Annotated in this window: 35 protein-coding genes and 1 riboswitch (1 of these 36 running past the window's edge); of the genes, 11 read left to right on the top strand and 24 right to left on the bottom strand. The window is 42.1% G+C overall.

What is annotated here, in order from left to right; genetic code table 11:
• The 4 genes from UB32_RS00450 to UB32_RS00435 form a co-directional block, all read right to left on the bottom strand.
• On the bottom strand, positions 1–367 hold the 5' end (the start) of the coding sequence (locus tag UB32_RS00450) for an MBOAT family O-acyltransferase (protein WP_044390287.1). Its footprint begins 1,076 nt before the window's first position; the window shows 367 of its 1,443 coding nt (coding positions 1–367); its start codon is at positions 365–367; its stop codon lies beyond the left edge, outside the window.
• Positions 368–521: 154 nt separating this feature from the next.
• Positions 522–2,519, bottom strand: a complete 1,998-nt coding sequence (locus UB32_RS00445) for a phosphodiester glycosidase family protein (RefSeq protein ID WP_044390285.1) — start codon at positions 2,517–2,519, stop codon at positions 522–524.
• 331 nt (positions 2,520–2,850) lie between these two features.
• The gene (locus tag UB32_RS00440; RefSeq protein WP_044390283.1) at positions 2,851–4,026 is read right to left on the bottom strand and encodes a toxic anion resistance protein; all 1,176 of its coding nucleotides are present in this window, start codon (positions 4,024–4,026) and stop codon (positions 2,851–2,853) included.
• A 642-nt stretch (positions 4,027–4,668) separates the two neighbouring features.
• Positions 4,669–5,235, bottom strand: a complete 567-nt coding sequence (locus UB32_RS00435) for a transposase (protein ID WP_044390281.1) — start codon at positions 5,233–5,235, stop codon at positions 4,669–4,671.
• A gap of 327 nt (positions 5,236–5,562) precedes the next feature.
• Between UB32_RS00435 and UB32_RS00430 the strand changes: the two genes are divergently transcribed.
• Both UB32_RS00430 and UB32_RS00425 read left to right on the top strand, forming a co-directional pair.
• Positions 5,563–6,234, top strand: a complete 672-nt coding sequence (locus UB32_RS00430) for a C40 family peptidase (RefSeq protein WP_052806888.1) — start codon at positions 5,563–5,565, stop codon at positions 6,232–6,234.
• Between the two features lie 303 nt (positions 6,235–6,537).
• Complete coding sequence (locus UB32_RS00425) at positions 6,538–13,371, top strand: pullulanase (RefSeq protein ID WP_044390279.1); 6,834 nt, start codon at positions 6,538–6,540, stop codon at positions 13,369–13,371.
• Positions 13,372–13,587: 216 nt separating this feature from the next.
• On the opposite strand, the gene UB32_RS18870 is transcribed toward UB32_RS00425, so the two are convergent.
• The 5 genes from UB32_RS18870 to UB32_RS00395 all read right to left on the bottom strand — a co-directional run bounded on the left by UB32_RS18870 (position 13,588) and on the right by UB32_RS00395 (position 25,483).
• Positions 13,588–15,051 carry an S-layer homology domain-containing protein gene (locus tag UB32_RS18870; RefSeq protein WP_052806887.1) on the bottom strand — a complete coding sequence of 488 codons (1,464 nt, stop codon included), beginning with the start codon at positions 15,049–15,051 and terminating at the stop codon, positions 13,588–13,590.
• Positions 15,052–15,348: 297 nt separating this feature from the next.
• On the bottom strand, positions 15,349–19,776 hold the full coding sequence (locus UB32_RS00410; RefSeq protein ID WP_044390277.1) for an endonuclease: 4,428 nt from the start codon (positions 19,774–19,776) through the stop codon (positions 15,349–15,351).
• 102 nt (positions 19,777–19,878) lie between these two features.
• Complete coding sequence (locus UB32_RS00405) at positions 19,879–20,955, bottom strand: S-layer homology domain-containing protein (protein WP_044390276.1); 1,077 nt, start codon at positions 20,953–20,955, stop codon at positions 19,879–19,881.
• Between the two features lie 69 nt (positions 20,956–21,024).
• Positions 21,025–23,163, bottom strand: coding sequence for a 5'-nucleotidase C-terminal domain-containing protein (locus UB32_RS00400; protein WP_241768389.1), 2,139 nt, complete (start codon positions 23,161–23,163; stop codon positions 21,025–21,027).
• Positions 23,164–23,398: 235 nt separating this feature from the next.
• Positions 23,399–25,483 (bottom strand): S-layer homology domain-containing protein, encoded by a 2,085-nt coding sequence (locus tag UB32_RS00395; RefSeq protein ID WP_044390275.1) that lies wholly within the window; start codon positions 25,481–25,483, stop codon positions 23,399–23,401.
• 215 nt (positions 25,484–25,698) lie between these two features.
• On the opposite strand from UB32_RS00395, the gene UB32_RS00390 reads away from it, so the two are divergent.
• The 4 genes from UB32_RS00390 (at position 25,699) to UB32_RS19705 (ending at position 29,276) form a co-directional block, all read left to right on the top strand.
• Positions 25,699–26,460: a hypothetical protein gene (locus tag UB32_RS00390; protein ID WP_044390273.1), complete on the top strand. Its 762-nt coding sequence runs from the start codon at positions 25,699–25,701 to the stop codon at positions 26,458–26,460.
• Between the two features lie 331 nt (positions 26,461–26,791).
• A complete protein-coding gene (locus UB32_RS00385; protein WP_044390271.1) occupies positions 26,792–27,988 on the top strand; it encodes a processed acidic surface protein in 1,197 nt (398 codons plus the stop codon).
• A complete protein-coding gene (locus UB32_RS00380; RefSeq protein ID WP_431305952.1) occupies positions 27,981–28,598 on the top strand; it encodes a class D sortase in 618 nt (205 codons plus the stop codon). Before UB32_RS00385 ends, UB32_RS00380 begins: the two co-directional genes overlap by 8 nt.
• A 480-nt stretch (positions 28,599–29,078) precedes the next feature.
• Positions 29,079–29,276 carry a hypothetical protein gene (locus UB32_RS19705; protein ID WP_128721452.1) on the top strand — a complete coding sequence of 66 codons (198 nt, stop codon included), beginning with the start codon at positions 29,079–29,081 and terminating at the stop codon, positions 29,274–29,276.
• Between the two features lie 425 nt (positions 29,277–29,701).
• On the opposite strand, the gene UB32_RS00375 is transcribed toward UB32_RS19705, so the two are convergent.
• The 5 genes from UB32_RS00375 to UB32_RS00355 form a co-directional block, all read right to left on the bottom strand.
• Positions 29,702–32,278, bottom strand: coding sequence for an S-layer homology domain-containing protein (locus UB32_RS00375; protein ID WP_044390269.1), 2,577 nt, complete (start codon positions 32,276–32,278; stop codon positions 29,702–29,704).
• 543 nt (positions 32,279–32,821) lie between these two features.
• Positions 32,822–33,922 carry a glycosyltransferase family 4 protein gene (locus UB32_RS00370; RefSeq protein ID WP_044390267.1) on the bottom strand — a complete coding sequence of 367 codons (1,101 nt, stop codon included), beginning with the start codon at positions 33,920–33,922 and terminating at the stop codon, positions 32,822–32,824.
• A complete protein-coding gene (locus UB32_RS00365) occupies positions 33,900–35,381 on the bottom strand; it encodes an O-antigen ligase family protein (protein ID WP_044390265.1) in 1,482 nt (493 codons plus the stop codon). The genes UB32_RS00370 and UB32_RS00365 overlap by 23 nt, the downstream gene beginning before the upstream one ends.
• A gap of 130 nt (positions 35,382–35,511) precedes the next feature.
• A complete protein-coding gene (locus tag UB32_RS00360) occupies positions 35,512–36,225 on the bottom strand; it encodes a WecB/TagA/CpsF family glycosyltransferase (RefSeq protein WP_044390263.1) in 714 nt (237 codons plus the stop codon).
• Positions 36,226–36,243: 18 nt separating this feature from the next.
• A complete protein-coding gene (locus UB32_RS00355; RefSeq protein ID WP_044390261.1) occupies positions 36,244–37,521 on the bottom strand; it encodes a nucleotide sugar dehydrogenase in 1,278 nt (425 codons plus the stop codon).
• Between the two features lie 262 nt (positions 37,522–37,783).
• Between UB32_RS00355 and csaB the strand changes: the two genes are divergently transcribed.
• From csaB to murJ, 3 genes are all read left to right on the top strand, one after another.
• Positions 37,784–38,896: a polysaccharide pyruvyl transferase CsaB gene (gene csaB / locus UB32_RS00350; RefSeq protein WP_044390259.1), complete on the top strand. Its 1,113-nt coding sequence runs from the start codon at positions 37,784–37,786 to the stop codon at positions 38,894–38,896.
• Between the two features lie 62 nt (positions 38,897–38,958).
• Positions 38,959–40,134, top strand: coding sequence for a glycosyltransferase family 4 protein (locus tag UB32_RS00345; RefSeq protein WP_044390257.1), 1,176 nt, complete (start codon positions 38,959–38,961; stop codon positions 40,132–40,134).
• 144 nt (positions 40,135–40,278) lie between these two features.
• Positions 40,279–41,799, top strand: a complete 1,521-nt coding sequence (murJ, locus tag UB32_RS00340; RefSeq protein ID WP_044390255.1) for a murein biosynthesis integral membrane protein MurJ — start codon at positions 40,279–40,281, stop codon at positions 41,797–41,799.
• Between the two features lie 78 nt (positions 41,800–41,877).
• On the opposite strand, the gene UB32_RS00335 is transcribed toward murJ, so the two are convergent.
• The 7 genes from UB32_RS00335 to UB32_RS00305 form a co-directional block, all read right to left on the bottom strand.
• Positions 41,878–43,869 (bottom strand): S-layer homology domain-containing protein, encoded by a 1,992-nt coding sequence (locus tag UB32_RS00335; RefSeq protein ID WP_044390254.1) that lies wholly within the window; start codon positions 43,867–43,869, stop codon positions 41,878–41,880.
• A gap of 199 nt (positions 43,870–44,068) precedes the next feature.
• Positions 44,069–45,073 (bottom strand): C40 family peptidase, encoded by a 1,005-nt coding sequence (locus UB32_RS00330; RefSeq protein WP_052806886.1) that lies wholly within the window; start codon positions 45,071–45,073, stop codon positions 44,069–44,071.
• Between the two features lie 468 nt (positions 45,074–45,541).
• Positions 45,542–47,476, bottom strand: coding sequence for a S8 family peptidase (locus tag UB32_RS00325; RefSeq protein WP_044390252.1), 1,935 nt, complete (start codon positions 47,474–47,476; stop codon positions 45,542–45,544).
• A 155-nt stretch (positions 47,477–47,631) separates the two neighbouring features.
• A complete protein-coding gene (locus tag UB32_RS00320) occupies positions 47,632–49,038 on the bottom strand; it encodes an N-acetylmuramoyl-L-alanine amidase (RefSeq protein WP_044390250.1) in 1,407 nt (468 codons plus the stop codon).
• 301 nt (positions 49,039–49,339) lie between these two features.
• Positions 49,340–51,013, bottom strand: a complete 1,674-nt coding sequence (locus UB32_RS00315) for a DUF4855 domain-containing protein (RefSeq protein ID WP_044390249.1) — start codon at positions 51,011–51,013, stop codon at positions 49,340–49,342.
• Positions 51,014–51,349: 336 nt separating this feature from the next.
• Positions 51,350–51,724: a hypothetical protein gene (locus UB32_RS00310; RefSeq protein ID WP_044390247.1), complete on the bottom strand. Its 375-nt coding sequence runs from the start codon at positions 51,722–51,724 to the stop codon at positions 51,350–51,352.
• 147 nt (positions 51,725–51,871) lie between these two features.
• Positions 51,872–52,522, bottom strand: a complete 651-nt coding sequence (locus UB32_RS00305) for a 5-bromo-4-chloroindolyl phosphate hydrolysis family protein (protein WP_044390246.1) — start codon at positions 52,520–52,522, stop codon at positions 51,872–51,874.
• 709 nt (positions 52,523–53,231) lie between these two features.
• Positions 53,232–53,316: riboswitch (cyclic di-GMP riboswitch) on the top strand.
• Positions 53,317–53,337: 21 nt separating this feature from the next.
• Between UB32_RS00305 and UB32_RS19930 the strand changes: the two genes are divergently transcribed.
• Complete coding sequence (locus tag UB32_RS19930) at positions 53,338–53,475, top strand: hypothetical protein (RefSeq protein WP_157841600.1); 138 nt, start codon at positions 53,338–53,340, stop codon at positions 53,473–53,475.
• A gap of 52 nt (positions 53,476–53,527) precedes the next feature.
• Here UB32_RS19930 and glpK read toward each other — a convergent pair whose 3' ends face one another.
• The gene (gene glpK / locus UB32_RS00300; protein ID WP_044390245.1) at positions 53,528–55,018 is read right to left on the bottom strand and encodes a glycerol kinase GlpK; all 1,491 of its coding nucleotides are present in this window, start codon (positions 55,016–55,018) and stop codon (positions 53,528–53,530) included.
• Between the two features lie 171 nt (positions 55,019–55,189).
• Positions 55,190–55,741: a competence protein ComK gene (locus UB32_RS00295; protein WP_044390244.1), complete on the bottom strand. Its 552-nt coding sequence runs from the start codon at positions 55,739–55,741 to the stop codon at positions 55,190–55,192.
• A 637-nt stretch (positions 55,742–56,378) separates the two neighbouring features.
• Between UB32_RS00295 and UB32_RS00290 the strand changes: the two genes are divergently transcribed.
• Positions 56,379–56,870, top strand: coding sequence for a sigma-70 family RNA polymerase sigma factor (locus tag UB32_RS00290; RefSeq protein ID WP_044390242.1), 492 nt, complete (start codon positions 56,379–56,381; stop codon positions 56,868–56,870).
• A 60-nt stretch (positions 56,871–56,930) separates the two neighbouring features.
• Here UB32_RS00290 and UB32_RS00285 read toward each other — a convergent pair whose 3' ends face one another.
• A complete protein-coding gene (locus UB32_RS00285; RefSeq protein ID WP_044390240.1) occupies positions 56,931–57,197 on the bottom strand; it encodes an IDEAL domain-containing protein in 267 nt (88 codons plus the stop codon).
• Positions 57,198–57,671: the final 474 nt, after the last annotated feature.

The following is a 57,671-nucleotide window of genomic DNA, read 5'->3' as shown; positions in this document are numbered from 1 at the left end:
GCGGCAGCGCAAGGTGAAGCAAGGGAAAGCTTTCTTTTAGCAAAGAATTCACCGTTTCAATAAAGAAATCCGTGTATTTATAATAACCCAATAGCACGACATTAAAGATTATTCCAATCGTCAGGACAGATTTACGTGTTCCCAGTTTGTTGGTTTTGCCGAGGTATGTACCAACCGCGTAGTTTATCACGACAGAAATCATGATTAAAGGCAGGTAACTTATATTCCACCAGCTGTAAAAAACCAACGACGCCAAAACAAGCGAAATCTTCGCCAACCGCGACAGACCCGCATACTGAAGAACAAAATAAATTACAAAAACAGCAGGAAGAAAAAAGAAAATAAATTCATACGAATTAAATAACACAACACATGCACCCTCAATAAAAATATTCACTGCACAATTATACATAAATAAACAAACAATGTCATATCAAACCGAAACAAAGAACATCACCCCTTTAAAGCGTTGGGGGTCAGACCCCCGACGCTTTAAAGGGGTGATGTATTATTTCCTAATCTTATTGCATCGTTACTGCTCGATGGAGGAACAATGCGTATTGAACGCGGTCTACGGTTCCGTTTGGTCTGTACTCGATTCCATAACCTTTTGTGATCCCGTTTGCGTATAAGCTTAAGATGTCGTTGTATGCAAAGCTTTCTTTTGGTACATCCGTGAAAGGCATTTCACCCGATGCTTGCAACATAAATGCCCTTTGGAGGATCGCAGCCATCTCAGCTCTTGTCAAAGGAGAATTAGGGTCAAACACCGTTCCGCTTTCCTTCCCATTTATAATCCCTGCATTTGCGATCGCAGCGATTTCTTTATAAAAACGATATTCCTTCGGGACATCCAAAAAGTCTATATCCTGCACATTTGTAGTATCCAGCTTTAATGCTCGGACTAGCAGCAATGCCGCGTCCAGACGCTTCAATGTTGATGCAGGCCTGTATGTTCCATCTGGGTACCCTGCAATAATCTCATGGTCATATAGATACTTAATCTGCGGGTAATACTTATTTGTACTTTGAACATCAGAGAACGGCGATTTTTCGTTAGTTACTTTTATAGGAATTTCCTTAGTGAGGTTGCCATAAGTAGCAACAATCACTCCCTCACCTGGTGTTGTTGTTTTTAAAGTTGCGCCGTCAAAAGTTCCTAAAAGGCTGGATAGCTTTAATTTTGAAGGATCATTTGCAATTGGATTATAAAATTGATCTAGTACATACTTTAGTGATACTGTAATGGAATCTCCGACTGTGACGGTAGAGCTGGAAAGACCTACATCAAACATGCTTGCTGTTCCTGTAGGAGCGGTACTAACAGCTTGTAATGAAGTATGGACCGCTCTTTCCCAACCATCAGATGGCTTATTAATTAGCGAAGCCATGTCATTGCCATACCTTCGAGCCATCATGGTTGTCGATCCGCCGCCATCAAGATTTATAGCTTTATAGGCTCCTAGTTTTACAAGGTATTGAGCAAATTCCGTCAAATTCATGCCCTTGCTATAGCCTTCTGCCCTGCCATCTACAGTTACCATGAAAACCTTCGTTAAGGTTTGGTCAACAGCAATGGCTGTTCTTGGGGCACGCTCCAGCGCCCGCTGACTATTTGGATCAATGCTCAAGGAAACATTCCCGTTATCTACAAGTCTAGGACCACTAGCAAGGATGTATTGTGCACCTTTCCATTTATCATCGATATTAATGGAAACCTCTACTTGATCGCCAACTTTCATTTCATTTACAAACTGAAGATTCTCCGTTCCATGGGCAGATAATACAAAACCGTCTGCAGGGATCTTTGTATTTGTAACAGTGTTGTACGGTCGAATTTCACTAACTGTTCCAGTAATTTTATCACCGAATTTTAAGTCTTTATTCTTCGTAGCACCTGTAAAAATAACTTCCATGCCATATTGATTGGAGTTCGTATATCCGTCCATATATTCAGGAGTGTATAAAATTAAATTATTTTCAGTCCTGACCTTATTTATGCTAGTAATCTCCACGTTTGTTCCATTATGAGTGGCTGTAAGATCTAAATCATAGTAATCAATCTGAGCTTTTTTAGAAGCATTAATGCCAAATGCGATTGGCTCATTCACATATTGATCGCGTGTGGAAGCGATAATTCCAGAGTTTATGAGAGTATCATTTTGTGCGATCAAATACATCGGGAGCCTGGTTTTTGTATCAAAAAACGAGCCATTCACAGCCCCTACCACTCTGTTTTCATCTGTGTGGACATATTTCGCTTGAGCTGTTGTACCTGATAGAGTTCCGATTTTGAGCACCGAAAGATCCAACTTCGTATATTGATCCTGAAGATTCACCTCCAGGACTTTAATAGATTGGTCGTATCCATTGATAACTTCCCTATTTTCCTTGTATTTTACACCCGAAGAAACTGGGTATTCTTCATATGTAGCCGCTGAACCCGTTTGCACGCCAACAGACTGATATACAAGAAAACTCGTAATGATGCCGACAACAATCTTCTTAGCTAGTTTCAATTCTTTTCCCCCTATTTACAAACTTCCATTATCTGTTTCTACCATCTTACTTTTACCATAAACCACAAATCTTGTCGAATGGTGAATAAAGGATATTTCTAGGTAATTTTACATATTAAGCCTGATTATCACTAGTTTATCAGAAATGAAATATCCTAAATTTTTAACAAATCGGCTGTGGTTTTGAAAGCAATTTGTTGTGTAGAAAAGCAACGCGGATTTTTGATTAAAGTTGATCAAAGGGGAACAAATAGAACAAGCGAGGTACATCACGTACAATAACGCGTTAAAGCACCGGGGGTCAGACCCCCCGGTGCGACAACTTGCCTAATTAGTCCTTTAACTCCAACAGCTTTTCTCTTAATTCATTTTCCATCACTGCAAGGTCCTGCTCTGCGAGACGACGCTTTGTCCGGCCTTCTTCCTGGATTCTTAAAGTCTCTTCAAGGGTGGAAATCAAGTTTTCCTGAGTCTTTTTCAATGTTTCAACATCGACCAGTCCGCGTTCATTTTCCTTGGCGGTCTCGATCGTATTCGTTTTTAACATCTCAGCGTTTTTAAGTAGTAACTCGTTGGTAGTTTTGGACACCTTCTTTTGTGCTTCCACGGCATGTCGCTGACGAATAAGTGTCAAAGCGATTGCTACCTGGTTTTTCCAAAGCGGTATTGCCGTAACGATCGATGACTGGATTTTTTCAACGAGTGCTTGATTTGTATTTTGGATCAGTCGGATTTGCGGAGCACTCTGAATTGTGATTTCTCTGCTCAATTTTAAGTCATGCAATCTTTTATCAAGACGGTCTGCAAACTGAATCATGTCGTTCACTTCCTGGTACTTCATTTGATCGTTCGTCTCCGCTGCCGCCTTTTTCAAAGCTGGAATCGTTTTTTCATGAAGTTCTTCAAGTTTTATTTCACCGGCTGCGATATAAATATTCAATGCCTGGAAATATTCCTTGTTTCTTTCATACAATTTTTCTAGCATGCCGATATCAGAAAGCAATACATTCTTGCTGCGGTCCAGTTTTACGCTGATCCGATCAATCTGGGCTCCGGTCTTCTGATACTTGGAAAGCATTTCTTGAAGGGAGCCAGACACCCTCCCAAACATTTTTGAAAAGAAGGACGGTTTCTCCGCACTCAATTCATCCGGGCTGATATGGTTCAACTGCTTCATCAAATCGCTGATAATGTCTCCAATTTCTCCTACATCTTTTTTTTGAACATGTTCTAGCATGGTATGAGAAAAAGACAACAGTTTTTCCTGTGCCTGTGTTCCGTAGGTAATCATCGCCTGATGATTTTTTGGGTCGATTTGTTCTGCCAACTGATAAGCCTTTGCCCTATTTTCCTCTGGAATAACATCTATCAATTTTACCGGTTTATTTTCCTGCTTTTTCTCCACGGTCTTTAAAACCAATTCACCTTGCTCGCCAAAAGGGTTGTCGAGCAAATCATCCATTAGACTATCGCTATTTTTCAATAGATCAATTTCCTTTTCCGTCATTTTTTCGGCCTCCAATTTCCCTTTAAGATACTTTGGTTCTTATTCATAGTTAATTAGGGATTTCCCTCATTTATTAGAAAATTCAATTGGGTAATGGTCATCTCACAAAGTTGACAGGCATGTATGAAAAGAAGCTACTTCATACCCCTTTCTATTCCTTCCTAATATACGGATAACACAGGGTCATTGTTTCACTTTTTCCTCATACTTATACTTATACTACACATAAATTCTCTTGTCGTTAACAGTCTAGTAATGTAATGGTTTCTAAGACTTGAGACCTATTATTGGATTAATTCAAAGGAAGATGAATTTATGTAGAGCTAACTTTCTTATTCGCTCAAACCATCGAAATACATAGAAATCGGAAAACTACTAATCGACATTCACATCCTATAGATTTTCATTTCGACATCACTCAAATTATTCCTTCTCGGAAGTCCGTCTCTACCATAACTCTTTCGTAGAAACATGAGAGCAAATGCCTTACCAAGCAGAACTCATAAACAGCCAACTAAACAATCCATCTACACCTATTATACCCCTAGACAAAAGGGAAATCATACTAATGAAAAACTTCACCACACCACCGCAATGGGGGCCAGACCCCCATTGCGGTGGTGTGGTGATGCAAATGTATTTTTAGTTAATTGCTGCAGAATTTTGTTTTAAGGAGATTTCATGATCGATAATTTTTTTATAGTGTTTTTTTGGAGGGTCTGGGAAATAGGATAGAATTCGCTGAGTGGAGATATGCGGATTTTCTCTGTTTGAAATGTAGGCTTGATAACTGCTCCATTTATAGTTAGAAAGTTTCTCAACCACATTCCCTTCCAAAGGGTTGAGGTGAATGTAACGGCTGGCATTCAGAAAATATTCATCAGAGTCAATTAGCTCAGATTTATATCGGCCCTGAAAAACGTGTCCGACCAAGTCGTGACGTTTATTAAAATAAATTCCATATCGTGAGTTAAGCATTTTCATAATCTCTTGTGGATGATGGTTGATGGTTTCCAACAGCAAATGATAGTGGTTGGGCATAAGACAATAAGCATGAAGAGTAAATGGGTGATATACGCGGGTTTCCTCTAATAAATCCATAAATTTGAATCGGTCCTTATCATCATTAAAAATGGGCATTTTCCTATTTCCCCGGTCTGTGATGTGGTAGACCGCTCCAGGGTACCATACTCGCGGTTTACGGGACATTGTAACTACTCCTTTAATTCATTTTGTTTTTCCTTTCTAAACTGAATGGTTTTCGTTCGACTGCCACCTCCTTTGTTTATTCTTATTAAGAATATCATTTTCCATATTAGTAAGAAAAGTCATAGCTCTCCATTTTAATAGAAAATATACTTCATCTAACTACTAGGGTAAATTTCCGCTAAATGATATAGTAGAAAATCAATGAGTGATTCAAAGAATGACGAAATTAGTCGTTTTTTGTAACACAAACGTAATTTTTTTGTTGTTTGTCCGTAACCCCTTTCATTATATGCTATGTTTAACATCTAGCAACGGGGGTAAATAACTTTGTTTAAGAGAATCATAGCTTCTACGATGCTCATCTCACTTCTTGTCACTGTCATTCCGTCCATGGATCAAGCTTCAGCTGCTGGAACAGGTTATCATATTAATGTAAGTTCAGGCTATTTAAATGTCAGAAATCAGCCTTCTCTTTCTGGTAAAGTTTATACTAAACTGCCAAAAGGCTACAATGTAACGGTAACAAGCCAGGATAATGGATGGTCTAGAATTTCTTACAGCGGAAAAATCGGATATGTAAGTTCAAAATATATTGCCCCTGGAAGCACTGTAACAAAATCTTCTACAGTAAGCACTGATTATCAAGTAAAAGCGATTTCTATAGCTAAAAGCCAAATGGGAGTCAGATACGTTTTGGGAGGAACAACTCCTAGCGGTTTTGACTGTTCCGGCCTGGTAACTTACGCATTCAAAAATGCTGGTTACAATAAACTTCCTCGTACAGCTGCAGATATGTATAATATCGGTACTAAGGTTACCTCATACCAACCCGGAGACCTATTATTCTATGCAACTAGCGGTGGAAAGAAAGTAACTCACGTTGCAATTTACATTGGCAATAGCCAGGTGATCCACGCAGCAACTTCTAAAGGTGTTTCAATAGCTAACATACATAACTCATATTGGCAGCCAAAATTCATTGGCGCTAAAAGACTCTAAAACAAAGAAAGGTGGCTGATGAGCCATCTTTCTTTGGTGTTTCCATAAAGCACCCTTTAACCCTTTACCTTACTGGGGGTCAGGCCCCCAGTGCTTTACCGCGTTAATTCCATGGGGGTCTGACCCCCAAAATTTTTTGATTTTTTTGTTTATCGGGAGAAATGTGTTGCAAGCGTTTGCATAATGAGGTATTATTTTTTTGAACGAGTGTGCAAACGATTTCACGGAAATAGTAGAGTTATAGTCTAGAGTCTATAAATACTCTTTTCTGTCACTCTACAAATATTATTGAAGGGGGAAGAAATGGTAATGAAAAAGAACACTAAGCGTAATTTCTCGATCTTCATGACGGCTGTTATGATTTTGAGCTTGTGGCTGCCTTTTGTGCCTGCACCTCAAGCATTTGCAGTAGACTCAAGCGCTGCTGTTGAGGTAACCGACCGTACAGTTCGTGTCAACTACATACGTGAAGATCAGCAGTATGATGGCTGGAACATTTGGGTCTGGAATACTGGCAGACAAAATGACCAGATCAATTTTCAGTCTTATGAAAATGGAATGGCTGCAGCTGATATTGCGGTTGCACCTGAAACTGCCAGCATCGGTCTTTTGATCCGCAGTACTGATAACTGGAACACTGCGGTGAAAGAATTCGATAAGGACCGTATTATTCCCGTAAACAAAAATGATTCAATCACAAAGGCATTCATCACGAGCGGCGTCGAACAGATGCGAATCGTGCCTGATGGCTCTGCACCAGTAATTGATCAGGGAAATGCGACATTCTATTACCGTGACAAAACGCTTTTTGCTAATAACACAATGGATACGATTAAAAAAGTAGAATTGAAGTTTAATGGCGATATCATACCTATGATATATGAGCCTGAGAATGAAAGGTTCGTTGCTACTTATGAAGGCATCCCTAATGGTACAACCCCTTACACTTTTGCTGTAACCATGGAGGACGGAACTACTACTGAAGTACAAGATCCATACAATCCAACTTCAGATATTGTTTTCCAAAAGGGAGAATTAACTGTTGCTGGCACAGTTGCACCAGCCGCAATCGATTACAACCAGAATGCAGTATTGACCGTTGATGTGCAAGGAATGACTAATGAAGTAACCATCAACAAAATCACCGCTGACATTTCGGCGCTTGGCGGATCCAAACAGTTGGAAATCGACCCTGCATTAAAAGAAGTTACCATTGCAGTGGACGACAATATCACAGCTGGAATAAAAGAAGTTCCTCTAACTGTTGTAGACTCTTTCGGAAATCTATACAACGGTACTGCCTCTGTAGAAATAAAAACTCGACAAGCTGTCGGCGAAAATGATTTTGACTGGGATGAATCGATCATTTATTTCATGCTGACTGACCGTTTCTTTGATGGAGACTCTACAAACAATGATCCTTATCATCAAAACTATGATACTACTGACAGGGGAACGTATCAGGGTGGAGACTTCAAAGGAATTACGGAGAAATTAGACTACCTTGATGACTTGGGAGTGAACACCATTTGGATCAGCCCCATTGTAGAAAACATAAAGCATGATGTTCGCTACCAAGATGGTGATCCTTCCTATTACGCTTATCATGGATACTGGGCAAGCAATTTTGGAAAACTTAACCCACACTTTGGCACAATGGATGACTTCCATAACCTGATTGACGCAGCACACGAGCGTGGCATAAAAATCATGGTCGATGTAGTGTTGAATCATACAGGTTATGGCCTTAAAGATATTGATAACCAGGTAACAAATCCTCCTGCTGGCTACCCAACGGATGAGGAGCGGAGTGTATTTAGTGGGCTGCTTCGCCAGGGCAGCAATGTTGGATCTGATGAAGTTCGCGGTGAATTAGCAGGCCTTCCTGACCTCAAGACAGAAGATCCCGCAGTCCGTAAAACTATCATCGATTGGCAGACAGATTGGATCGATAAAGCCAAAACAGCCAAAGGGAATACAATCGATTATTTCCGCGTTGACACTGTAAAACATGTTGAAGATACAACTTGGATGGCATTTAAAAATGCAATCACTGAAAAGATGCCTGAGCACAAGATGATCGGTGAGAGCTGGGGAGCAAGCGCTCAAAATGACTACGGATACCTTGAAACAGGGATGATGGACTCTCTGCTTGACTTCGGTTTCAAAAACATTGCTCATGATTTTGTTAACGGCAAACTGGAATCAGCCAATGATGCTCTGATTGATCGCAATGGCAAAATAGATAATAATGCCACTCTTGGTCAGTTCCTGGGAAGCCACGATGAGGATGGTTTTCTTTTTAAGGAAGGAAATGACGAAGGAAAATTGAAGCTTGCCGCCTCCCTGCAAGCAACAGCAAAAGGCCAGCCGGTCATTTACTACGGAGAAGAACTTGGACAAAGCGGAGCAAATAATTATCCGCAAAATGACAATCGCTATGACCTTGCCTGGGACCAGATTGAAGGAAATGCTATCCTTGATCACTATAAAAAAGTCTTGAACTTCCGCGATGATTATTCAGAAGTATTTGCTAAAGGAGAACGCACAACAATCGGCGGTACTGACGCTGAAAAATTTATCTTTTTTGCAAGAAAATACGGAAATGAAGCAGCATATGTCGGCTTAAATATAGCAGACACTGCAAAAAAAATAAGCTTAACAGTTGCTCCTGGATCAGTTATTACGGATCACTACTCAAATCAAACTTTCACTGCTTCACAAGCTGGAGAAATTACATGGACAATCCCAGCAAAGGCAGATGGTGGAACTGTTTTACTAACAGTGGATGGCGGGGAAATCACAGCAGCGACTTCCACTGAAGATGACGGCGGAAACGGAACAATTGTTGAACCGATTCCTGCGAATCATGTCCGTATCCATTACAAGCGTAACGACAACAACTATGAAAATTTTGGAGCATGGCTGTGGAACGATGTAGCTTCCCCTTCTGCCAATTGGCCGACAGGCGCTACAATGTTCGAAAAAATGGACAGCTATGGCGCATATATCGACGTTGAGCTTAAAGATGGCGCAAAGAACATCGGCTTCCTCGCAATGGACATTACGAAAGGCGATGCTGGTAAAGATGGCGGGGACAAAGGCTTTACAGTCACATCGCCAGAAATCAATGAGATTTTTATCAAGCAAGGCGATGACACGGTTTACAAATACGAACCAGTTGACCTTCCAGCCAACACAGTCCGCGTTCACTATGTACGTGACAATGCTGACTATGAAAACTTCGGGCTATGGTTCTGGGGTGATGTAACATCCCCTCCTTCAAACTGGACAGCAGACGCTCCAAGCTTCGAAAATATAGACCGATATGGTGCGTATGTCGATATCCAGCTGAATGAAAATGCAAAAGAAATCGGGATGATTACCCTAAACAAAGCAACCCAAGAAAAGGACGGCGGGGACAAGAAATTCAACCTTCTCGACAAATACAATCACGTATGGGTAAAACAAGGCGATGACAATGTCTACGTTTCTCCATACTGGGAGCAGGCTTCAGGACTTGTATCTGCTGAAGTTCTCAATGAAAGTACAATTCTATTAGGCTTCACGCTGACAGACGGCCTTACACCTGAAGCATTAACAGATGCTCTTGAAATCAAAGATGCAGACGGTACTGCAGTAACAATCGACAGCGTCGAAATTACAGGCACAACCTCTGTAAAAATTACAGCACAATTCGCTTTAGACAAGCTTCCACTATCCATAACGTATGCAGGCAGAACAGTTTCAGCTGCTTCAGGCTGGAGAATGCTTGATGATATGTATGCATACGATGGAAATGACCTTGGTGCGACTTACAAAGATGGCGGAGCAACATTGAAACTTTGGGCACCAAAAGCATCACAGGTAGTTGCAAACTTCTTCAATAAAGACAATGCAAATGAAAAAATCGGCAGCATTAATCTAGAGAAAGGCAACAAAGGAGTCTGGTCTGTTGACGTAGCTCCTGGAGACCTAAACATCACTGATCTTGAAGGTTATTTTTATCAGTATGATGTAACAAATGATGAAGTCACTCGTCAGGTGCTCGACCCTTATGCAAAATCATTGGCAGCTTTCACCGTTAATACGAAAGGCGAAGCTGGTCCTGATGGAGACACTGTTGGAAAGGCAGCAATCGTTGACCTTAGCGACACAGATCCTGAAGGATTCGACCATGCGAAAATCGATGGCTATGAAAAGCGCGAAGATGCAGTCATCTACGAGGTACATGTGCGTGACTTCACTTCAGACCCTTCAATCGAAGATGACCTCAATGCAAGATGGGGTTCATACAAAGCCTTCGAAGACAAGCTCGAATACATTAAGTCACTTGGCGTTACTCACGTCCAGTTGCTTCCTGTAATGGCCTGGTATTATGGGGACGAAACAAAGATGGCCGAAAGAGAGCTTGATTACGCTGCTGGAGGAAACGAGTACAACTGGGGTTATGACCCGCACAGCTACTTCTCGCCAGATGGGGCTTACTCCCTTGACCCGACGAATCCTGAACTGCGCGTAAAAGAACTGAAACAGATGATTGATGCGATCCATGATGCTGGTATGGGAGTTGTTCTCGACGTAGTTTACACTCATATGGCCAAAGCTAGTCAGCTGAATGATATCGTTCCTGACTACTATGCATTCAAGGACGCTCAGGGTAACTTCCTTGGCGGCTTCGGAAACAACCTGGCAACAAGCCATACAATGGCTGAAAAGCTGATGGTAGATTCAGTGAAATACTGGTTCGAAGAATACAAGATTGACGGTATGCGCTTTGATATGATGGGAGACGCTACCTATCCTTCCATCCAAAATGCGTATGACGCAGCAGCGGATGTGAATCCTGATGCATTATTCCTCGGAGAAGGCTGGAGAACATTCGCAGGCCACATCGCTGAGCCAGAATTAGCTGGAATGGGGGCTGACCAGGATTGGATGGACAAGACAGATGATGTCGGTGTATTCTCTGACGAAATCCGTAATGAATTGAAATCCGGCTTCGGTTCTGAAGGTGAGCCACGTTTCATCACAGGCGGAGCAAGAGACATCAACACCATTTTCAACAACATCAAAGGGCAGCCAGGCAATACCGCTGATGACGATCCGGGAGATATGGTCCAGTACATCGCAGCGCATGATAACTTGACGCTTCACGATGTAATCGTACAATCCATTAAAAAAGATCCGGCAGTACCTGAAAATGAGTTGGAAATCCATAAGCGAATTCGTCTTGGAAACTCAATAATTTTAACCTCACAAGGAACAGCATTTCTTCACGCTGGCCAGGAATATGGCAGAACGAAGCAGTGGAAAGGGGAAGGCGTTCCGGACCAGAAGTACCACGAACTGAAGGATGAACAAGGGAAATCATTTGGATACTTTATCCATGACTCTTATGATTCTTCCGATGCAATCAATATGTTTGATTGGCAAAAAGCTACAAACAAAGAAGAATATGCAGTGAACACCACAACAAAAGCCTTCACACAAGGTTTGATTGAGCTAAGGAAGTCAACGAACGCTTTCCGCCTCGGCGACATGGAATTAGTTGACCAAAACGTAACATTGCTTAATTTCCCTGAAATTCAGAATAATGACCTTGTCATCGCATACGAAAATGTATCGACTGACAATACCGGCAACTATTATGTATTCGTAAACGCTGATAGTCAGCCACGTTCGTTAACACTTGGTGATTACAATTTTTCAGGCGGAAAAGTGCTTGTCGACAGCGATGAAGCAGGTGCAAAGCCTGTATCAGAAAAATCCGGCTTCCGCTTATCAAGAGATACATTAACCATTGATCCATTAACCACAATCGTGATTAAGCTTGACCGCAGAGCAACAGATTCACCTGCTGACAACGGTGATGGAAACCCAAATCCTCCTGCCCCACCAGCTGGAAAGCCTAACACAATCGAGCTTCCTGCAGGTGCAGCAGAAGTCGTAAAAGAAAAGAACCCTTCAGGCATGATCGACGTCATCACGAAGGTAATGGCTAACAAAGTAGCTGAGGTCGTCCATGCGATTACAGCTGACAAAACGAACATAGCTGTTAAACTTGAAAATCCAGCTACCGGTGAAAAAGCGAAAGCACAGCTTCCTATAAGCTTATTTATTGAAGCTGCCAAGAAAAGCCAGCAAGCAACAGTTGAAATTGTTACAGGAAATGCAAGCTACACCCTTCCTGTTTCAGAAATAAATGTGGACGATATTGCTGAAAAGCTAGGTGTGTCAGCAAGCGACGTTCAAATTACAGTATCCGTGAACGTGGTGAAGCCTGACGATAAAAGCAAGCTGAACATGAAATCTGCGATGATCGACTTCACAGTGGAAGCAGCAGCCAGCAACAAGAAAACAGAAATCAAAAAATTCAGCGCGTATGTAGAGCGCGAAATCCTTGGTGACACAAGCTTCAACACTGCCAAAACAGTTGCTGTGAAGCTGAACGAAGATGGTACTTTCAGTTCAGTTCCTACATTATTTGATGGCAATAAGGCAATGATTAAGTCATTAACTAACTCAACCTATACAATTGTTGAAAACGATGTGACCTTCACTGACGTTAATAATGGGATGGACTGGGCAGAGCCGTACATCGAAGCTCTTGCATCCAAGTACATCATTAAAGGTAAGGGTGACGGAACATTTGGAAGCACACAGCAATTGACTCGCGCGGAATTCACTGCATTGCTGGTACGTGCACTGGGACTGCCTGGTGAGCAATACGATGATCGCTTCAAGGACGTAAACGGCAGTGAGTGGTTCAACGATAACAACGCATTGATGGCTGCAATTGAATATGGGATTATCCAGGGAAAAGGCAACGGAACATTCGCTCCTGGTGAAAAGATTACCCGGACAGAAGCAGCAGCAATGATCGGTCGCGCGATGAAATTGGAATTCATCAACTACGACCTTTCAACATTGGATAAAACGAATACACTAAGAAACTTTACAGATGCTGGATCAATCGGCAACTGGGCCAAAGCAGATGTAGAATCAGTGTACCAAGCAGGAATTATAAACGGAAAAGCAACAGACAAGTTCGGTGCAGCAGGCAGCACACAACGTAACGAGATGGCCAAAATCCTCGCTAACTTCCTGGAAAAAGCAAAGTTACTAAATTACTAGGAAAAGCTATAGGACACGGTTCAGACTAGACAAGTAGAGGTGATACTAGACAATCGACTCAATTTAACATACTTTCCTGTTCTGCTAAAAAAAGCGCTTGGATCCTACCAATTATCGGTAGGTACCAGGCGCTTTTTCAGTTTCCACAAGTTTTTCAAGCAAAGTGTTCATCCCGCATATTTTCGAGTGCAAATGCCATTTTTACGAAAAGATTTTTTATTCGATATATGGGGAGGCAATGTAACCAATTTTTTTGGTGTTGATGTCCTCCGCAAGATACCATACATAATGATTTTCTGAGTTTTGGTTTTGGTCAGACATTGGTTCCCCGATAATTTTCACCCTCGAACCTATAGAAATGGTAATTATAGATCCATTCGTTGATGGAATCGCACGCAGGCGATTAGAATGGTATGTCACAACATCCCCTACTTTGAATAATTGCTTAGAAGCAGTAAGGTCCGCTGCATTCAACTGATAAGAATCTTTAAGGAAGGTAATTGATTTTCCTGAATTAGGATCGTACTGGAAGTCTTCCTTTTTCATATTCAGCTTATCAATATTGGTTTCCAGTTGAGGATCCCCTACATAGAGATTCCCCTTATCCAAAATGCCAAACACCAATTCTTGGTAAGCTTCCGTATTTCTTTCTCCCGTTGCCTGTACTATAGGACTGTTCTTAGGTACAATGCCATTATAGGCCATCACTGCAAAATACCAACTTTCAAGCATCTTTGGATCGTGGTTGTTGATTTTAGGCAGATCGTTGCGATTATAAAAGGCTTCTATCAAGAAATCGACACCCGCTTCGATATTGGCCTTTACATTGTACCCTATTTCATCGGGATTATAGTTAGCAGTATTGGTGATTTGCATTAATCCAATGCCCCCATCACCATCTGTATTCATAAAAGGTTTCCCATTCGAAAAATGCTTCCAACCACTTTCCTTCTCGGCTACTGCCTTAACGATCTCCGGTGGAACATTTGATTGTCTCGCAATTTCTGTAATCAGACAATTAATTGTCTGTGAATCTGGATTATCTGTTGAGTTCGGATCATAATCACAGCCTGCTCCAAATCGATTAATCGTCTTGAACAGTAGTGTTGCGAAATCTCCACGTTTAATTTCCTTTTCAGATCCGAAACGATCAGCGGTAACGCCATTGGTGATACCAGCAGCATAAATAGCATCAATATAGTCAGCAAATGCTCCCACTGCATCCTCAAAAGGAGAATCTTTTACACCTATTGGAATGTTATAAGCATTTACTAGGATCTTAGCCATCGCTCCTCTTGTTAATGTTTGATTAGTTAAAAATTGACCGCCGGATCCGCTTATTATTCCTCGATAAGATAGATTATTCACCGCATTGGTATATTGACCACCCACATCTGGAAAGCCTGCATCTGGAGCAGATTGATTTTCTAATCCAAGAGCTCTGCTAATCATTATCGCTGTTGTACCTCGTGTCATACTATCATTCGTGCCATAGAGTGTTCCTGTTCCTTTTACAATCCCATTCGTGTTAAGATATTCAACCGCTGATAGATATTTTTCTGGTACATCATCAAACGGCACAGCCGCTTCAATCAGAGTTGGAGCAGCTAAACTCCCCATTACTACAGCGGCAGTGCCAGCTGCCAAAAGCTTTTTAAAAATAGACTGATAGATCGACATTGCTTCTCCCCTCCTGTTTGAATTTCTATATATGTAACTTAATTCATCTATCATTCTACTAAAATTGGAAGGGGAGTGGAAGGGGTGAAAAGCCTTTCCCTCCAAAACCTTATGAAGCAAGAGGATGACGAATATGCAAAACGTTATAGCAGCCAATAGGCAGATGAGTGAACAGTTCCCCTCATTGTAAACAAACTAGAAATTAGCATTTCATTAGATTTTTTTGCTGAACTTTTTTTCAGGAAGAGCTTTTTGTAGACTAAAAGCACCTCCCCTTTTATGGGGGAGGTGCTCTCTTTAGTTCGCTGTTTTCCAAATAAGTTCTGCCCATTCTGGATGGTCGATGAATGGGTTGCGGTTTTTTTGCCAGTTTTGGTAAATGGTTTCGTTGCGGCGTTTTTCGAATTCATCTACTGGGTCTTGTTTGTGCCACTCCAACAAGGTTGTGAGTTTGCCGTGTAGTGGTGCTGGAGAGGTATTGACTGTGTCGGAAAGTTCCAGGTCCAGTTCGCCGTTGCCTTCGTACCGTACGGCCATATAAAACAGCATGCGGGCAATATCACCTTTCACCCGGCTAGGCGGTTCCCATGAATCTCCGTCATAGCGGCATTCGGTACATTCATTATGGAGTGAGCCGCCATTGTCGAAGTCTATATTGCCGCGGCTGCTGTTTACGGAAGCATCCGTCGGTCTTAGATGATGAATATCTGTTCCAGGACCAATGGATGTTCCGAAGTCCCCATGTGATTTAGCCCAGACGTGTTCCCGGTTCCAGTCATCCGCATTGCCGCCATTGGTAGACTTTTCCTGAGAGCGTCCAGTGTATAGCAGGATGACATTGTCTTTATTATTTAGATCTTCATCCGTTTCCTTCAACGCTTCCCATACTTGGTCATAGGTCAGCTTTTCTTGAACCTTGATGATGTTATTAAGAGCAGACTTTAAGTCTGCTCCCGTTTTTCCATATGCCGCTTCGTAGTAACTGTTTGTTTCAGGAGTCTGGTCTTCTTCAAGGAGCAGCGGGAAAGGAATTTCATTCCCCGTTGTATCCATGAATTTGATAGCAGACGTGTCGACACCTTCAGCAACAGTCCACTTCACTACATTTTCTGCACCTTTGATTTCTTTTACCTTGGCATTGTCAATTACTACTTCTTTGATCGCTGCACCACTTAGATCAATTACTGTATCTTGTTGGGCAGGGCTGATTACCACTTTCGTGTTTTCAAGTCCCTCCCCTGTAACTGTTGCTGTTTTTTTCAGCCAGATACCTTCACTGATTACGGATGAGCTGTCAACATTGATAAGACTGTTTATTCTACCTACTACTAATTTCTTTGTTTTATAATCAGTCAGATTATAGACTTTGTTATAAACTTCTGGTGACTTTAAAGCGGTTTGGATCAGAAGCGGATCATGGTCACTACCGCGTCCATGTTCTTCCATGAATCCAGAGTTGATATGAACTATATTAACTGTTGTTGAAGCTTCCAAATTCTTTGTTACAAGAATATGGTCAAGTACTTGTGCATTCCCTTGGTATGAGTATGAATACCTTTGATCAGAAGGCACTTTTTCCACCATATTCACCAGATCATTGCCTTTTAGAGTTTCCAAAGGATTGGAGAATTCAAAATCATTGAAATCCCCTAATAGGATGACATTCGCATTTGGATCCTCGGCTTTTACATCCTTCACAAAACCATTAACGATTTTTGCAATTTCCATGCGCTGTACTTCACTCTTTAAAACTGGCGGCTGGTTCTTGCCGAATAATGGTTGGTCTCCACCTTTAGAGTTGAAGTGGTTCGCTACAACAATCACGCTCTCACCCTGGAAATTGAATTGAGCTGCAAGAGATTTGCGGCTGTCTTCGAATGCAGGGTTTGTTGGATCAATTCGTCCTGGATTCAATGTCAGGTTTCCATTCTCAAATTTGACTGCCTGAGTGGCAGTTCCTTTTGGCGCTTCCATTAATTGAACGCGTGCTTCATTGTAAAGGAATCCTACACGGATATTCCCTCCTGGCTGGCCGCCGTCAGTCTTATCTACTGGCGCGATATCAGTATACGTATAAGTTGGTCCGCCAAGTTCCTTGATTTTGTCAATCAATGCTTTTGCACTTTCATCTGCGTTTGTTGTTCCGCTGTCTGTTGGTCCATCATTGTCCTGTACCTCGGTCAGACCAACGATATCTGGCTGTTTCAAATTTGTTACGATTGCTTCAGCAAGCGTTGCAATTTTTGCGGCGTCCACCTTTGGCGAGAAATTTTCAACATTGTAAGAAGCGACCGTCAATTTGTCTGCTGTCGGCATAATTGAGGTGGTTTCTCGTTCGTTCGAACCTTCTACTAAAGGAGGAAGGTTTTTCGTTAAAACTTTATAGTTGCTATAGCCATAGCCCATGACGCCTGTAATGGAACCATTGAACTGATCGCCCATTTTTGCAATGAAGCTTTCATCGTTCATATCGACTGTAATTCGTTCAGGGTTGAAGTCTCCTTCAGATATACGCATTCCACCTGCTGGAGTGTTTGCTTCCATTGTTCCAGGTATTACGACAACTTCGCCGTACTTTTGTGGTGAAACGACTTTTGCATCATCAACCTGTACAAGCATGCCTTCTAAACTTTCATAGAAATCAATCGCATCTTCTTCAGGGTCGAATGTATCCAAACCATCATTGTCAATGACTTCCGTTGAAGCTGTACGGTCCACCCCAATTACCACGGGATCAGGCAGGGATTCACCACTTCTTACTTTTGTAATCGCTGAAGCACTTATTTCAGTTGACGGGAGATCAACTTCCGCCTTATCAGAATAGCCTTCTACATGATACTCTTTTACCTCACCGGACACCTTTACGACATCACCAGGAGCTAATCCATGATTGTATTTATATACAAGGATCCCTTCAGCTGTTTTGTCGTCTCCGTCACCTTGTAAGTCTTGCAAATAGAAGTTCCTGCTGTCGACAACGTGGGTTACAACCCCTTCTACATCATTTACATTGAAACCTTCATATTTCGAGTAATGGCCTGCACCTTGGATATCGTGGATACGGACCACTTCTTTTTGAATGAGGTAATCGTATGTGTACACGTTGCTGCTTGTTAGTCCATCTTTTACAGCAAACGCTTTGATCGTAGTATCGCCATTAATTACGATTGGCTCACTGTACACCATACTGCCTGTTGTTGGTTCACTGCCATCGGTTGTATAGTAAACGGTTGCGCCTTGCGTTTCAGAAGTTAGCGTTACTTCATCCCCTGCGTTGACAAAGCCTGCACCCGGCGCAGCAACTACTGGACGGACAAAGCTTGGATCAAGGAAGATATCGGACTGTGAACGAGGCATAAGCTGGTACACATCTTGATAAGAACCAAGAACCCCTGTAATGGAATCATAGGATGTTTCAAGTTCTATCCACTCTTGTACTTCCGGCCGGACCTGATAAGAGTCTCCGTTTGCGTCTTCAAGTGTATAATTACCGCCAGAGTAGCTCTTGGCTACTGATTTGCCTACTTTTACAAGCATGCCTTCATATTGCTCGGACAATTCTGCTACAGTTACTTCTTTCGCAGCTGGAATTTCTTTTTGGCCCAGAACTTTAACATCCTCAGCAGTTACTTTCAGCTCTAAAAGACTGTTATATTCTGATAACTGCCCTGAAGCTTCTACTTCATCACCAGGCTGGACATTAAGAGATCCATATAATACAATCCCAGCAGTCTCGTCTTGGATGAAAATATTTTTTCCTTGTACCGTTGTAACAATACCAGTGGTAAGAGCATGCTCATCAGTGTTCATTCCTCTTACTTCGGCAATTGTCTTTTGCTGTAAAACAGAGTAAGGGAATGTTGCAACATCACTGTTTTCAAGGTCTGGTGCCACAGCAAATGCCTTGATCATTGTATCAGCATTGATTGCAATTGGCGTCGAGTATACAGTTGATTCTGCTGTTGGCTCCGTACCGTCTACCGTATAGTAGATGGTTGCTCCTTCTGTCGTAGTTGTTAATGTAATCTCAGTTCCTGCTTTAACCGAAGTAGCTGATACAGAAGTAGCCACAGGAGCAACTTTGACAAAGCCATCCGATGGTGCACCCTCCATTGTGTGGGAGCCTAAGTATTCAAAAGTATCTGCCGCATAGCTATCCCACTCTTCTGCTGGATCGAAGGCATCACTAGTGTTTGTATCACCAGAAGTGACGTTGCTTTTTCGCACAAGAGTTTGGTTAAGCGTTGATACAGTTGTACCCCACTCCGAACCTGGATCTGCACCTACTTGACCAATTGAGTCAATTGCTGTGCTGTTGCGCCTTAATACCAGCGCATCGTCACCGTTATAATTCATAACTGCGCTGCTAATCAGGTTGCCTTTACTCTTAAGGTCCGCAGCAGCGCTAGAGTGCACAATGATAAACGTTTGTCCACTCTCAAGCATAAGGTCTGTATCAGATAGGCTGGTTGTATTCGTTGGTGCAGAGGAACCATTTGAATAAAGTTCTACAGTATAGTCTTTCAGGTTAACACTTTGTCCGGTACCATTATAAATTTCAAGCGCTTTATTGTAACTACTACCCTCAATATACTCAGAAATGAACAAATCCGAGGCAACTGTGGCGGCTTTCACCTGCTGTGATACGAATGGCAAGAAGAGATTAACGACCATGGCCAGTATTAATAAGATGCTTAATGACTTCCTTTGCAATCGGTTAATCATTAATTTGTCTCCTTTTGAAAATGTTTTAGTTTTAGTGGCGCCTTATTCCATGATAGGTCTAAAGTCCGGCTTCAGAAAAATTTTATATATCTCTGCTCCTGTTTACTCTTCGAGGATTGTATCCCCTTCGACGGTGACATGGCTCAAGGTTACCTCTGTATTCCCTTTTAAGTAGAGGTCCCCCTTCACTTCAGCATTTTCTAAGTTGTTCACACCTGTGACATCGACTCTAACATCTCCGTAAAACACTTTAGGATTTTCAGTTGTGCCACTGAAATTAACTGAACGAATAACCGCTGGACCTGTTGCGCTTCCATTTCCATTCCCAGCTGGAATGGTAAAAGAAACCACGCCAGTCACATCGAGCCCCTTGAAGGTTTTAAGTGTGTACTTTGTGCCTTCTTGTTGAATGGATGTTTTTAGCTCCACTGTCAGTTCAGTTAAAGTTGAATCTGTGACTTTAGCTTCTTTTACTTCTAACCCATTATCAAAAAGAAAATCCGTCGCATTAAGATCCGTTACACTACCTTTGATTTTCATTTTAAGCGTTGTGCTGTTTACAGACTGAATACTTAAGATGTTTGCAGTCACTACCCCATCATTTGCAGATTTATGCAAAAATATTGCAAAATCTCCTCGTGTTATATTTGCATTGATTCCAAAATTTTCTGCAGACATCCCTTTGGCAACCCCATTAGCAACCAGAGCTTGCACCGCAGATAGATAATTCTTTGGAACATCCTTGAATATCGTAGCTGTTTCCCCACGTAAATCAAATCCTTTTTGGATCCAAACGGCTATTTCGCCACGAGTAATCGGGCTGTTAGAATCAAAAAGCGTTTTAGTTTTACCGGAAGTGATCCCTGCTGCTTTAAGGGCATTAACTGCTGATTGACCGCGTTTTGGTACATCCTTAAACCCAGAAGCTGGGGCTGTTTCTGTATGCAGTCGTAGCACCTTAGCTGTTAAGATAGCGGCATCAATTCGCTTGATTTCCTCCCTTATTCCAAATGATGAGTCCCCCATTCCCTTTGCGCCTTTTGATACAAGAAAATCAATAGAGTCAGCGTATCTTGGAATAACATCAGAAAAACCAGCTGCTGCTGCCGTGAAACCAGTCGAGGCAACCATTAAAGTTATTCCAGTTGCTGCTATAAAAGTCTTATACAACTTCTTCAAACTACAAGCCTCCTCCTATTGCTGAATAGGCACCCTCAAAAGGTTTTCGAGGGTGCCCATTAGTTGTAATTATTTCTGTGTATCTACTATTCTACCTTCTACTTTTGGTTCAATTGTTTCAGATTGAGTCAGGTAGTCAACGAACATTTCGTAGTCTACAAATCCTGGTTCGCTTATGCGGCCTTCTGTGTATGCGTTAGCAAACATTTCGTATCCGTCTCCGCCTTTAGCAGTGAATGTGTTCGTAGCGACTAGGTAGTTTTTAGTAAGATCTAGTTCTGTATAGGTTCCGTCCGTACCTTTTACTTCGATCTTAACAACTCTTTCTCCAGCTGGCTTGCTGCTGTCATAAGAGAATTTCATTCCTGAAACGTGCAGGAATGCTCCGCTTTCATTTGGAGCCTGGCTTACGCTATGCTCAAGGGCAGCTTTGATTTCAGAGCCTTTCAGGTTCATGATGCCCAGTGTATTGCCAAATGGCATCGTTGTTAAAACTTCACCAAGTGTGATATCGCCCTCGTCAATAGAAGCACGAATGCCGCCTCCATTTGTTACAGCTATTACAGTGTTAGGATTGATCGATTTGGCTTTTGCAAGCATACCGTCCGTAATCAGATTACCAAGATTGGATTCCTGTGTACGAACTACTGCACGTTCTCCCTCAAGTTTGACTGCAGCAGATGTTCCGATGGACTTGTTTTGAAGCTCCATTACCTTGTCCTTAAATGGTTTAACTAGCTCAACGGCATTAGCATCTTCCGCTTTGTCCTTAAGATCCACTAGTTCACCAGCATAGCCAGTGATTGTTCCCCAATAGTCAAACTCAACGTCTAAAGTACCAAGCAGGTCGCTATATTGTCCAGCTTGGACAATAAGTGTCGGCTCTTCTTTATCAATTAACTTTGGCTCTGTAAGCTTTGTATGTGTATGTCCGCCAACAATGATATCGATTCCATCTACCGCTTCAGCTAGCTTCAGATCATTATCATATGCAACGTTGTCGTCATAGCCTAAGTGAGAAAGGGCGATGATTTTATGAATCCCTTGAGTTTCAAATGCTGCAACCATTCTTTTTGCTTCTTCCACATAATTGCTGAAAGTGATTTTGCCAGGGCTTGAAATATCCTTTGTTTCTTCTGTTGATAATCCAAAGATACCGACTTTCTGCCCATCGACTACTTTTACGATCCCATCGAAGATCTTTCCATCTTCCATTTTCTCGCCAATAGTACCTTTCGATTGAATTCCATTGAATAGAGCATCTTTTGAAAAGTCAACGTTAGAGCTAACAAATGGGAAGTCCGCTCCTTTTATAAATTCAGAAAGAGATTTATGTCCTTCTGTACTTGATCCAAGATCGAATTCATGATTTCCGAAAGTCATGGCATCATAGCCAAGATAGTTCATTAATGCTAAATCGGCTTGTCCTTCAAACTCATTAAAGTAGAGAGTTCCAGAAAAAACATCCCCTGCACTTAACAATAGAGCATCAGGGTTTTCAGCACGGACTTCCTTTACTGCAGTTGCTAGTTTAGGAGCTTTATCCACATAGCTGTGGGTATCATTTGTGTGCATAATAGTTAAAGCCAAATCTCCATTTTCAATTGCTTGAGCAGCTTTAAATAAAAAGATTGCATAGTCGCCACGTTTCGCGATTTGATTAACACCAAAGTTCGTGTTGGAGAAGCCTTTGGCTACTTGGTTCGCAACCAAAGCATGAACAGAGGCTTCATAATTGGAGCTTACGTCCTTAAAGTTAAAATCGGATTGACCTAACAATTCGAATCCTCTTTCGATCCAAACTGCCAATTCGCCACGAGTGATAAAGCTATTGGAACCAAAATTAGTAGCGTTCTTTCCGGAGGCAATGCCATAGAATTTCAATGCATTTACAGCATCTTTCGCACGATCCGGTACATCTTTGAATCCAGCTTCTGGGGCTCTTGCCACTTCTAGACCAAGAACATTAGCCAAAAGAATCGCAGCGTCCACACGCTTGATCGACTCATTTAAACCAAAATTTGTAGATGATTTGCCGTTAGCACCCGCCGCTACAACAAAATCAACCGCATCAACATAACGGCCAGATACATCTTTGAAGCTTGCAGCCTCTGCAGCAGATACCGCTGGTGCAATCGCTGACGCAACCAAAGCAGCAGTCGCAGCAGTCGCAATGAACTTACGGGAAGACTTAGATACCATATCCATTCATTCTCCTCTTTTCTTTGCCTAATTGGACTCATGCCGATCAAAATTCAGATGATACTAGACTCACAGATGTCCGAAATCATTGTAACAAAAAAGCAGAAACAGATGACGGATAATTCTAATTTTTTACATTTATTAATAGATTTGAAATAAAAAATTAATAATTATCCTGTGTTGTAAACAGTAAAAAAATCCCGCAACAGAATGAATCTGTTACGGGATTTTTTTACATTTATTACTTGCTGAATGTATCGTCAAGCAATTGCGCTGAGACAAGGAAGTTTGCCAGGATTGCCGCCATTTCATTCCGCTGCGTGTAACCATTCGGATTGAATGTGCCGTCCCCTTTTCCTTTGACGATTCCCGCCTGGTAAACAGCCTCAACACCTGACTTCGCCCATGAACCAACTTGCTTGGCATCCTTGAAATCATTTAGTGTTTTTGTTTTATCCAACTGGCTGAAATCATACTCAACGAAGGAAATCTTCATCGCGCGCTCGACCATTGCTGCTGCCTGAGCACGAGTGATTTTTTCGTTCGGTGCGAACGTGCCATCCAGCTTTCCTTGTACTACTCCGTATTTCACCGCAGCCGTCAATTCGCCATTTTTTGCGAACCATTCGATGCCTAAAACATCTTTGAAGCTTTTGTCATACTGCTCTGTAGGAAGGCCCAGTGCGCGAACAAGCAGGACAGCGAACTCAGCACGAGTCATGTGCTTGCCTGGTTCAAATTCACCAGTTGCCTTTCCTTGGATGATGTACTTCGCGCCGAGCGTTTCGATATACTCTTGTGCCCAGCCGGATTTTACGTCGGTGAACGTCTTGTCATTTTCAACGATGGTGTATTTTGAATTCGTCAGTGACTTTACAGTTGCCGTTTTTCCATTGAATAGAGTCGGGATTGCAGAGATCGTTCCATCCGTATTCAATCTAACAGCTGCCGAATTTTCTTTATCGAAGTCAAATTCACCTGTAATATCCCGCTCGACATAGGCAGAGAACTTCGAGACAGGCTCCGTTTTAGTTCCAGCTTCAGCAGTAACGGTGAACTCGATAACTTTGGAAGCAAGCTTCAGCTTATTTTTATCGACTGAATCCTTGACATCCGCCTCGTTGACTACATTTACCGCGATAACAATCTGAACGTCTTGCTCATTTGCTCCAAGTTTGGATGCAAGGTCGGCAATTTTGATTTGAGCAGCTGGAAGCTTGTAAGACGCTTCATCTGTCGACACTTCTACTACCGCTTTCCCATTCTTTAAAGCCGCTTTTGTGAACAGGCCTGCCGGAATCTGAGCCTTCGCTGCTTCACCAACTGCTGGCTTCTCAAGCTTCACTTGGACCGAGTCCTTTTCTTGCGTAATCAAACCAACGATTTCGTCCACCTTTTCAGCGAAGATCTTCGTGATGACTTCTACTCTTCCAGATGGATTTTTCTCCTTAACCACTTCAGCCGCCTGCTCAGGAAGCGTGATGTTATTCGACTCACCTGGTGCTGGTGGGTTCAGTGGTGGTGTTACAGGTGGCGGATTTAGGCTACAGTCCCTTGTTGAGGAAGATGGATCGGCAGGCTCCCCAGCTCGCCATGCAGCATCAACGAACGCATTGCGAAGCTCAGTCACTTCATTAGCAGTTAACACACCATTATCTACTAATTCAGCATTAATCTTATCTTTCATAGCGTAAAGGCCTTCTAAGTCCGTTCCCATTACTTGATATAATTTCGAGTTAAGTGCTGCATAATCTGAATCATTTAATAGATCAGCTTGAATGCCAGCAATTAATGATTCAATTGATTGAAGGTCTCCTGATAAAAGGGCCCCTGCACCGACATCCCACAAGGCTCTTTCTGCATCTACAAAGAATTTCAAAATTGTATCTGTTGTGCCAGAACCCATAACACTTTCAAATTTACTTCCTTCAGCAGAACTCAAGAATGCTGAGTAACTTGTTTTCAATTGGTCAGCATTTGGATTATAAATTATTTCTGCAAACTTTTTTGCCATACCTTCAGCTGTAACTGGAGACAACGCTGTGTTCAAATTTGCTTTTACTGTCGAATCCAACACCATCGACCAGTCAAAATTCTCGCTTGCCAAACCATCTCGTGCCCTATCATATAGTGCCATTTCATTTGCATTGAATTTACTGTAAATCAATGTGACACGATCAATTGCATCACAGGTAGTTCCCGTAATGGCACTAGCTTCAGCCGTTGTCTCTCCTAAAAGGCCGCTTGTGGGAGCGACAGGTGCAAACATGATCGTTGCTGCCAGCATCGCCTTCACTGCTTTATTGCTAAATGGATATTTCTTCATTCTTACATCACCTCTAATTTTTTTTTGATCATAGACTCTATCAGACTAGTTACTATGTAGATAAGTCTATAATACTTCATTATTTTACCAGATTCAACAAAATATTTTTTTATTGTCGATTTATGGATTGATTTTTCAACTATCTATCCTTTTATCGGAAGAAGTATGATAATATTTAAGTGCTTTTACCATTAGTAAGGGGGTTTCATCAATAGATGAAAAAAGGACTCAAGATTTTTCTTGCAATTTTTGTCGTTTTATTACTAGCTTTAGGCGGAACTGCCTACTATTTTTTGAAGGTTAAGCAGTACGATATTGCGGATACCAAGGTTGAAAAGATCACCGAATCCGACTATCAGATCGAACTTCCTGGAATAGATGGAGTGGGCAATACAGACACGGCCTCTGCAGAGAATGGTGCTGGAGGAGCAAGTGAAAAAGAAGGAAATAGCGGAAATAGTGGCTCTACTGAATCTGCTTCTGGAGACGGAAATGGTTCTTCAAACAATGCGACTTCCCAAATGATAGCTGATGGAAAGAAAGCCGACGATGGCAAAAAAGCAGAGAATGGTACAGAAAATGCAGGCCAATCGGGTTCTGACCAGAAAACGGATGGCAGAGAAGTTACTGCCGAATCCATCAAGGCAGCGTATCGTCCTGTGTTTGAATCACTTGAAGCTCAGGCTAACGGGAAGATTGATGGTTTAGTAGCCGCAGCATATGATGAATATAAAGCAAAGAAAGAAAGCGGCGAATCCGTATCGATTACCTATTTCTACAGAAAATACTCGGCTGCTGGAAAAGAACTTGAAAGCAAGACCGACGAAACTTTCCAGTACGTTTATAACGCTTTGGAGAAGGATCTCCAAAAGCATGGTATCAATGCTTCTGAAGCTACAGAATTCAAAACACAATACGAAAACGCCAAAGAAGCACGCCAATCCTCCTTGATCGAAAAAGCAAAATCTGCATTGTGATTTGCACGCTTTAGGGCGATTCTTATCACTGACACAATTGAAATTTTTGCACGATAAAAGGCACGATGAGCAATGGGAATTGCGCAACGTGCCTTTTTCGTTTAGGTTCTTTTCTCCATAGATTACTGCAATGATGGCCTTAGCCAAGGGCACCAATCGGCTATTTTCTGTGCTTTCTCTAGCGTGTTTTTTTGAAAAAAACGCAAATCAACTGTCCCTCTGCGCTAAAGAATATTTCGCATTTTTTACCCATTAATATCCACTATCTGTTTTATTGAAAAAAATATATAATCCTTCTGTACTATATTTGAATGGTAGGAGGAAGAATTACTTGAAGCGCGTTTTATCTTTTATTTTGGTTTTCACTTTGTCGTTGGGACTGCTTCCATTTGCTGCCTTTGCCGCAGTTGATCCACAGGATCAAGCGTTCCAAAATTATCTCGAAGAAATTGGTATGTCTGAGGAGGATTTCCTTGCCTATTTAAAAGACTGGCATGATTACTCTTTGGAAGAGTTTGAAACTTTGGAAGAATTAAAAGACTATCTGGGAGCAGTTGTAAGTGAGGAAAATCTTCAGGAACTGCTTGTGGATTATGACATCACAGAGGAAGAATTCAACCAGTTGCTTGATAAAAATGGAGCAACATTGGATGAATTCGTTTTTTATGATGATTTATATTTCAGTGTATCAGATTGGCTTTACACCGAAGAATTGACTCCAATCACAGATGAAAAGATGCAAACCCTTCTTGAAGATTATCAATTTGCATCGGTGGAAGAATTGGAAGCTTTCCTGAATTCCTATGATGATTCAATCGAAAACTATGAATATATGGAAGACCTAGATTTTGCAGTCGCTCAACACTACTTCATGGAATCTAAGGATGACTTGATCAACACATTGGATTCTTTTGGTCTCTCCCTTGCTGAAGCCAATAACCTTGCCAATCATATGATTGTAATTATGGAAAATCCTGACGTCGATCCAGAACAACTTTTTACGGCGTTGGAAGGATATGGGGTAAGATTAATGAAATTCCCAGAGTTTAACAGTGCATCTGATCTTTCAGCGGAAGACATTGCTGAATTCATTGATATTTGGGATGGTATGCTTGCTTCGTTAGATTTAAAAGTAGAGTACTACTTGGTTAAGGATGGAGTAGAGTCCCCTGTTTCATTTGCTTCCCTTATGCAAATGAACTCTACCAATGACGCAAATTTACTAACAAAAATCCTTTCCTCCAATGGTGAACTTTTAGCTGACATGGTCATCACAAAGGAAATGTTCGACTCTGAATTCATGCAAGTAACCGGAGAAAATCTGGAAGATACAACTCAAGCAGCTGCAGAAGTGAAAAATGCTGCTGATGAACTGAAAAAAGCTGACGTGAAATCCCCTGCTAAAACAGTCAAGGGCGGAAAGCTACCAAACACCGCTTCCGATTATCTGCAAAATACAATGGCTGGATTTGCAATGATCCTTTTAGGAATTTTTGTATTCAGGAAAGGGAAAGCGAAACGTGTCTAATTTTTTTAAAAAAGGAAGAACCGGAAGACTGGTTCTTCTTTCCTTATCTGTAGTTATCATCGCTTTCGGTTTTTGGTTCAGCGGAACCAATGCTTATACATTCATGAAAGGGTACTGGCTTTATAAAACTACTGAACCCCAAACAGAAGTTGCCTTTGCCAATAAGCCCGATCAGACGGCTAACCGTCCAGCCAGCCTCTATTCGGTGAGACCTGAACAAGGAGAAATGATCGGAAACCTGACCATTCCTAAACTCAATGCCAATTTGCCCATTTACCATGGTACGGATGAGGATGAGCTTGAAAAAGGAGTAGGACACTTCGCAGGCAGCGTCCTTCCAGGAGAGAAAGACAATTCTGTTCTATCCGGACACCGTGATACTGTGTTTCGCCAGCTAGGCAATGTTGGCAAAGGGGATTTACTCGTTGTCACAACAAATGCCGGAAAATTCACGTACAAGATCAGAAAAACCCGCTTTGTTGATGCAAATGACAGAACAGTAATCGTTCCCAAACCTCGTGCCACACTGACCGTAACCACCTGCTATCCATTCGACTTCATAGGCGATGCACCAGAACGGTATATCCTAATTGCAGACTTAATAGAATGAGCAGGGGAAAAATCCCCTGCTCGTTTTGTATGACAATCCACCCAATTTCAGCTAATAAAAAACGCGATGAGTAGGCAAAACCACCCATCAGGCTTATATCCAAAAAACTATTTCGAATTACGAAGGAACACAAGAACCTTCCCTATGTCTCTCACAGAATGCCAGATAAAGAAGGGTCAAGGTACCTGTCCTCGTCGTCCTTATGATTCGGTTCCTATAAAAAGAAAAGCCCCGCAGAGATTTCTCTCCACAAAGCCTTTCTAGAATTGGGACAAGGTACCTGTCCCTTTGTCCCTTATAAACAACATGCCCCTCGAATCTAACCACATCATACTAGTTGTAAAAAAATGGTGGGACGAGGTACCTGTCCCTGTGTCCCTTTTATGACCAAGAGCAAATCAAAAAGCAAACCAACTATTATGTTGAAAAATTACAACTACCTGTCATCCCTTGTAGTGGAAAAATTCTTAAATTACAAGGATGGCAAAAGAGACACGAAGCTCCTACATCAAAAGAAATAGAGAAATGCTAGAGGCTTATAAAGAGATGAACATTGGACTTGTTCTTGGACAAGCTTCTGAACTAGTTGAAGTTGATACTGATGGGGACAAGGCGATAGAACTACTTAAAGAGTGGAGTGAAAGAGATTTACCCGAAAAATGGACATACATCCTATAAAAAGAAAAGCCCCGCAGAAATTTCTCTCCACGAAGCCTTTCTAGAATTGGGACAAGGTACCTGTCCCCGTGTCCACGTGTCCAGTGACGGTTTTAAAATTTTGAGAAAAAGAGAATTCATTTCTCCCTATAAAATCACTGTAAATGACGAAGAACCATTTCTAACTTATTAATCTTCTGGGACAAGGTACCTGTCCCCGTGTCCCTCTCACGTATCCCTTCCTGCAGAATACCAGATAGAAAAGGGTCGAAGCACCTGTCCTCGTGGCCCTTATGATTCGGTTCCTATAAAAAGAAAAGCCCCGCAGAGATTTCTCTCCACAGAGCTTTTCTAGAATTGGGACAAGGAACCTGTCCCTGTGTCCCTTCCTCGACGGATATAAAAACCCAACTATGAGAATCACAGTTGGGTTTATGAGCTTTGAATTATAATCTAACGTCTAGTCCTGTACCAACATTTAATAAGTTACCTACAGAATCAGCGATATCTAAAGTAGTCTTAGCTCTTAACTGAACACCTTTGCTGAAGTCTGTTGCAGATAATGCTTTTCCTGCAATTGTAACAACAATTTTGTCAGAAGAAGAACCTACTGTTGTAGCAATTGATGTAATACCAGTTGTAACTTCAACACCGTCAATGAATAACTTGAAGTCAGCAGTATCAGAACCACCAAGTGCAACTGCTTCACTTGCAGTTAATGTAATAACAGTAGCAGTTTCATCTACACCTGTAGTTCCAGCATCATCTTGAGTGATAGATGTTAATGCAACATTTGTTACTACTGGTACTACGTTTTCTTCTAAATATTCAGTAGTAGTGTAGTCATTCATAGCAACACCAGCTTTAGTCTTAACTCCAGTTACCTTAACTGTACGAGTTCCAGTGTATTGGTTAGAGTTAGCTTCAAGCTTAATAGTAACTTCGTTTGAGCTATTAAGTGAAGCGGACTTAACAGTAGCACCAGCAACTTGATAGTTAGCAATGTTTGTAGCAGTAGCACCATCAATGTCTCCGATGAACTTAACTTTAATAGTATTTTCGTCAACTACTAAAATACCGTTGGCAGCAACTAGGTTTCCAGACTCAGCAGAGTCAATTGTTAAGTCAAGAGAAGGTTTAGTTGAGTTAACATCTGAACCTCTAGTAAAACTGAATGCAGAAGTTTTAACAACGTTATTGTTACCAGCTGTATCTTCAAATAGGTCAGCAGCAAGGTCTACTGTGTAAGTAGCATCTTTAACTAGTGCAACAGGACCTGTTTTAGAGATGTCAGCAAGCTCAATAGCAAATTCATTAGTTGTGTTTGATACAGCAACTAAATCAGCAGCTGCGAATGTTAATGAAGTCGAAGTAGTTACATAGTTACTTACTTCAGTTGCTGTTAATGTTACAGTACCAGAAGCAATCTTAGTCACATCTTCGTTAAATACAAGGTGTAACTTTTGCTTACCAGCTGTATCAGCCTTTACAGTAGCAGATGCTAATGTTGGAGCTGTTGTATCAGCAGCAAAGTTAACGATTTGAGAGAATGCTGCATTATCTTCTCCACTTAAGTCAGCGAATGCAGAAGCGTCAACTGAAATAGTTGTTAAACCAGAAACTGCTGAAGCTAATTGAACAGTGTACTTTGTTTTATCTGTAGCATCTTGAGTTAGAGTAGCTGGAGCCACTAAAGCAACACCATTAACCTTAACATCGCCAATTACAAAGTTTTGTACTTGCTCGCTTAATTTAATTTCAAATTTCTTTGCATTAACAGGAGTAACTGATGCAACTGTAGGTGCAACACCGTCTTTAGCACCTTTTACAACAGAAGCACTTGTTGGGTTTACAGCTAATAGGTTATCTGAGAAATCAGTAGCACCTAAAACTGTTACGTTAATAGTTGAGTTAGCAGGAATACTAGCACTAGATAAATCTAATACAAGGTCAGAACCTACAACGCTAGATGAAACTAATGAAGAAATGTCAGTACCGTTAGCTAATTTAGCAACAACTGTACCTTTAGTTTTTAAAGGCTCAGAGAACATAAGCTTAACAGTGCTAGCATTAACTGTTTCAGAACCTAGTAAAGTAGGAGCAACAGTATCAGTGTAGTCTAAAACTTGATTGTAAACTGCTACATATGCACCCTCAGTATCTTTTACAGTGTCAGCTGTAGTTGAGAACATATATGTTCCTTCCCAAGTACCAGCACCAGAAGTAATTGTTAATGTCTTTCCATCTTCGCTTAATGAAGCTGCGTTTGTTCCACTTAAAGCAACTCCATTAACTTTAAAGTTTGCATTAATAACATTTCCACTAGTGATTACAGTAGATTTGTCAACAGCTTTATTAAACTTAACTATTAATTGCTTAGCATTAACCGCACTAACACTAACAACCTGTGGTGTCTTCACAACTTCAGCAGCACGCTTCAAGAAGATTGCAAGATCTCCGCGAGTGATGTTTTGGCTAGTACCGAAAGTAGTTTCAGTTTTACCTGAAGTTACTTCGTAAGCGTATAGACCTTGGATAGCTGTTTTATAGTTACCTACAGCATCTGTGAAGCTTGTTGCTACATCAGATTTTAGGTCGTATGCGTTAGAAAGCATGATTGCCATTTCGCCACGAGTTACTGTAGCGTTTGGAGCAAATTCAGTTGTTGACTTACCAGAGATATAGCCTTTAGATTTAAGAACTGATACATAGGCATCATAGCGAGTGCCAGCTGTATCTTCAAAACCTGAAGCTGGTGCAGAAGCAGTGTCAAGCTTAAGAGCTTTTGCAAGCCAGATAGCAAGATCGCCACGCTTGATGTTTTCATGAGTTCCGAAAGTACTTTCTGTAGTTCCTTGTGAGATGCCATTGTTAACTAGATAGTCAACTGCATCCTTGTACTTTGGTGCTACATCCTCGAAGTGTGATGAAGCCATTGCAGCTGGAGCGATTGCAGATGCAACTAAAGTTGCAGTAGCAGCGGTCGCCACAAACTTGCGGTAAGACTTTGGTTGGTACGCCATTTTGTGTTTCCTCCCTGTTTTGTAAATAAGTTTTTTCTTGATGCCCCCGGATTGGTAAGATCCGGATCTCATGCGTGTTGTAATAGTTTTATAGTCTATTCCTTTGTCCCTTATTCATCGGCGAGATTGTATTCACTATTATATGTATACATAAAAATCTTAATCTCTCGAATCAATAAGTACGGACAGAAGAAAATAGTTTCACTATACATGTATATAATTGTACCAAACTTGGTTGAGATTTCAACCTTTTTTTACAAATTTCTACCTATAAAACTATTTTATGCTAGAAAAATAGCAAACACATCCTGTTTGTGCGCTATTTACCAGCCCAACACTTTTACATTATACTACTATTTTTCTGAATATGGAAGAATTCCCATGGAAGATTATTTCTCAGATGACATAGTAATTGTTTCCAATATTATCAGACGTAATAGGCAGGAGGAAAGTTTCATCTCTACTTAACTTTTCTCCAAACAAAAAAACATGCAGGGATCCTTACATGTTTTCAGCCCACAAAGATATAACTATGTGTAAATCTCAGGGTGTATGCTTTATTTTTTTGTATGTTTCCTCTGTACTTTTGGCCAGCTGATCAATGGAATAAAGCCTGGATGCTTTTTCATACAGATTATTGCCTAGTTCCGCCAGATTCGTTGCATTGATTGCTTCGGTAATGGCTCCTGCCAGTGCTTCAGCGTTTTTGATTGGCACAACCCATCCTAATGATGAATCAGAAATCAAATCTTTAACTCCCCCGACATCAGTTGAAATAACCGGAGTATGTGAACGGGCAGCTTCAAGGATGACGAGCGGAAAGCTCTCACTATAGGAAGCGAGCAGTTTTATGTCTGAAATGCACAGATAGGAATGGACATCCTGCTGAAATCCAAAAAAGCGAACGCTTTTGGCTAATCCCTTCGCTTTGACTTCTTTTTCTAGATTATCCCTTTCTGGACCGTCGCCGATGAGCAACAGTTTTACGTTTTGCTTTGTTTCCAAAACTTTTTTCAAAGCATCAAACACGACGGTGTGTCCTTTAATCGGGTGCAGCCTCGCAACCATGCAGATGACAAAATCATCTTCTTTTATTGCAAACTGTTCACGAGAACGTCTGCATTCCAACTGCTCATCAAAGGAAATGCCATTATAAACCGTCGTGATTTTTTCAGCTGACAGCCCAAATCCGACAAGCATTTGCTTGAACCGCTCAGAAACGGCAAAAAAATGATCGATTTTTTTGATGACCATCATATTGATTGCCGTGAAGACCTTCCCTTTCATGCCACCCTTGATAAAATCCTGTGACGGGTCGCTGTGAATCGTGCTGATCCATTTAAAAGGAGTCCTTCGACGTACAAAATAGGTGAATAAATTGGCACGAGGACCGTGGGTGTGGACGATCGAAATCTGGTGACCTTTGATCGTTTGCTTAATTTTGCCGATAACGGAAAAATCATAGCGGGACGACTGGCCATACACGATAACTGGAATCCCCATTTTCCTCGCCTCCTCCGCTAGCTTTCCTTCCTGGAAAACTCCGAGCAAGACTTCCGTTTCTTTCAGGTTCTTCAATAAAGAAAGCAGGTGGTTTTTGGAACCACCTGTTTCTCCGCCGCTAATGAGATGAAGGACTTTCATTTTTTCCCCACCTTTTATACTGGATGCCGTGTGTAATGGCTGCGAGCATCATAAAGAAATACGTTGTAAACGTCTTGTCTTCCCAAATGTTATAGAGTACACCAACAACATAGACACCGATAAGGACAGCTAGCACGGCCGTTGCGAGGCTAGTATCTTTCCGTTTTTTCCAGAGGAAGAAAAGCATTCCGAGAAGGAAGACAGCAAACAGGACGACACCAGCAGTACCAGTTTGGGCAATGATTTGGATATATTGATTATCGGAGTATATATTGTGTTCAATTCCATAATCGGCGTAGATTGGCGATCCATTGCCTTTTGCCGCCGAGTCACCAAACGTAGCAAAACCAGTTCCGATTACTGGGTGATCTTTAAAAATTTCAAACCCTTTCGTTACGATGAACAAGCGTCCGGTTGTTTTACTAAGTTCCACTGTGGACATTTCAAAGGTTTCCCGCATCCGCCGTTCTTCATCAGAAGGCTGATTTCCTCCTGGATCATCAGGCGAAAGGTTGCGGGGAATGTTTTCGCCAAATCCAGCATTTTTAAAATAGTTCGTTGCCTGCGTCACTGGAATATTGATTAAGATGATGGAAAGCACAGCCGCAACAAAGATGTTGCCGGCACGCCGCCAGTTTTTCGAAACAGCCAGGTAAACAGCCAAGGCAATAACAAAGCCGATCCATGTCCCCCTGGAGTATGTGAGCGTAATGACGCCCAGCATCAGAATGATCCCGATAGTAAGAATGAGTTTTGTTTTGCTAGCGACAAGCTGCTTTAAATAGATCGTAAGCATGACAGCCAATGATAGATACACTGACAGTACATTCGGATTATCGATCAGCCCATAGATGCGAACGCGATTATTATAGGAAAGCGAACGGCCGACCCATTTTTCCGGCATTAGATAGGAACGGAGCGACATTTTTTCGACAAGCCCATGGAGGCTGAGAACGATTGCCATCACAAATGTCGTCCAGAGGAATTTCAGGATGTCTTCCTTTGTGATATCCAGACGTTTTACAACGAAGTAAACCAAGTACGTAATAACAAATGCACGAATCTGGAAGATGATGGATCCTAGGTCTACCCCTGTAATGAAAGCGGAAATCACTCCAACTGCAAGGAAGCCAAAGAAGGCCCACTCAAAAATTTGGAACTGAAACAAGCTTTTGAAGTCCTTGTTGCGAATCGCTACCCATGCCACATTGGCAAACGCTGCAAGGATGATGAGATCCCCCGCAATTTTTAATGATGGGTTTATTTCGATTAAAAATGGTCTTGTCGGGAAATACAATAACAGCAATAAGATGCCATTTTTAGGGGATAAAAAAGTATATAATGCTAAAATTGCAGCTGCTCCAAGGCCAGTAATCGTGCCAGGGAATAACAAAGCAACTACGAAAACCGGCAGTGCAATGAAAATGAACGGAAAATTTCTCCAGGTTAACGAGTTCATTCAAAAATTCCTTTCTCTCGTGCTTTATCGACAAAATGATTTTTTTGTAGGTATTTGACAAAACCATTGCCGGCATTTTAAAAGGCTTGAATAGTTAGTTCAAGCCTTATTTTTTAAAAAATTTTCACTGTTATTTTGCGGTGAGAATTCTTGCCAGGAATTTCGGCAATGCCAGCTGGCGCTTGAAACGCTTTGGTTCTTTTAACAAGCGATAGAGCCACTCGATGCCGAGCTTTCGGAACAATAAAGGCGCGCGCTGGACTTTTCCCGAGAAGACGTCAAAGCTTCCGCCAACTCCCTGGAATACTTTCACGTTCAGTTTGCCCATGTTCTCGCGAATCCACAACTCCTGCTTAGGACTGCCCATCGCGACAAACAGCAATTCAGCTTCGGAAGCGTTAATATTTTTGACAATCTTGTCCTGATCTTTTTCATAGCCATTTTCGTAGCCGGAAATAACAAGACGTGGGTATTTTTCTTCCAGCTTTTGCTTTGCTGCTGTGACGACTTCCTCTTTTGCACCGTAAAGAAACACCTTGTGGTTTTCCTCCGCGGCAAAGCGGATTAGCCTGTCCATCATATCGACACCGGTAACACGGGAAGAAATTTTGCCGCCTTTCATTTTCGAGGCAAGCAAAATTCCTACTCCATCGGCGATCTGGTAGGTGGCAGAATTGATCAACTGTCGAAGCTCTTCATTTTTTTCAGCGGCCATGACCTTTTCTGGGTTGACTGCGATAATCGTGGATTGCTGGCCTGCCTTCATTCGTTCTCTCAAGTCTGTAATGATTTCTTCATAATTATAAGGCGTAACATCAACGCCCAAGTAATTTTCTTTTTGCATCGCTAGTATCAAACCCTCTTACAGCTGGATTGGTTTCAGTCCTGACAAATCACCGATTTTATATAAAGTAAGATAATCGTTATCAAGGTTGGTGCAGTTCTTCGTATCAAAAACAACTGGTGTCTTCATCTTGGAAGCGACATATTGGCTGTTGAGCGTTTTGAATTCATTGTGATCAGCCAATACGACGGCAACATTTGCATCATGCAACGCATCCTCTAATGAAAGAAGCGGGAATGCCACCTGGTCTTGTTGGACATGTGGGTCATGCGCCACTGTTTCAAAACGCGGGTTATTTGCCAGCAGTTGATAAATCTCGATTGCCGGACTTTCGCGCACGTCATCGATGTTTCCTTTATAAGTTAGGCCAAGAACAGCGATCTTCGGCTTTTCAATCTGGACTGTCAGTTCTTCGATTTTCTCCACTACAAATTCAGGCATTGAATTATTGATATCACGCGACAGCTTAATCAACACAGACTCGTTTCTTGCTTTTTCAACGATGAAATACGGGTCGACTGCCAGGCAATGTCCGCCGACTCCTGGTCCAGGCTGGTGAATATTGACACGCGGATGCTTGTTGGCAAGCTCGATCACGTGATGCGCGTTGACGCCTAATTTGGCACTGATTTTAGCGAGTTCATTGGCAAGGGCGATGTTGACATCACGGAAAGTATTTTCCATCAATTTGGACATTTCCGCTGTTAGTGCTTCCGTTTCGATCACATCTCCAGTTACGATTGCGCGATACACGTCTGCAGCTTTTTTTGCGGCGACAGGAGTCGTCCCGCCGACAATCCGCGTGTTTTCAATTAGCTCGATTAGGATGCGGCCTGGAAGCACACGCTCTGGGCAATGGGCAAGAAAAATGTCGTTTTGCACATCTAAACCTGCCTCTTGAAGGATTGGTGCAACGACATCATCCATTGTTCTTGGCGGGATTGTTGATTCGACAATGACAACATCACCTTTTTTTACGAAAGGAACGATCGCTTTGGTTGCATTAATAACATAATCCACATTTGCAGTATAATCTTCGTGGATAGGCGTTGGTACAGCGATGATGAATACATCCGCTTCTTCAGGGGTCAAAGACGCGCGCAGCTTCCCTTTTTCGACAGCTTCTTTCACTAGCTCCGGGAGCCCAGCTTCTTCAATGGTGACAATCCCCTTATTTAAAGAGTTCACTACACGTTCGCTGACATCAACGCCAACAATATCATAGCCAGCTCTGGCAAAGATCGCAGCGGTTGGCAATCCGATATAACCTAATCCAATGACACAAATCTTTTTCATTAAAAGGACCTCTCTTTTTAAGACAGATAATAATCGCTATTTATTGTGACTTTCTGATCAATCTAGCTTTAATTTCTAACATAGTATATCAAATCTTGTCAAACCATGCACCATTGAACGTTGAATGGTTTCCGTTATAATGTTAAAATATTGTTTAGCTTTTGGGTGCTTCGATTTCTGTTCGGCACCTTGTTTTTTTTCAGCATATTACACTTATGTTTTACCATTGCAATACTTTCTATCTTAAGGAGGAGCAGCTTTTTTGAAAATTGTCATTTCAGGATTTTATGGTCTCGGTAATACTGGTGACGAAGCCATACTTGAATCCATTGTCGATAACTTGCGTGAGCATTTGGACCATCCAGAAATTACCGTATTTTCCTTATCACCGGAACAAACCGCGAAGCAACATAATGTAAAGGCCGTTTACCGCGGCTGGCGCCATGATTTTAAAGGAAAAGTCAAGGCTTTGAAGGAAGCTGACCTGCTGATTTCGGGCGGTGGAGGTTTGCTACAGGATACCTATCCTACTCGTTTTCTTTTCGGACCCCTTCCGTATTATTTGTTGATTGTCTTTTTGGCAAAACTTGTCGGAACGAAAGTGATGTTCTTTTCCCAGGGGATTGGCCCGGTAAACTCCACATGGGGAAAGATCCTGATGAAAGTGTTTGCCAATATGGCCGATTTCGTCACGGTTCGAGACCAGTTCTCGAAGGACCTGCTGCATAAATTAGGCGTGAAGCGTCCTGAGACTGTTGTTACTTCAGATATCGTGTTCGCTTTTCATCCGAAAAAGGACACAGCCGCGATGGACAGCCTCCAGCTGGAGCGCAAGGATAACCTTGTTGCCGTATCTGTCCGCCCGTGGTTTGAAAAAATAAAGCAGTTTGAACAGATCGCAGAGATTCTCGATACTTGGATCGAAGCCCGCGATATCACGCCGGTGTTCGTGCCGATGGAAGGCCATCATGACGACACGGCCAGCAAAAATGTGCTCAAGCATATGAAGCATGCAGATAAATGCCATATTCTTGGCACGAATTTCTCTCCAAATCAGTATTTAAATTTCATCGGCGAATGCCAGATCACCATCGGGATGAGATTGCACGCATTGATTTTCTCCACACTGACAGGCGTGCCGCATATTGGGTTAAGCTATGACAAAAAGGTCGAAAGTCTGCTGAAACGCAGTGGCATGTGGGAATTTTCCGCCGTACTGGAAGAAATAAATGTGGAACAGTTATCGAAGAACGGTTTACAGCTTTTAGACAACAGGGAAAAATACAGCAAGATCGTTGAAGGCAATGCCGCGGAAATGCGTGCAGAAGCCGTTCGGAATGTTGATCTGCTTAAAGAGCATTTCGTTGGAAAGTAAGCAGATGGGCAGGATATTTCTAGAACTATTTTTCATCGTCAAAATAACCGAGGAGGGCAAGCATGAAAATTCTTATTGCCACCGCTTATGACTACCCGCACGCTGGCGGGCTATCGACACATGTTGCGACTTTAAAGGCCGGACTGGAGGAGCGCGGACATGAAGTAGATGTCCTTTCGTTCACCGATGTGGCACCTGTTGTCCGCAAAATGTACGCACAGGGGCCAAGTTTTGTGATCAACAAAGTGAGAAAGGGCCGCGGAATCCTTTGGAGCCATTATGCACGTAAGAACTTGCTAAAAGCTCTTATTTTAAAAAATAAAAAAAAGAATTATGATATTATCAATGCCCAGGATCCTTTCACTACACTGGCTGCGCTGGAAACTGGGATACCTGTTGTATCGACGGTCCATGGTTATATGGCTTTTGAGGCTGTCAGCAAAGGCTCAATCGATGAGGGCAGCCCAGAAGCGAGAGAAATGCAGGAAATCGAGATCAAGGCCTACCAGAACACCCGTAAGATCATTACGGTAGACCAGCGTCTTAAACAATATGTGAAGGACATTTCTGGTGTGGACGGGATAGCGATCCGTAACTTTATCGATATCCATAGTTTCAAGCCCGATAAAGATCGGAAAAATACGCTTCGTGATCAATACAGCCTCTCCCATGATGAAAATATATTATTTGTGCCGCGCCGTTTGACGAAAAAGAACGGTGTGATTTATCCGGCGCTTGCGATGCCAGCTGTACTGAAAGAATTTCCAAATACAAGGTTAATCTATGCAGGAAATGGCGAGGCGTTGTCAGAAATCAAGAAAATTGTTGCTGAAAATGGCATCGAAGACAGAGTAGACTTACTTGGAGCCGTGGCACATGACAAGGTGAAAGATTACTATGCACTAGCCGATGTTGCGTTGGTGCCGAGTGTCCACTCTGCGGGTGTGGAGGAAGCGACTTCCATTTCCGCGCTGGAAGCGATGGGCTCCGGTTCGCCGCTCGTTGCCTGTGCAGTTGGCGGATTGAAAGAGATCATTAAGGATAAAGTGGATGGCCTGCTTGTTGAGGAGAAAAATGTTCAGGAGCTTGCGGAGGCGATCATTTTCTTATTGCAGAATCCAAAACAAGGGGAGGACTTTGCCGCAAAAGCTCGTCAGAAGATTGAAGATGAATACTCTCATCTTGCGGCGGCTGAAAAATATGAGGAAATCTATTTGAGTGCTTTAGATCGAAAATAATTTTTTGTGATCATGATAACTGATATGATGTAGTTTGATACACTAGTAAGGCGGGCATTGTTTCGCCTTACTTTTATTTAGGCGTTTTTTAAAATCGATTTGGCTTTTGTTGAAAATTTTTTTATAGAAAGTGACTGAAACGATATGTCAGGAATGAAAAAAACGGCCATTTGGATCACCCTCCTGGCCCTGGTCCTTAAGCTATCAGGTTTTTTGCGGGAAAGCATCATCGCCAGAGAGTTCGGAGCAAGCGAGTACACGGATGGTTATTTGCTCGCTTTTTCTTTCATTACGCTCGTAGTAGCGATGATCTCCGGCGGGTTCAATAATGTCTTCCTCCCTATGTATTTGCAAAAGCGCAAGGAAAGTCCGGATGAGACAGAGCGGAATGCGAACGGCATTTTGAATGGCACTTTTCTCGTATTCATCGGGGTGACCCTTGCTGGCTATTTCCTCGTTCCTTCTATTGTTCCGCTGATTTATGGTAATATGACGGAAACAACAGAAGAAGTCGCGGTTGATATTACTCAATTTTTCTTCCTATTCATGAGCTTAATTGCAGTAAATGGGATTCTTGAGTCTTATTTGCAAGGACGGCGGGTATTTGTCCCGACGCAGGTTTCTAAATTGCTGGCAACCTTAATGGGTGCGGTTTTTGCCCTGTTGTTTTCTGAGCAGTGGGGAATTTATAGCTTGGCATATGGTTTTATTTTCGGTACCTTCCTCGGAACGCTCATTCAGTTCTTTTTTCTTTTTAAGAATGGGTATAAGTGGCAGCCAAATGTTAAAGTAGGAAAAGCGTTTGGCTCGGCTTTCCTTGTTCTGCTCGCACCGGCATTGCTGAATTCGGTTGTCGGGCAGATTAATATGTTTGTGAACAAGTCGTTTGCTTCAGGTACCGAGAGCGCTGCCGTTACCTATCTGAACAATGCTTCCCTGCTGGTGAGCATACCGCAGGCGATTTACGCGACAACCGTTGCCGCGATCATTTTTACCTTATTGTCTGAACAGGTGGATAACCATAAGAAGTTCCAGCGTACGGTGTTTATGGGGATGCAAATTACATTAGTTACGCTGCTGCCTATTGCGGTTGGGCTGCTGCTCGTTGGCAAGGAAGCGATTTCGTTTGTTTTCGAGCGTGGGCGCTTTACCGCAGAGGATACAAATAATACGTATATTGCCCTTGTTTATTATATCCCTTTGATTGTAACTCAGGGCTTGCAGTACATTGTATCCAAATCGATGTACGCCCGCGGCAAGACGGCGATTGTGCTGAGGATCAGTATTACGACGATTGTTTTGAATCTTGTCTTTAACTGGATTTTCGTTGGACCATTTGGATACCCTGGTCTCGCGCTAACCAGCTCACTCGTTTCCGTTTATTATCTGGGCGTATCGACGTTCGTCGTTTATAAAGATTTTGACCAGGAGGAGCGACTAAAGCTAGCCAAGCTGTTCGCAAGGGTCATTCTGCCGACTGTGATTATGGCGGTCCCCATTTATTTGATCAAACAGTTCACAACCATTTCCGAATTGTACTCGCTCATTCAGTTAGCCATTTTAGTGCCGCTAGGAGCAGTGCTATATACAGCAGGAATCTACTTCTTCTACCGAGAAGGCTTCAGACAACTGCTCGGAATACTAAGAAAGAAAAACCCAGCATAATATCGATCATATCTATTCGATTTAACACAGTAAAGCGGTGGGGGCCAGGCCCCCACCGCTTTACTGTGTTAAATTATTTTATTTTACGATTGGTAGGTTTTTGATCAGGTCGGAGCGGATGTAGACTTCTTCTTGCGTTTCTGCGTCTGAAAGGATTTTCAGCCATTCATAGTTGTCTGTGTGCTTGACGGATCCTAGGATTGCTACTGGTGATCCTATGTTTTTATTCGAATAAACGATTGCTGATTCCGTTCCAGGATTGATTCTTGCATTCACTCCTTCGCCTGTTGTTTGTCCGAGTTGATAAGCATGAGTGCCACGGTCTTTCATTCCTAGGAACATGTCGACTCTGTGCATATGGCCAGCAATTTTTTGTCCCCAGAAAGGATCTGATGCGTATTTAACATTGAAACCTCGAGCCTTGTTTCCGATTGCGGCTCCATTTGCATGCGCACCGAGAGGATTGATATAGTTCTTGTTCAAGTACCGGTCTGCTAATGCATCAATAGCTTCATTTGGCGTAGCAAATGTTTCTGCAGCATTTGTGTTACTGTCATATGCTTTGATGCCAAACAGATTGTTACGCTCCTGTGCATATTTGCTCATGCCAAAGTCACTTTCATGCATCGCCATTCCAAGGATGAGTAAAGCGTTGATATTGTGTTTCTCTTCTGCTTCTTTTAGATAGGTTCCGAGACCTTTGATCTTGCTCACTGTTGTTGCATTCTTATATCTTGCAAAAGCTGTCGGGTTTGATGTGAATAATGCTTCTTTTTCAGCAAGGACAAAATCAATATACCGATTTAACTCATCTGCAGTGTAGGCAGTCTCAGTACGTGCTGGCAAATAATTAAAGTACTGATAGGCAGTTCCCACGACGTTTCCGGTCGTATTCATGAACTGGCCACCGTCCCAGCTGTAATAATTTTGACCTTGAACGATGAAACTTGGTGCAAGTCCCATAGTATAAGACACATAGGATTTTTTTATAGGATCAAAGATTGTATGGACCAATTCACCTTTCGCATTAGCAGAATAATAGTTTCTTCCTTCGATCAATTGAAGTGGTACCATGGACACTTCTTCATGCTTGACATAAACTGTTCTTCCCGCAAGAATTACTTTCACATAGTCTTCTGTTGCATCTATATACTTCATTTCCTGACCTGCAGGCAGGTAAGTAACTGATGAAGATAAAGTAGCATCTTTGTATATATATGTCAATGATTGGCCGAGAGGAGGCCTGGACCAAACCAGTCCTGCATTCATTTCTACGATTTGTTCGTTTACTGTTACTACCTGATTATTTCCAGTCGCTTCGGTTTTTGCTGCAGCAAAATTTGAATAATTTTTCGAGCTGTAAACTAGATCACCATTAGACTGGATGGTAGCAACTTTGTAACCAGCCGCTCCTGCATCACCTGGTTCTTCAGGAATTTGCGTTTCTTCGATTTTGTTGAGCATACGATAGATGAATGCAGCTGCTTCCTGCCGAGTTGCTGTTTTTTTGGGTACGAATTTGTATGTACCATCCTCATTGGAAAGACCCTTGATCAAACCGTCCCTGGAGTTTTTTGCGACAGCCATTTTGAATTTGCTATTGATTTCAGATGCGTCGGAAAAGTTTAACACAGCTTCTTCACGAGGAATTTGCATGTAGTTGAAGGCACGGTCAATCATTGCTGCTGCCTGTTCCCTTGAAATCTGGTCATTTGGTTTAAAGATTGTTGGTGTAAATCCCGTGATGATTCCTGCAGCTGCCGCACTGTTAATCCCATAGGCAAGGCCAGATGATAATGGAACATCAGAAAACACAGGTGAACTTTCAGGTAATTTAAGTGCCCTTGCAATAAATGTCGCAAACTGTCCGCGGCTGACATGAAGATTTGGTTTATAGACACCTTCTCCATATCCATAGATCACTTTTTTAGCAATCATTGCACGCATCTCTGTCTCTAAGGTACTGCCAGTAAGATCATCCTGCGCATATGCCTTTGGCTGCTGAAACGACAATAAACTGCTTACTGACAACCCGAAAGTCAAGGCAAGTATGCCAAATTTCTTCCTCATTCTTCTACCCCCAGATGTAGTTTCTCTTTTTACTGACAAATTTCTCTCTTATTCTACCAATTTTTTTACAATTAAGATAGACTATTTTTAAAGAATGAAAAAAATGATCAGAAACTACTGTTTATTTAAGTTCCTCTATTTATATATCGGTCCTATTGCTTATTTATTTTAATAGAAAAAGCCAGGAAAATATTCCCGGCTATCTTGCATTGATAGAATTATAGATAGATGCTGCGAATGTTGCACGAGTTGCTTTCAGTGACGAGCCGTACGCACTGCCGCTAAAAATTTTCGTTGTATCAATTTTGTGCATTGTTAAAATTGCATCATATGCCCAATAGCCAGGCGCAACATCCGAATAGGGAGCGCTTGCTGCTTGGATTCCATGGTCCGTTAGCTTAAATGCTTTTTGAACGATTTTTGCCATCTCTGCCTTTGTCAAATTATTGTTCGGACGGAAAGTTCCATCTGAAAACCCGCTAATGACTCCAGCTTCCTTGATTGCAGCAATATCAGCTGCAAATTGATAGTTAGCTGATACATCCTTAAATCCGTTAAGGGATGCAGGCTTCAGTTTTAGCACACGATTGATAATTGCTGCTGCTTGTCCTCTTGTAACCGGCTGTTCAGGTGCGAATGTCGTATTATTTATACCTTTAATGACGTTTTGATTGCTTAATGTACGTACGGCTTCATATGCAAGATGATCCTGCGGTACATCCTGGTACTCGCCTGGCTGAAGGTTTACTTCTTGCAAAACCCTTTTTGCGCCATAAAATTTCGGTCCCCAATAAGAGCTGTTTAGTGAGTCAATTTTTATTCCCTTGCTTGTCGTGGCACTTAAGAACTTATTGTCGCCTATGTAGATTCCGGAATGGGTAATACCCGCTTTATCATATGTTTTTTCAAAGAATACTAGATCGCCTGGCTGGAGGTTTGATTTGGATACTGCTTTCCCGACGTTATATTGATCAGCTGAAACCCTTGGCATATCAACGCCGATTTGGTCGTAAACATATCCTATGTATCCGGAACAATCGAAGCCGTTTGGCGTTGTTCCACCGTAACGATAAGGAACTCCTAAGTATTGGTGTGCGATATCTACCACTTTGTCTATCTGTGTTGTTGCTGCCTTGGCTGTTTGGAATGGGATTATCGATAGTATGAGCGCTGCCAAAATTAGCTTGGTTACGAGTTTCTTCATCCTTACACCTCTGCCTGGTTGATTTTTTTGGAAAATAAGATCGGTTTTTGCCTCATTGAGGTTATTTTACCAGAATTCCCAGGTTAGAAATTTTACGTTTATATTACAATTTTCGCAAAATCGATTTATCGTTTTGTAGAAAGGGTAAGAATACTACGGTCTGATAGTAAAAAATTCAAGAACTTTGAGATAGATTTAGTCGGCAATTGGGTGTTACCAACTTTTACCCCTCGACAAAGTTCGACATTTTTTGCTATAACTAATGTACGTTAAGATTTTGGTTGGTGCTCTATCTTAGGCTGCCAATCAGCCATTTTTGTTGACACCGATCTGGTAAATCGGTGTTTTTTTTCGAACGCGAATCTTACATTCCTGAAAGACAAACAAAGGCGCCCATAAGTTGAGCGCCTTTGTTTGTTTAGGTAGACTTTATCACGTTAACGCACTGGGGGTCAGACCCCCAGTGCTTTACTTTAGTGCAGCATTGTTGGCTTTGGATAGGAAGACGGAGTAGGTGGATCTTTGCATTTTTGCGTTTGGTTTGAAGGTTCCGTCTGTGTATCCTGATGCGATTTTGGCTGCTTCTAGGTTGTAGATTTGCTGGTACCCTGCTATTTCTGCTGTTACGTCGCTGAAACTGCCTGTTGGTGCGTTAGGCAGTTTGTATGCTTTTGACAGCATGATTGCCATTTCGGCTCGTGTTACATATTCATTAGGTAGGAAGGTTTTATTTGCCCGGCCGCTGATAATGCCTTGTTCGTAAGCTGATTGTACATATCCGGATGCGAAACTACTGCTCGGTACATCGGTGAACCTTGTCGTTCTTTGTGTGCCATTCAGCCCGATTGCCCTGCCAAGCATGGCAATCGCTTCAGCCCGGGTGACATTAATAGCGGGGTGCACCTGGTCAAAGGCGTCCCCCTTGACTATATTCTTAGAATATAAGTACATGATGTTCCGGCTGTACCATACTGAATTATCAAGGTCCGGAATTACCGGACTGGCAAGCGATACAATTGTTTCATTCGCTTGATCCTTGAGCATGCTTCCATTGAGCCAAGGATAAATTGTATATTTAATGGAACCACTTTTTCCATAATCCTCAAACGAAGGCAAGTTTGCTTTATCGGCAATTAACCTCCCATCTCTATAGATGGAATAGGCTTGATACTTCTCCAATAAAGTCTGCATATTAAGCTTAAGGGATCCTTTTACACCAGTGGCAAAAGTGAGGGGTTCCTGCGTTTCGTTTATAGGAGCCATGTCAGTCTGGACAAGTCCGAATCCATATAAAGGGTCTCTTCCAGCCAATCCTAAATCCTTAGCGTTTTTTTGCAGCAGCGAGCGAATTTGATCATTTGTATAGCTTGGGTACTTTTCTTTATAGAGTGCTGCCATGCCGGCAACGAACGGAGTTGCCATCGACGTGCCGCTCCTAGTTGCGTAACCTGAACTCACCAGACTAGTTGGGAAAGTAGAGTATATCCCCTCTCCTGGAGCCGCAAGCTCGATTTCCTGTCCCGTTGCAGATGTTAATGCTCTGCGATTATCTGAATTGGTAGATGCAACTGCGATAACACTTGGGAATTTCGCAGGATATTCTACACTATCTCCACTTCCTGAAAAACTCCCCTCATTGCCCGCTGCAGCGATGACCATGATTCCATTTGCATTGGCCTCATCAACCATCGCCTTGATTCCCGTGTCAGGATATGGCGTGGTTAAACTCATATTGATAATATCCACACCCTTCCGAATGGCCCAGTCAACGCCGGCCATAATCGTTGACGTTGTTCCTTCTCCGTTGCCATCAAGTGCTTTTACTGCAAAAAGCTCTGCATTGGGAGCGACACCGACTATGCCGATCTCATTATTTTTTGCGGCAATGATTCCCGCTACATGCGTTCCATGACCATTTTCATCTAGGTAGGATTTACTGCAAGCATTTGGACTAACTGAGTCATCCAGTGTACAGGTTCCATCTTTAACAGTCAGATCCGGATGGTTAGGGTCAATGCCAGTATCGATAATCGCCACTTTTACCCCCGCCCCAGTTAAAGTAGTAGGTACTTTTGCCGGAATATTAATATTCACGTGCGCCCAAGGGGTAATTTGCGCTTTTGCTTCATACTTTTTCTCTTTTTGGAAGCCGGAGATTTTTCCAAGAGAAACCAGCCCCTCGAGCGTTTCTTGTTCCGTTACTACCGTAGCAGCTTTTATAGAAGCATATGACTGGATAATTTCCCCGCCATTTTCCTCAATTGCCTTAAGTGCGGAATTCTCCTCGTAAAATACGATAAAGCGTTCCGGCTCTGCTATTGGATCCACGTTAGATGCAGAGGATGGGACAGCCGCCGAAGCGATTAATATGAAAATCATCAGTGATGCAATCCAGTTTTTCATGCTATTTCCTCGTTTCTCAAAAAAGTCCTTTCACTTGAAAAACACAAGCACCGTGTCCAGCCATGGCAAGCGTTTGAGTTAGACACTAATCGAAGTATACTATGATTATACTAGAAAAGGAGCCTATTAAAAGACTCCTTTTCTATTATTAAAAACTAATTTACATTATTATATAAATACGATACGTTATAGCCTTTTTCATTGTAATAATCAAGAATACCGAGATATATAGCTTCGGCTGCTTCCTGACGCCACCAAGCTGATGCAAGCTTCTCATTATCTTCCTTATTATCAATGAATCCTAATTCTACTAGGACTGCTGGCATTGAATTTTCACGGAGAACATGAAAATCACCGTGGTCAATTCCTCGATCATATAGCTTCCATGCTGCCAATAGGCGATTCTGGATGGCTGCTGCCAGTTTTTTGCTGTCAGATTGGTAAGGATTCGTTGCGGATGTACCATAGTAATAAACCTCTGTTCCGTTCGCAGACCCATTAAAGGCATTCGCATGAATACTGACAAACGTATCACCACCGACACTCTTCGCCAAGCTGACGCGTTGAGAAAGTGATAAGTAAACATCCGCTTCCCGCGTTAACTTATAGGAAAAAGGAGTTTTATCCAAAAGAGCTTTTACTTTTAGTGCTGTATCCAGAACGACTGCTTTTTCTTGAATTCCATAACCCGACGCTCCAGGATCCTTTCCTCCATGACCAGGGTCAATGATGATCATCTGTTCACTTAATGGGGTGGAAGCAGGTAATGGTTTATTCATGAAGGAAGGGTACGTGCCAGTAAGGTAAGCACCATGCACAAGTCCTTCCACTCCAGCTGAACGGATAAATACCCAATCTCCTACCCTGTACGCGGCTTCTACCTTTGTCGCAATTGGCAGCTCATGAACAATAGGAAATTTGGTCGATGGGCCTGAACGTACATTCAGCGAATCCGCCATGATTTGCAGATCTCCACCAAACTCAGCTGAAGCATTGATTCGATACTTGTAATTGATCGCTCTCGCTAAAAAAACGGAAAAGTCCGCTCTTTTTATTTCTAGATAATATCCAAAATCTCCTGTTGAAATTCCCTGGGCAATTCCCTTTTCCAGAAGTGCATTTGCGGCTGAAATGGACTCAGTTCCTCCATATCCAAACGCTCTGTTTATGAGGATAGCCATTTCGCCGCGCTTTACTGGTTGCTCAGGTTTGAAGGTCCCATCTGAGTATCCTGAAATAATACCTTTTTCAACCGCCGACTGTATGTAACCTGAAGCAAAACTTCCTGAATCAACGTCTTTAAACATCGTTGCTCTTTTTGTGCCATTCAAATTCATGGCCCGTCCCAACATGGTAGCTGCTTCAGCACGGGTAACTGAACTATTAGGATCAAAATACCCCCCTGTTCCAAAGACTATGTTTCCGCCGGCAAGGTAACTGATCTCTTGATAAGACCGATGCGAACTATCAACATCTAAAAAAGTTACAGCCGCTTCAGAGCTATTCGCTGTAAATGGCAGAATCAAAAAAGCTAGTAAAATACTTATGACAAATTGCTTCATTCGTCTGCTCCTTTCGTCTTTTTTTTACATTTTACCACATGGAAAACGTTCCTGAATCATCCAATTTAGCTACAAAAAGGCGAAACATGTTATCAAAAACCAGGATAAAAAGAGCTAATTACTGATTTATCAACGTTTTCAGAAGATATAAATGGTATAAATTACATGTTTCATATTAGTTGAAATTGGGTAAATTTTAATTTTTGTTCATTTAGAAGAAAATAATTCAAGATCATTACCATCTTTTTAACTAGTGAATTTACCTATTTATGGGCCGATTTCACTAGCGACAATATTTTTATTAATATGCCAGACTACCAAGTAATTGGTAGGCTTGGTTATAGGATGGAAGATTCCAGTATTTGATCATCCGGTCTACCATGCCTACTCCTTGATAGAAAATGAGGCTTTGACCTGAAAGTTCATATCGATGGGCCATGTCGATGTACTGCTTAAAGTTCTCCAGTCCTGCTTCTATTTGAAGAGGTCCGTATTGATCGATTTCAAGGTTGATCCCACTTCCGTATATCTGCGCTTGCAGAAAGGCTCTGTGAAGCCGTGCTTCAGTATCCTTAATTTTCAGCCTGAACGTATTAGGCTGTAGATAGGCTCCATCAAAACCGTAATTTTTCCAGTGTTCGAAATTTGAAGATGTCGCATGTGGCGAGTAAATGAATGCTCTGTTTCGATTATGAATGGTATCGGAAATCTTTGTGATCATTTTCTCGTCTTCACGATGGCCCATCGTTTCACTGAACCAGTAATAGCCCTTAAAATGAAGATTTTCATAAGCTGCGACATCCCAAAGTATTTCTGTCTGTTCGATATACCATGAAACGATCTTCTCGCGTTCCGTCATAGAATTTGTATGTTTATTGCCCTCAAGATCCATAAATGTTCCCTCCATTTTCGGATAAGGGATAGCAATATAAACATTAACCGTTTTCCCCAAACCTTTCGCTGCTTCATTCAGGTTATTAAGTCCTCCTGCTTCATCAAAGGTTTGATTGAGATACCACAACCAATCCGAATAATTAGCGTTGTTTTTAACATGCACCCCAAACTCCCCTTCAGGATAGCTCCTTCCAAGAAAAATAAAGCTATCGAATAATGTGCCCGAGCTTCCATTAGGTGTTATATAAGGTCTAAAGAATTCTGGTGAAAACGTGATATAGTTTTCTGCACCATTATATATGAGCACACCGTTGTGAATCCCTGTTTGATTCAAATCACCTGTTTTTTCAGAAAAGGTGACCATTGAATTGCTTACTGGATGAACGGTCGCCTTTGGATAGGTCATAGCTAGGCTGATCGCTTCCTCTGAATCTCTTACTTTATGCAGAGTAATCCCATCCTGCTTAACACTGTACTCCAAAGGTTTGCTATAAATACGCGCAAGAAAAATCGAAAACTGCAGCCTGTTTACCGGCATGTCTGGCCTGAACGTGCCATCGCTGTACCCGGTGGTCACATCATTTGCGGAGATTGCATCTATGTATGAGTAATATGGGAATGTTGGTGGCACGTCGGTGAAAGTCGACTGCCCTGTTCCTTCGTACCCGAAACCAACAGTTAGAACTCTTGCCATATCTTTTCTGGTTAAATTCTCGTTCGGCCTAAATTTACCGTCATCCAATGCGAACATCCCTTTTTCCAGACTTGCCATAACCTCCTGATATCCCCTTGTTGAAACGAACATGTCCGCAGGCACCGTTGCCGTTTCCCCTTGTGCCGCTAGATTCATTGCCCGCCCGATCATGACGGCTGCGTCAAGTCTAGTAATCGTTCTATTCGGTAAAAACTTTCCTGAAGCTCCTCTTATTACGTCCTTTTCCGTAAGAAACTTAATTTCGTGATACGCCCAGTAATTCCTGTTCATATCAGAGAATTCTATTTCCGTTGCGGCTGCGTGTGATGCACTTAAATTGCTGATGGCAATTAACCCGCCAATAAGTAATACTGCTAGTCTTTTCATAGTGGATACCTTTCTTTTTTACGCTATTTTAAATCCGATCATATTACTATCGACAGATGCTGTAAATTTTTAACACTCTTAAAGGTATATTTTAGTATAAGTTCCCATTTTTACAGACGATTTGAACTAGGAAAAGTTTCCTTAGAAGGAAAGATAATTCTCAAATACGTTGGATGGCGAAGCTGGCAAGGAGGAAAATGGATGGTATTTTTCGTTCGGATGGTAAAAAGCAAAAAAAGACAGCCCACGTTTTATGGACTGCCGGTTTAACAATGATAGATAGATACTGCATGAGTTTGTTGAACAACCACCGTATATTTCTACTCATTGATATGCTTATGTTCTTTTTGTGTCGATGATGTATTTTGCTTCCATCTTGCAAGCGTAATCCAACTCTTTTCCAAGCTTTTCCTCGAGCTTTTCGATTTCTTCCATTTGTTGCCGAGTAGGCTCTTCATTAAAGATTTTTTCAATTGTTTCATTGATTTTTACCGCAAGATCTTCATGGAAACCAGGATCAGCTTTTACTTCCTCGCTGAGCTGACTGTACCATGATGATGAATGGACGATGTATTCACGCCATTCCGTAATAAAATTATCAAGATTATACTTATTTTCATCCCAACCTATTCTGCTCATATATTGCTCAAATGACATAGAAATAGACCTGGAAATACTAATTTTCATTCCCGGAGCAAGATTTTTCAACATCCTATTTAAGGAACCCCCTAAACAAATACTATACTCAAAAGTAACATAACAACCATATCACAATCCAACACAAAAATACAAATCAGTGGGGGTCAGACCCCCACTACGGTAAAGCTTTAAAGCGCCGGGGGTCAGACCCCAGTGGGATTATTTCAACCTCCTGGTTTCGTCAGGAATTTCATTTCGGTTTTTGATGGAGTGCTTTGCTACGTCGATTTCAAAGTGGAGATCGTCAAGGTCGTCTTCGAGCATCGTATTCAAGTCTTTCTCCACGATTTTAGTAAGCTCCTTTAATGTATCTTGGGTATCATATAAGGAGTGCTCCAGCTCGCGGTTTTTGCCTGGCTGGGACGAAAGAAAGGCGTACTTTTCGCTAAGCTCCATGATTGAATCGAGATGGGAAAAATAAAATTGCTCTGCCGTGAAAAATCTTCTTGGCTCTCGAGTAGTTAGCCTCTGAATGTTTTTTAAAAGCCGCAAAAGCTCCATTCTTTGTTTCAACGAACGGATATGGCGGATGGTAAAGAGCGATTTTTGGATCTTTTTCATTTTTTCATTTGCTTCTTTCAAATTTCTCTGTATATATTTGTATTCCTTCTTGGTCAGTCTGTTTTTTTCACGGACGTTTCTTTCCAGATAGTATCCAACGCCAAAGAACATGACGCCAGCGCCAATCACCCCGTAAAGCGAGGACATCCAAAAAGTCTGGTTAAAACCAGCAAAGGTCAGCAGCCAGATGAACGCGGAAAAAGGAATTGCCGAACCAACTTGCATGAATCGTAAAAGGAATTTATTCATTCGTATCGACTCCTGTATTTAATCTTCCTATTTATACGAATAGGAGGCAGAAATGTTTCATTTCGAAAAGTTTTCTCCTTCTACCATACTGCAAATTCGACTATTTTTCTACAGACTTGGTCTGTAAAGTGATCTAGGTCCTGGGACTGAGTCAAAATTTCAAATGGGTACTTGTATCATTCTTGAAAATAATTCCACGCTTACGAATAGAAATAGAACTCCGTTAAATTTTCCCTTATTTCTGCACCTTTAGTCTCGATTCGACAAAAATTCCTAGACATATATGGAGAATAATCTGGTAATTTGTAGAAACTTTTGTTGTTTTATTTTTCAGAAAAAGCGGTATATATGGATTAAGACAGTTAACAGAGGAGTGGTTGAAATGAAAGTAAAAGCAGGCAGTTGGAGTATGTTACGGCCGGAGGAAAAATTATTGTTGCTTACTGTCATCAGCAATCAATCCAAAAAGAAGCGCAATAGTGACCAGTGAGAATGGATCCTGGTTTTGGATTAACCCCCGAGTTTATTTTGGAACAAACGGAAGGAGAACTTTGCCTCTTTTCTTACGTTTGTTCCTTATAGATTGTCTAAAAAACTTGCATCCACGTATCGCTCCTTGTTTTCCAATGGAATTCCTACCTTACCATTCCCCTCCATCCGACAATTTGTGACAAAATACCTATTGCTTATTTTTCCTGAATTGAGATAGTTATTAGTGGGGCAAAATCATCGAAAGATGGTGACGCAAAGCTATAGGGACTTCTTCCGATATGGAATGTCAGCCAGCTACCATCAATCTCAAAGGGTGAAAATTGATGTCAAACTATTATTGGCTTACGCCAGAAGAAAAGCAACGGAAAAAAGCAAAGCAGAAAAAACTAGTATATGCAGGATTATTTTTAGCAACCATCATCCTCAGTGCAGCGGTAACGGTGCTGGTAAATCAAATGTAGGCTCTTAGAACTGATTGAAAAAGCATGCCATCAGCATGCTTTTTCAAATCGATCATTTAAACGCCATCGCTGCTTGAACGGCTTTTTTCCAGCGGCTGTAGAGTTGTTGGCGCGTTGCTTCTGTCATCTGTGGTTCAAACCGCGTATCAACGGCCCATTGGGAGGCTATTTCTTGCTGGCTGTCCCAATACCCGACTGCGAGACCTGCTAAATAGGCTGCTCCGAGGGCTGTGGTTTCGTTGACTACCGGCCGTTCGACGGGAACATCAAGGATGTCGCTTTGGAATTTCATCAGGAAGTTGTTCTTCACGGCACCGCCATCGACGCGCAGCGTTTTCAGCTCGATGCGGGAGTCTGCTTCCATCGCCGCCAGGACATCCTTCGTCTGATAGGCAAGCGATTCCAGGGTTGCCCGGACGAAATGTTCCTTCGTCGTTCCGCGGGTCAAGCCGAATACTGCTCCTCTGACGTCGCTGTCCCAATAAGGAGTTCCGAGTCCTACAAAGGCCGGAACGACATAAACTCCTTCCGTCGATTCGACCTTTTCGGCATACGCCTCGCTATCGCTGGCGCTTTTCAGCATTCTCAAGCCATCCCGCAGCCATTGAAGTGCCGATCCGGCAACAAAAATACTGCCTTCGAGCGCATATTCCACCTTTCCATTCAAGCCCCAGGCAATCGTCGTCAACAAGCCGTGTTCCGATTTTACCGCCTTTTCCCCGGTATTCATCAGCATGAAACAGCCGGTGCCATACGTGTTTTTTCCCATGCCTTCCTCAAAGCAAGCCTGCCCGAACAGCGCTGCCTGCTGGTCACCTGCCGCCCCGGCGATCGGGATTTCCTGCCCGAAGAAATGATAAGGCACCGTTTTTGCATACACTTCAGAGGACGGCCGAACTTCTGGCAGCATCGACGCTGGAACGCCGAGGATGTCGAGGAGCTCTTCGTCCCATTTGAGCTCATGGATATTGAACATCATTGTCCGCGAGGCGTTGCTGTAATCTGTCACGTGGGCCCGGCCGCCGGATAGCTTATAGATCAGCCAAGTATCGATCGTGCCGAACAGAAGCTTCCCTGCTTCCGCCTTCTCCTTCGCGCCCTCCACATGGTCTAGAATCCATTTCACTTTTGTCCCGGAAAAATAAGCGTCAATCAGCAAGCCAGTTTTGTCCCGAAAAAGCTCGTTATGACCGGCGGCCTTCAACTGCTCGCATATTTGGCTTGTCTGCCTCGATTGCCAAACGATCGCATGGTAGACAGGCATTCCCGTTTCTTTATCCCAGACAACGGTCGTTTCCCGCTGATTGGTGATTCCGATTCCCGCTATTTGTTCTGGTTTTACATTCGATTCCGAAAGAACGCTCGCAATAACCGCGAGGATCGAACCCCAGATTTCATTCGCATTATGCTCGACCCAACCAGGCTTGGGAAAAAGCTGGGTAAATTCTTTTTGCGCAACGTGGACGATTTCCCCTTTTTTATTAAAAAGAATGGCCCTCGAGCTCGTCGTCCCCTGGTCCAATGATAAGATAAACGTTTCCATCCCCTATTCCTCCCCCATTAATGAAAAGAGGAGAATCGCTACAGAAACAGCCCCAATGAAAGGATTTGTCTGTGTGATTCTCCCCGACTCCATCACGTTAATTAACTTATTTGCAGTATACCGCAACTAGAAATCGCTTTCAATATTTTTGCTGGAAATGGATCCTCTGGATTATTTCCTGATTTCGTATCTGTTTCTTCCTTCTCCTTCACAAATCATCAGACCCTTTTTCGGCTCGACACAGAAATTCAGCTGTCCTTGGGAATTTTTCAGCATTTCCTCCCGCAAGTCATTTGCCCTCTGCTTCCGATCTTGGAAGGTGGACTGCTTCATATTGACGATAAACGTATGATGATAGCTTAAATACACTTCTGTTTTGCGGATTCCAAGTGATCTCGTTTTTTGCACATGTTGAAGCGAAAACCAGACGCAAAAGTCATGATTGTATGACTTCGTCGGAAACAGCCAAATTCCAAGCTGGCAATTGACTTTAATCGGGCACATATGGACATCGCCAAGTATTTCTCTCGCGCTTTTTCGGCCAGCATGAAAATTGGACCCGAGGCCAAGCATCGTTTTGTCGATCACTTCAATCGGTTTTTTATCGACGAGAAAGGTGTGCTCGCCCTCAATTACCCTTGTACATAATTTTCCGTTCTCATTATATTCTCCAGTCAGCAACACTGTTTGCTGATTCATTTTATACTCCTTTAATAGGCTCATTGGTTAGCCCTCCTTGTTTTAAATTTTTCAACAAAAAGGTATACTAACAGAGTTGGCATACCCAACACCCGTCCTCAGGATCGTCCGCACGACTATGTCCTGAGGATTTTTACCGTTTAAAAATCACATAAAAACCTCCTGTCCTTTTAACAGGGTTACGCAGGTTTATGTCTTGGTGTCGGATTGAACCCCTCTAGGTATTATTATATTAATCTTGGCAATTAAATGTAAATCTGTAATTTTCATTGCCTTCCAATCTAGTACTAATGAAATATTGCCAATTTTTCATTTTATTAGTATAATAAAAAGTTCTTCAGGTCTGTATTTGGGCCTGTTTTTTTCGTTTTTTGGCAGTGGAGCGTCCTTATTTGCCTACTTACTCCTATCGCCGTGTGAAAAATAAGGCAAGAAAAAACTTTTCGACACGCACGGTAAAAATTTCACATTTCTGCCCTATTTTGAACGAAACGGACGTTTGTTGCTTGAAAATTGAGTTTTCGAGCGGTTTTTTGCGTTTTTTTGCGTTTTTGCCAGCCAAAACTCATTTTTCACTATTGGTGTATATGCGATATCCCGCAGTATGGTAAAGCTACCCGGGAATACAATCGAACGCGCGCGGTCCCGAAAGGATTGCAAAATGGAAGGCTTTGAACACCTAGCAAAGCAATATGAACCGATGATTCATAAAATTATCTCGTCGCTGAACATCTATAAAAATAAGCAAGACTATTTTCACATTGGACTGGTCGGCCTTTGGGAGGCTGCCGAAGCATTTAAGCCGGAAAAAGGCGAATTCACCAATTACGCCTATTCGTACGTAAAAGGCCAAATCCTGAATGAAATGAACCGCACCAACCGGTTTGCCGAAAGGAGCATCTATCAGAAAGAGGAATATTGGGAAACCGTCGAAGATACCCACCCAGATCAACCGTTAGAACTCGAATTCCTGCTCAGCTATTGCCAAGGTCTCACGGAAAAAGAAACAAAGTGGGTCGTGTACACTTGCATTGATTTCCTGTCGATTCGAGAAATCGCCGAGACGGAGAAAGTCTCCCTATCCGCGGTAAAGCAATGGAGAAGCGGCGCAAAAAGGAAGCTTAAAGAACAGGTATTGACGATTCTGGATTAATGGTGCAATCAAAAAGCCTGAAACCTCCTTTGCTTGGGTTTCAGGCTTTTTAATATCTCCCTATAATACGTCCTTCCAGTTGTCCGAAGTCAATTCCAGGAATCTTTTTTTATCCTTGTTCTTCAATGCGAAATCAATTTCCTCCACCCTTTTCCGCTCTAAAAACTCATTCTGAACCTTTTCAATAATCTTGTTTGCACCGTTCGTATACCTCGTTTTTTTACGTGTCAAAATCAATTCCGTATTATCCCGAGCATGAATCGAATCCATGGACAGGTTGACATCTTCATTTTGTTTATACGAATGAGAGTTCTTGTCATTATTCATGATTATCCCTGCCTTTTATCGTATTGTATTAGTTCCTATTTACCCCATTCCGCTGAAAAATAACTCATTATGCTGATTCTTTCCAAACAACCGCCGGAATCATGGGATGCATTTTGAAACTTTAACAAGGGATCGTGGGTGAGTTGGCAGGATAGGGGGTGGAGACCGGGAAGTTGACAAGAATTCTGCGTTTTTTTGACAGGTTTTAGGGGAATGGCCGGAAGTTGACAAGAATCCGGTGTTATTTTGACATCTTTGCAGGTGGAAAGCCGAAAGTTGTCAAGAATCTGACGTTATTTTGACAGCTTTGAGGGTGGAAAGCCCAAAGTTGTCAAGAAAACACCTTTTTTTTGACAGGTTTGCAGGTGATTGGCCGAAAGTTGTCAAGAACCTGACGTTATTTTGACAGCTTTGAGGGTGGAAAGCCCAAAGTTGTCAAGAAAACATCTTTATTTTGACAGGTTTGCAGGTGAT

The organism is Mesobacillus subterraneus (assembly GCF_000934845.1).
GTDB classification, from domain to species: domain Bacteria; phylum Bacillota; class Bacilli; order Bacillales; family Cytobacillaceae; genus Mesobacillus; species Mesobacillus stamsii.
Note: the sequence above shows the minus strand (reverse complement) of the source record. Positions and strands in the feature narration are given on the sequence as shown.

What these genes read in the sequence shown, in the direction of transcription:
- UB32_RS00440 (WP_044390283.1), bottom strand. Translation starts at nt 4,026, where the DNA reads ATGACGGAAAAGGAAATTGATCTATTGAAAAATAGCGATAGTCTAATG.
- UB32_RS00435 (WP_044390281.1), bottom strand. Translation starts at nt 5,235, where the DNA reads ATGTCCCGTAAACCGCGAGTATGGTACCCTGGAGCGGTCTACCACATC.
- UB32_RS00425 (WP_044390279.1), top strand. Translation starts at nt 6,538, where the DNA reads ATGGTAATGAAAAAGAACACTAAGCGTAATTTCTCGATCTTCATGACG.
- UB32_RS18870 (WP_052806887.1), bottom strand. Translation starts at nt 15,051, where the DNA reads ATGTCGATCTATCAGTCTATTTTTAAAAAGCTTTTGGCAGCTGGCACT.
- UB32_RS00410 (WP_044390277.1), bottom strand. Translation starts at nt 19,776, where the DNA reads ATGATTAACCGATTGCAAAGGAAGTCATTAAGCATCTTATTAATACTG.
- UB32_RS00400 (WP_241768389.1), bottom strand. Translation starts at nt 23,163, where the DNA reads ATGGATATGGTATCTAAGTCTTCCCGTAAGTTCATTGCGACTGCTGCG.
- UB32_RS00395 (WP_044390275.1), bottom strand. Translation starts at nt 25,483, where the DNA reads ATGAAGAAATATCCATTTAGCAATAAAGCAGTGAAGGCGATGCTGGCA.
- UB32_RS00390 (WP_044390273.1), top strand. Translation starts at nt 25,699, where the DNA reads ATGAAAAAAGGACTCAAGATTTTTCTTGCAATTTTTGTCGTTTTATTA.
- UB32_RS19705 (WP_128721452.1), top strand. Translation starts at nt 29,079, where the DNA reads ATGGCAAAAGAGACACGAAGCTCCTACATCAAAAGAAATAGAGAAATG.
- UB32_RS00375 (WP_044390269.1), bottom strand. Translation starts at nt 32,278, where the DNA reads ATGGCGTACCAACCAAAGTCTTACCGCAAGTTTGTGGCGACCGCTGCT.
- UB32_RS00370 (WP_044390267.1), bottom strand. Translation starts at nt 33,922, where the DNA reads ATGAAAGTCCTTCATCTCATTAGCGGCGGAGAAACAGGTGGTTCCAAA.
- UB32_RS00365 (WP_044390265.1), bottom strand. Translation starts at nt 35,381, where the DNA reads ATGAACTCGTTAACCTGGAGAAATTTTCCGTTCATTTTCATTGCACTG.
- UB32_RS00360 (WP_044390263.1), bottom strand. Translation starts at nt 36,225, where the DNA reads ATGCAAAAAGAAAATTACTTGGGCGTTGATGTTACGCCTTATAATTAT.
- UB32_RS00355 (WP_044390261.1), bottom strand. Translation starts at nt 37,521, where the DNA reads ATGAAAAAGATTTGTGTCATTGGATTAGGTTATATCGGATTGCCAACC.
- UB32_RS00345 (WP_044390257.1), top strand. Translation starts at nt 38,959, where the DNA reads ATGAAAATTCTTATTGCCACCGCTTATGACTACCCGCACGCTGGCGGG.
- murJ (WP_044390255.1), top strand. Translation starts at nt 40,279, where the DNA reads ATGTCAGGAATGAAAAAAACGGCCATTTGGATCACCCTCCTGGCCCTG.
- UB32_RS00335 (WP_044390254.1), bottom strand. Translation starts at nt 43,869, where the DNA reads ATGAGGAAGAAATTTGGCATACTTGCCTTGACTTTCGGGTTGTCAGTA.
- UB32_RS00330 (WP_052806886.1), bottom strand. Translation starts at nt 45,073, where the DNA reads ATGAAGAAACTCGTAACCAAGCTAATTTTGGCAGCGCTCATACTATCG.
- UB32_RS00325 (WP_044390252.1), bottom strand. Translation starts at nt 47,476, where the DNA reads ATGAAAAACTGGATTGCATCACTGATGATTTTCATATTAATCGCTTCG.
- UB32_RS00320 (WP_044390250.1), bottom strand. Translation starts at nt 49,038, where the DNA reads ATGAAGCAATTTGTCATAAGTATTTTACTAGCTTTTTTGATTCTGCCA.
- UB32_RS00315 (WP_044390249.1), bottom strand. Translation starts at nt 51,013, where the DNA reads ATGAAAAGACTAGCAGTATTACTTATTGGCGGGTTAATTGCCATCAGC.
- UB32_RS00310 (WP_044390247.1), bottom strand. Translation starts at nt 51,724, where the DNA reads ATGTTGAAAAATCTTGCTCCGGGAATGAAAATTAGTATTTCCAGGTCT.
- UB32_RS00305 (WP_044390246.1), bottom strand. Translation starts at nt 52,522, where the DNA reads ATGAATAAATTCCTTTTACGATTCATGCAAGTTGGTTCGGCAATTCCT.
- UB32_RS19930 (WP_157841600.1), top strand. Translation starts at nt 53,338, where the DNA reads ATGTCAAACTATTATTGGCTTACGCCAGAAGAAAAGCAACGGAAAAAA.
- glpK (WP_044390245.1), bottom strand. Translation starts at nt 55,018, where the DNA reads ATGGAAACGTTTATCTTATCATTGGACCAGGGGACGACGAGCTCGAGG.
- UB32_RS00295 (WP_044390244.1), bottom strand. Translation starts at nt 55,741, where the DNA reads ATGAGCCTATTAAAGGAGTATAAAATGAATCAGCAAACAGTGTTGCTG.
- UB32_RS00290 (WP_044390242.1), top strand. Translation starts at nt 56,379, where the DNA reads ATGGAAGGCTTTGAACACCTAGCAAAGCAATATGAACCGATGATTCAT.
- UB32_RS00285 (WP_044390240.1), bottom strand. Translation starts at nt 57,197, where the DNA reads ATGAATAATGACAAGAACTCTCATTCGTATAAACAAAATGAAGATGTC.